We start from the raw sequence: 43,277 nt of genomic DNA, 5'->3' as shown, positions 1-43,277 counted from the left end.
GCGGTCGCGGTCGCCTCGGCGGGCTTCTCACCCTCCAGCGCGCGCGTCTCGATGGAGCCCGAGGCCCGCTTCACGACCACCATGGGGCCGGACGGACGGCGCTCGCCGCCTCCGCCTCCGCCGCGCTTCCTCCTCCGCCCGGAGCCGTGCCTCCTCCGCCAGCCGAGCCTCTTCCAGCTCCCGGAGCCGAGCCTCCTCCGCCAGCCGCTCCGCCTCGATGCGCGCCAGCTCCGCCAGCCGAGCCTCTTCCGCGAGCCGAGCCTCCTCCGCCAGCCGCTCCGCCTCCAGCCGCGCCAGCTCCGCCAGCCGAGCCTCCGCCGCGAGCCGCTCCGCCTCCTCGCGGCGGCGCGCCTCCTCGATGGCCCAGGCTTCCTCCTCCGCCTGCCGCAGCTCCTCCTCGCGCCGAAGCCGCTCGCGCTCCTCCCACTCCTCCACCGACAGGGCCTCGATGCGGCCCTCGCGCTCCAGCACCCGCAGCAGCGCCTGCTGTGCCCCCGTCAGCGACTCCGGCCTTCGGAACGCCCCGAGCGTCTCCAACAGGCTCCGCTCCGACGCATCCGTCAGCCACGGCTCGCACGCCGCCACCTCCGGGCAGCGGTAGACCCTCGCGGGCACGGACTCACTGGGCGCCGGCTCCAGCGCCGCCCGCACCACCCGCACTCCCGCGATGGGCGCGAAATCCCCCACCGCGTCCACCGACTCCGCCTCGAAGTCCGCGCGCTCCGCGAGCTCGCTCAGCCGCCGCACCTGCGCCAGCACCTGCTGCTCGTGCACCACCGCGGGCCGCAGCCCGCTGTCCTCCAGCAGCTCCTCGTCCGGCGCCGCCGCCCCACCCCGCGCCCACAGCGCGTCCAGGGCGTCCACACCCAACAACCCGTTCTGGAAGAGCGCCTGCGCCGGCGTCTGGTAGCCGAAGCCCAGCTTCGCGCCCACCAGGTCGCCCTCGCGCAGCCACAGCGCGGACTCACGTCCACCGGCGTGCAGCGTCAGCCGGCCGGTGGCTCGGGACTTGTGGGCGGCATACAGCGCTTCGGCGACCTGCGAGGCGGACATTCGGCCACGGAGTGTAGCCCGTCCCGCTCGACCCTCAATTCGACGGCGGTGCCTGCCTGGCCGCAGTCCCCAGCTGCACCTGACGCAGCGCCTCGTAGGCGCCAATCCCCACCGAGGTCGAAAGATTCAAGCTCCGGCGCTCCGGAAGCATCGGGATGGTCACCGGCGTCCCCGTCCCCCCCTCCATCACCTCCGGCAACAGCCCCGTCACCTCCGAGCCGAACACCAGGTGGTCCCCTGGCTCGAACCGCGCCGCGTACAGCGACGTCTCCGCCCGGGCGGAGAACAGCCACCGCCGGGCCTGGGGGTACTCCGCTACATAGGCGTCGTAGGTCGGGTACAGCTTCAGGAACACCTTGTCCCAGTAGTCCAGCCCCGCCCGCTTCAGGTTCCGGTCGTCGATGGAGAACCCCAGGGGCTCCACCAGGATGAGCCGGCAGCCGGTCACCGCGCACAGCCGGGCCACGTTGCCGGTGTTGGGCGGAATCTGCGGGGAGACGAGGACCAGGTGCAGGGGGGACGCCAGGGGCTCAAGCATGGGATAGAACACCGGACATGCACTGGAGGGTGACCAACGAAACGCGGCAGCGGCTGCTCGCAGACCGCGCCGAACGCGCCGAGTCCTTCGTCCAGCGCTTCCAGGGGCTCATGGGCCGCGCCTCGCTGCCCATGGGGGGCGGGATGCACATCGAGCCCTGCAACTCCATCCACACCTTCTTCATGCGCATCCCCATCGACGTCGCCTTCCTGGACGCGGAAGGGCGCATCGTCAAGCAACTGTCCGCCATGCCTCCCTGGCGGACCTCGTCCATCTACTTCAAGGCCCGCTCCGTCCTGGAATTACCCGCCGGGGTCCTCCTGGCCAGCGGCACCCAGGAGGGCGACCGCCTGGTTTTCGGCCCCGGAGAGCCCCCGGGCGCCTAGGGGGCCAGGGGCCCGTGCCGTCCCACCCACCCGTACCCGCAGGGGGGAATGCTGGGACAGGCGAGAGGTTTTTGACCCCTTTTGGAGCGCTTTGTTAACGTCGCGCCCCGATTTTCACGCCTCTCCCCGGAAGAGTCCCTTCGCATGCGCATCGAGGTCGCTGGCAGCACCCACGTCGGGATGAAGCGGAACCACAACGAGGACAACTACCTCGTGCTCCCCGAGGAGAACCTCATGGTCGTGGCGGACGGCATGGGCGGTCACTCGTCCGGAGAGATCGCCAGCCGCATCGCGGTAGACGAGCTGGGTGAGTTCTTCCGCCTCACGTCCAAGGACCAGGACGCCACCTGGCCCTTCAAGATGGACAAGCAGCGCAACTACGACGAGAACCGCCTGGCCACCGGCATCAAGCTGGCGAACGCGCGCATCTTCGAGCGCGCCACGGTGGACACCAAGTACAAGGGCATGGGCACCACCATCGTGTCCGTGCACTTCGCGGAGAACGGCGTCTACGTGGGCCACGTGGGCGACAGCCGCGTGTACTTCTTCCGCGGCGGGATGCTCCAGCAGGTGACGGAGGACCACTCGCTGCTCAACGACTACCTCAAGGCGAAGAAGCTCACGCCGGAGGAGATCGAGAACTTCCCCCACAAGAACGTCATCGTCCGGGCGCTGGGGATGAAGGAGCAGGTGCAGGTGGACGTCACCCGCGTGGATCCGCTGGAGAACGACGTCTTCCTGCTGTGCTCGGACGGCCTGAGCGGCATGATCACCGACGCGCAGATGCAGGACATCCTGTCGCGCACGCCGGAGCTGGAGAAGGCGTGCGGCCAGCTCATCGACCTGGCCAACGCGGCGGGCGGCAACGACAACGTCACCTGCGTGCTCGCGCGATACCACGCCGCCTGAGCGACCCGTCCCATCTGGACGCGTGAAGGCCCGTGCTCCCCAAGGAGCGCGGGCCTTCGTCTTGAGGAGTCCCCATGTCCTGGAACCTGCTGACCGGCCTGCTGTTGATGGCGGCCCCGCCTGACTTCTCCCAGCCGCTGGGAGGCTCCGGTGGAAAGGCCCCCGCGTCGGTCGCGACGCTCGTCTCGGACGGGCAGCAGCTGGTGCTGGACGTGGAGGTGGTGGACACGACGCCGTCGGCCGCGACGGACGACGTGCACTCGGACCACGTGGAGGTGTGGTTCGGGCTGGAGGCGCCCGACGCGCTGATGCCGTCGCGAGTCGTCACCACGTCGCCGGCAGGGAAGCTCTTCACGGTGCGCGGCAAGGACGACCCGAAGGCGCTGGCCGCCATCATCCAGGGAAAGGACCCGGGCACCCTGGATGACTCCGGCATGGCGGACGAAGGCTGCGACGAGGACAACCGCGCCGCGCGCGAGTCGCTGGGCACGTCGCCCAAACGCACCCGGGTCCTGACGGGACTGGCGCACCTGGGCTTCTTCCCGGACGGCCGAGCCCCCGTGCTCTACGACCTGGAGCGCTACCCGGGCCTGTCCCCGGCCTTGGGCGAAGGCGACGTGCGCTACGAGGCCCGGAAGACAGCCACGGGCTATCACGTGCGCGCGGTGCTCCAGCCTGGAGCGCTGCTCTTCGTTCCGAAGGACGGCGTGCGCACGTTGCGCGTCCGGGTAGATGCCATCGACGCGGGCGCAGCGGGCACGAAGGAGGCGCTGCGCTCCACGCATCCGGCCCCCAAGTGGGGCGACGCGGAGACATTGCGGACCGTGAAGCTCGCGAAGCCGCTCACCGTGAAGCTGGTGGAGGGCGTCCCGGAGCTGGGCCAACCCGCGTCCGTGGGCCCGGGCGCGAAGCAGGCCTTCGACGAGCTGCCGCCCTACTTCCTGCGCACCGGCAAGACGTGGACCGGAGTGCGGGTGCTGCGCGCCTCTCCCGAGAGCTACCAGTTGCGCATCTGCGCCGTGACGCTCGATGCCGTCACCGAGTACCGCCCGCAGGCCAGCGTCTTCGGCGCGCCCGCCGCGTTCCTGGGCGAAGGCACCTCGCGCGTCCCGGTGAAGACCGCGGACGCCCCAACGACGCTGTACCTCACCCGAGCACCGGGCGACCTGCGCGCTGTCGTGTCCAACGATGGGGTGGAGACGTTCCGGTTCAAGGACGGCACGCCCGGGCTCGTGGAGAAGAGCGAGGAGCCCATGATGGGCCGCTACACCAGCGGGGCCTGCGGTGGCGCGACGACGGTCACGCTGCGGCTCGTGCGCATGGAGAAGCAGGGTCCCAAGAGCACGGTCCTGCTGTCCTGGAACGACTGCGACAGCGGCATCACGGACGCGGAGGAGCACGTCGTGGCGGAGCGCCCGGAGGACGGCATGGACGACGCCCCGAAGATCACCTGGGCCACGCAGGGACAGAAGCTGCGCGTGACGTTCGGTCCCCGCCTCACGCTGGAAGCCACCTGGAAACAGGATGGCTCCAACGTGAAGGTGGACAAGGTCGCCGCCAGACCGTGAGCCCTTGTGGGCTCAGCGCCCGGCGAGCGGCGCGGGCACCCGGTGCGGGCCCCACGCGAGCACCTCGGTGAGTGCCTCACCGGGTGACACCTGCGTCTCCTCGAACACGGCGCAGCGCTCCAGCTTCGCGCCCTGCCCCACCCGCGCTCCCGGGCCCACCGACACGCCCGGGCCCACGGTGGCTCCCGCGTCCACCACGCTGCCCGCTCCCACGTACGCGGGCCCGCGCACCGTCCCTGCCACGCGGGCTTCCGGGTGCACCCAGGCTCCATCAGCCCCGGCCTTCAGCTCCTGGAGCGGTGAGTCCTTCCCCAGCGCCTGCAACGGCACGCGCCCTTCGAGCACGTCCCGCACCGTGGCCAGGTAGCGCGACGGCATGCCCAGGTCGGACCAGTACGCATCCACCGCGTGCCCCCGCACCTGGAGCCCCGCCTGCATCACCCGCACGTAGACCTCGCGGTTGATGTCCTCGGGACCTTCGGCCGTCATGAAGTCGAACACGCTGGGGGACATCACGTGCACACCCGTGAAGTGCCATGGACGCAGGCCGTCGCCGCCCGGTCCGTACCCCGCGATGCGGCGCACCTGCCCGCCCGCGTCCGCCTCCACCGCCGCGTACTTCTCCCCTTCCGGCATGGGCAGCAGCACCATCGTCGCCACCGCGCCGGACTCACGGTGCGCCGCGACCACGGGCTTCAGGTCCACCGGGAAGAGGATGTCCCCGTTGAACACGAGGAAGTCCTCGCCGGAGAGGAAGTCGCGCAGGCCGCGGATGCCTCCGCCCGTGCCCTGGATGACCGGCTCGTGCACCACGTGCAGCGGCAGCCCCGCGCGCTCGCACTCCGCGCGAGCCACCGCCGCCATCGTGTCCGGCAGGTGGTGCGTGTTGATGCCCACCGCCGTCACGCCCGCGGCCTTCAGCACCGCCAGGTGGTAGCGCAGCAGCGGCTGCCCGAGGAACGGCATGGCCGGCTTGGGCCAGCGCTCCGTGAGCGGGCGCAGGCGCGTGCCCAGGCCCGCGCAGAGGACCATCGCTTTCATGTCTTCAGGCCGCCAGCTCGGGCACGTACTTCGCCACCAGCTTCTGCAGCGGCGCCAGCTCCGGCCGGCGCGCGAACGCGGCCTTCACGTAGCGCAGCGACGCCGGGATGGACACCAGGAAGCCCGGGTTGCCCTTCACGCGGTTGATGAACTCGAAGCGCCCCGCGTCCTTCAGCTTGCGCTGGATGGTGAGCAGATCGAAGAACGCCTTGAACTCCCTGGCGTCGATCTTCTCCCCACTCTCCTGCTCGAACGTGGCGATGTAGCGGTCCAGCATCGTGTCCACGAAGTCGCGGTCCAGCTCCACGTAGCTGTCGCGCAGCAGCGCCACCAGGTCGTACTGGCGAGGGCCCTGGAGCGCGTCCTGGAAGTCGATGACCACCAGCTCGCCCTCCTTCACCATGATGTTGCGGCTCTGGTAGTCGCGGTGCGTGAAGCCTCGCGGCGCGGCGGCCAGCTGCTTCGCGATGTCCCGGAACGTGGCGTCCAGTTCCGCGCGCTCCGCGTCCGTGGGCAGCTTTCCGCTCCAGGCCTCCAGGCCCCACTCGCGGAAGTGGTGCAGCTCCCAGTCGTACAGGTCCTCGTCGAAGGCGCGCGTGAAGGCCAGGCACTCCGGGTCGCGCTGCTTCTCCGCCTGCACGCGCAGCTTCGCCAGCAGGTCCACCGCGCGCGTGTAGAGCGCCTGGTTGTGGCGGCCACCCTCCAGCGCGGACTCGAAGGTGATGTCGCTCAGGTCCTCCAGCACCATGATGCCGGCGGGCTCGTCGTAGCGGAGGATTCGCGGCACGCGCACACCCAGCTTCTCCAGGTAGCGGTGCACGTTGACGAAGGGCAGCTCCTTCGGGGGCTCGCCCTTGGTGGCCTCCTCGCTCTTCTTCGTCGCGTCCGGCGGCATCACCATCAGCACCCAGCTCTCCGGGGCGCTGCCGACGCGGTAGTAGGAGCGGTTGCTCGCGTCGCCCTTCAACTTCTTGATGGGGGCATCGGGGACGGGACGGCCAATGGCCTGTCCCACCTGGTCGCGAAGGGCGGCCTCAAGTTCCATGGGGGGCGGGTACTCCAGAGGGGGAAGGGAAAGACGCCCGCGAGTATCGGAGGCACGGCGCGACGGGTCAAAGCCCTCGTGGGCCACACGCCCGGCGGACGCCTGCCCTGTCGCCTACGCGACGAGGAGCCTCGCCCCTACATCCAGGGGGCCATGCCCTGGAGAGGCCGGGGAAACGCCCACCCGGTCGCGGCATCCTGCGTCAGGAAGGGGCCCGCCTTCGGGCATGTTCCCCCTGACAGGGCGGAGCACATATAAGGCCCCGACCCTCACTTTTTTCGGGAAGCCACGCACGATGGACATCCAACAGAACATCCTCACCGCCATTGGCCACACGCCGCTGGTGAAGCTCAACAAGCTCGTCGGTCCGAACGACGCCACCGTGCTCGTGAAGTGCGAGTTCATGAACCCCGGCGCGTCCATCAAGGACCGCATGGCGCTCTACATCATCGAAAAGGCCGAGCGGGAGGGGAAGCTCAAGCCCGGCGGCACCATCGTGGAGAACACGTCCGGCAACACCGGCATGGGCGTGGCGCTGGCGGCGGCGGTGAAGGGCTACAAGTGCATCTTCACCATGCCGGACAAGATGTCCCTGGAGAAGATCAACCGCCTGAAGGCCATGGGCGCCCAGGTCGTCGTCACGCCGACGAACGTTCCGGCGGAGGACCCTCGCAGCTACTACGAGACGTCCAAGCGGCTGGCCAAGGAGACGCCCGGCGCGTTCATGCTGAACCAGTACCACAACCCGGACAACATCGAGGCGCACTACCACACGACGGGTCCGGAGATCTTCGAGCAGACCGAAGGCAAGTTCGACTACTTCGTGTCCGGCCTGGGCACCGGCGGCACCATGAGCGGCGCCGGCAAGTACCTCAAGGAGAAGATCCCCGGCCTAAAGAACGTCGGCGTGGATCCGGAAGGCTCCGTCTACGAGGGCTACTTCAAGACGGGCAAGCTCACCGAGCCGCACGTCTACAAGGTCGAGGGCATTGGCGAGGACATGCTCTGCGGCGCCATGGACTTCAAGGTCGTGGACGACGTGCGCCAGGTCGATGACCGCATGTGCTTCAACGCCGCTCGTCGCCTCGCGCGCGAAGAGGGCATCTTCGCGGGCGGCTCGTCCGGCGCGGCGGTGCACGTGGCGGTGCAGCTGGCGAAGGAGGTCGGCAAGGGGAAGACCATCGTGGTCGTCCTCCCGGACTCCGGCAGCAGCTACATCAGCAAGTTCCACTCCGACGAGTGGATGCGCGACAACGGCTTCATGCAGGAGAAGGGCGCCGGCACGGTGCGCGACATCATCGGCGCGAAGCCCCGCGACCTGAAGACCGCGAAGCGCGGTGACCGCGTGGACCGCGTGGTGGAGACCATGCGCAGCCATGGCATCAGCCAGATGCCCGTGGTGTCCGACGACGGGCGCGCCGTGGGCATGGTGCACGAGTACGACCTGCTCAACGCCCTGGTCGCCAACAAGGTGAAGTTCCAGGACGCCATCGACCCCATCGTCGCCCCGCTCCAGGGTGCCGTGTCCGCCGACGCCAGCATCGACCGGCTGCGTGAAATCTTCGCGCGCGACAACGTGGCCGTGGTGAAGGACGGAGAGACGGTCATCGCCATCGTCACGAAGATCGACCTCATCGACCACCTGCACCGCACGGCCTCTTAAGGCCGCGGGCGCAAGCGCCTGAAACACCGCGGGCCCGGAAGGAGGAGGACATCCTCCCTTCGGGCCCGTCGTGTTTCTTGAGCGGTGCTGCGGGTTCTTCAGAGTCCCGCGGGGTCCGGCTTCGTCAGGTCCAGGGCCACCATGTGGTAGCCCGGCCCCACGTGCATGAAGCCGAAGCGCTCCGCGCGGTTCTTGATGGCATCCAGCTGCGAGTAGCCGAGGAGCAGCTTGAAGCCCTGTTTCCGGGCCTCGTCGCGGACGGCGGCGACGATGGCGTTGACGGCCTCGTTGCGGTCCTCCTTGGTCAGCCCGGGCGCGGCGATGATGCCTTCAATCAGCGCCACCGAGCTGTCCGTGCGGTACAGGAAACCCGCCGCCTTCTCCGGCACCACGAAGCCGTATTCCGGCAGGGCCTCCGGCGTCATCGTCTCATCCCACGGCTTGCGCCACAGGTTGAGCAGTTCGTGGTGGACCTTGGGGTCGAAGCGAACGGGCTTCATGGACTAGGACAGGAACGTGGACATCTTCTGGGCGGCGAGCTCGGTCGCGTTGTTCATGCCCAGGTTGGTGAGCGGGTTGCTCTTGGTGGCCTTGAACAGGTCGCCGACGATGTCGGTGACCTTGCTCTTGCCCTTCGCCAGGTTCAGCGCGCCGGACAGCAGGCTGTTGCCGCCCGCACCGTCCATCAGGCCGGAGCCGGCGAAGGCCCCCAGCGCGTTCTTGAGCACGCCGCCGCCCGGGATGAGGTCGGTGGCCGCGCCCAGCAGCGCCTGGAGGGGGTTCTTGCCCTGCATCAGACCGCTGGCGAAGCCCATCGCCGCGCCGAGCAGCGGGTTCACCGCCGACACGAACGGCTTGACGATGTCCATCACCTTGCCGAGAGCCTTGCCGATGCCACCCATGGTCTGATCCTTTTCGTGGAGGGCCGCGCGGGCCCTCGAAGTGAGACTGACAGTGGGATTCTCGGAGAAACGCCGGAGAAGTTTCCGGTTCCGGGATTATCCGAGTGACCCACCCCAAAGCCCTGTAGTTTCAAGGCTTTAGCGGGACGACTTCAGCCCCGGATGGGGCCCTTCTTGGCCTCCGCCGGATCCACGGCGGTCCCGGGCTTGGGGGCCACGGTCTGGCCGGGCTTGGCGGTGGCACCCAGCGCGGCGCTGTAGCGCTGCTCGTGGCTCTTGTCGCTGCTGAAGCCGTCGCGCTGCTGGGCGGGGCTGATGGCGATCTCCCCGTCGATGATCTTCTGCAGGTGGGTGCCAATCTCATCCACCGTGGGGATCTTCGGGTCGCGCGCCTTCAGCTCCTCGTCGGGGATGATCTCCAACTGGGGCGGCTTGTCCGGGTGGATGGCGTAGTCGAGGATCTTCTCCACGTACTGCGCGACGGGGATCTTCAGCATCTCCGCCTGCTGCTGCACGTCGGCATCCGCCAGCAGCTCCGCGCGCACCACTTCCACGGGACGCTTCAGCCGGCTGGGCGCCGGAGGAGGAACGACCTCATTGGTGTTGGACATGGGCTTCTCCTTTGGGCGTATTGGTAACCCAGGTCAGCCCCGGAACTCAAAATGGCCGCCACGATTCTCGAAGCCCGCTGTGTCGCGCCCTTCACTGTTCGGATCCGCTTCAGTGACGGAATGGAGGGCGAGGCCAGCCTCGAGCCCTGCCTCTTCGACTGGGACCTCTCGCGCGTTCCCGACCTCACCCCGGACATGCGCGAGTGGCTGCGTGTGCCCGAGAACTTCGCGACGGTCCGCCTGGACGCGGACATGGGCACGCTCGCGTGGGGAGACGCGCGGCCGTTCAGCCCGTCCATCGTGTACTGGCGCGTGGAGCGGTACCGGGTGCCCGTGACCGTGCGCACGAAGGACGGGACGGTGCTCGCGGAGCTGCTGCTCGGAGGCCGGCGTGAGGTCTGGAGGCCGGGGCTCACCGTGGGGAGCGACCCCACCAACACCGTCGTCGTGGACCGGCCCGGCGTGGCGCCCCACCACGTGCGGGTGACCGTGGGCGGCGGCCACCACCCCTGCTACGTCGTGACGGTGGTGGAGGGCACCACGACCGCCGGGGGCACCACGTCTTCAACGCCCGGCGAGACGTGGCGCGTCCCCGCTCGGCAGCCCCTGCTGCTGGAGCTGGGGGACTGCACCGTGGAGATTGGCTGAACCGTCAGGGGGACGGAGGGCGGCGAGCGAAGAGGGCGTTGGCCACCTCCGTCATCACCACCTCGCCATTCTGGTTCACGACTTCCAGGCGCAGCTTGAGCGCGCCGCGGTCCGGCTTGCTCGTGGAGGGCTTCGCCTCCAGCGTCTCGATGCGGATCCGGAGCGAGTCACCGGGGCGCACCGGCTTCTTCCAGCGCAGCTCGTCCAGGCCCGGCGAACCCATGCCGGCGGCCTGACCCAGCAGGCCCTCCACCATGAGCTTGTGGCAGATGGCGGCGGTGTGCCAGCCGCTGGCGATGATGCCGCCGTAGATGCTCTTGCCGGCGGCATCCTCGTCGATGTGGAAGGGCTGGGGGTCGAACTGGCGCGCGAACGCGATGATCTCCTCGCGCGTCACCACGTACGGCCCCCGCTCCATGATTTCGCCGACGGGGAAGTCCTCGAAGTAGCGCATGGTGTCCCTTCTGTGGGTGCCGGGCCCGCCGGCGGTTCAGCCCTTCCCTACCCTCCGGCGGGTCTCGCGGCTACTGCGGAAGCGGCTCTTCGGGGTCGGCCACGGACTCCGGCGTGTCCGCGGGCGGCACGGGGCCTCGCAACACCGGCTCGGCGCGGTCGTCCGTGGGGCCCGGCGGCGTGTCGTGCGCCTCCTCCGCGGCGGCTTCATGCTCCTCCAGCGCGCTGGCCTGGACGCCGCGGACCGAAGCCTTGGCCAACGTCTTCTTGAGCGTCAGCGTGTCGCGCACGGCGTTGCTGGAGGTGATCAGCCGCGCGGTGAGCGTGCCGCCGTCCACCGACACGTCCAGGAAGCCGTAGGCCTGGTTGTCGCGCAGCGCGGTCCACGCGGGCTGGCTGGTGGCGAAGGGCCTCAGCGTGGCGCCGCCGCTGCCCACCACGAGGTACGGAATGCCGCGCTGGGTGCTGGAGGCCACGTTGTCGCCGTACATGGGCTTGCTGCGCTCGTAGTCGTGGTCATGTCCGGTGAGCACCAGGTCCACGCCGTACTTCTCGAACAACGGGCCGAACTGGCGGCGCATGGTGAGCTGCGAGCCGTGCTCACCGCTGGACCACGACGGGTGGTGGAAGAAGGCCACCGTCCATGGGCGCGTGTTCGCGGCCAGGTCCGACTCCGCCCACGCCTTCTGCGCCGCCAGCGTGCACCGGTCCGCGGACGCCAGGCCCACCGCGCAGTTGGAGTCCAGGGAGATGAAGTGCACCGGGCCCCAGTCGAAGGAGTAGTAGCGCTCGGAGCCCTGCGGGTTGTTGGCCGGCAGGTACATGTTGTCCAGGTAGGGCTGCGCCTGGTTCGTCACGTACTCGTGGTTGCCGGGCGTGGCGAACATGGGCACTTCGCGCAGCAGCCCGGCCATGGGCTTGAAGAGGTGCTCCTGGAACTCCGCGTCCGTGCCGTTCGGGTACGCGTTGTCGCCCAGGGCCAGCAGCAGTTCCGAGCGCCACTGCGGCGTGTTCATCACCGCCATCACCTTCGCCTGCATGCTGCCGCCAGTGCCGAAGTCACCCATCGCGGTGAAGTGCGCCTTGGTGGCCGAGGACGTCGTGGACGTCTGGAACCCGCGCAGGCCCGTCTTGCTGCCGCAGGCCTCCACCACGTAACCGTAGGTGCGGCCCGCGGACAGGCCGTCCAGCTTCACCGCGTGGCGCGTGCCGGACATGCCCGCGCTGACGGAGGACGTGAGGCTGGTGCCCTCGCCGTAGCGCACCGTGGGGTTGCAGGTGCTCGCGGTGCGGAAGGCCACGATGGCGGACGTCTGCTTCACACTTTGGAGGTATGGCAGGCGAGGCAGCGTGGGGCCGGAGTCGCTGGAGGACGGCGGCGCACTGGCCGCGCACGCACGGACCTCCGCGATGGAGTTCCAGTCGTTCACCGTGTTGCCGTTGACGGTGATGCGCACGTAGCGCGCGCTGCGCGAGGAGAACGCCACGGTCTGCGCGGCCGCGTTGAGCGCGCTGTCACCCGCGTACGCCTGGGTGAAGGTGCCGCCGTCGGTGGAAGTGGAGACGACGAAGTGGTTCTGGCGCTCGTTGCCCCGGTGCCACGCGATGGTGGTGCCCGTGAGCGTCTGCGCCGAGCCCAGGTCCATCTGGAGCCAGACGCCCGTCCCCTGCGCGCTCCAGCGCGTGGAGAGGTTGTCGTCCTGCGTGTTGCCGGGAACGTTGCCGTCGTCACCGCTGGCCGTCACCGTCTTGGTGACGAGCTGATTGCAGTTGGACGCGGAGAGCGACTCCGGCAGCGCGGCCGGAGGAACGTCGGAGTCAGTGGGAACGGGCGGAGACTCGCAGCCAGTCGCGAGCCACGCGCCCAGGAGGCAGGTGGGGCCAAGCAGTCGGTTACGCATCGCGCCGGAAACGTTGTGTACCAACCAACATTCCCCCTGCCCCGGAGGGCAGGCCAGGCTGCCTGGAGCGCGAGCGAGCGCCGGGGACTACTTCACGCGGTCGAGCGCCTGCGCGAGGTCGTCGATGAGGTCCTGCGCGTCCTCGATGCCGACGGACAGGCGGATGAAGCCGTCCAGGATGCCCAGCTTCTCCCGCGTCTCCTTGGGGACGGAGGCGTGAGTCATGATGGCGGGGTGCTCGATGAGGGACTCGACGCCGCCCAGGGACTCGGCGCAGGCGAAGACCTTCACCGTCTTGAGGAAGGTGCGCGCCGCCTCCAGGCCGCCGTGGATGTCGAACGTCAGCATGCCGCCGAAGCCGGTCATCTGCTGCTTGGCGAGCGCGTACTGCGGATGCGTCTCCAGGCCCGGGTAGGTGACCTTCTTCACCTGCTTGTGCGTGGACAGGTACTGGGCCACCTTCATCGCGTTCTGCGCGTGGCGGTCCATGCGCACGTGCAGCGTCTTCACGCCGCGCAGCACCAGGAAGCTGTCGAAGGCGCCGGACACGCCGCCCACCGCGTTCTGCAGGAAGTACATCCGCTCGGCGATGTCATCGCGGCTGGTGCAGACGAAGCCACCCACCACGTCGCTGTGGCCGTTGAGGTACTTCGTCGTGGAGTGCGCCACGACGTCGAAGCCCAGGTCGAGGGGCTTCTGGAAGTACGGCGTCATGAACGTGTTGTCCGCGACGGAGATGATGCCGCGCTTCTTGGCGACCTCGGCGATGCGCGCCAGGTCGATGAGCTTGAGCATCGGGTTCGTCGGCGTCTCCACCCAGACCATCTTGGTCTTCGGGGTGATGGCCGCCTCGAAGTTCTCCGGCTTGGAGAGGTCCACGAAGGAGAAGTTCAGGCCCGCGCGCTTCCACACCTTGTCGAAGATGCGGAAGGTGCCGCCGTACACGTCGTCGGAGACGATGACGTGGTCACCGGACTCCAGCATGTGCATCAGCATGTCCGTGCCGGCCAGGCCGGACGCGAACGCGGCGCCGTACTTCGCGCCTTCCAGCGCGGCCAGGCAGTCCTGCAGCGCCTTGCGCGTGGGGTTCTGCGTGCGGCTGTACTCGTAGCCCTTGTGCTCCCCCGGTCCGTCCTGGACGTAGGTGGAGGTCAGGTACACGGGCGTCATGATGGCGCCGGTGGTGGGATCCGGCTCCTGGCCGGCGTGGATGGCGAGCGTGTCGAAGCGCATGGCTTCGCGAACTAACACAGTCCCACCGGCCGCGCAGCGTTCCCAGCCTGCTCCGGAGTCGTCCTACTCGAAGCGGCCGTGTCGGCCCGCGCCTTTCGCGAAGCGCGTGGCCCCGGGGAGGGACTCCGACTGGAGCACCTTCACCCCGCCCTGGAACTCCTGGCGCATCGCGTCTTCGAAGGACAGGTCGCCCTGGGCATAGGCGGAGGCCCGGTCCGCGTTCATGCAGGCCTGCGGGAAGGCGGCAATCTGGGTGGCCAGCGCTTCCGCGGCGCTCCGGGCCTCGCCCTTCGGCACCACGCGGTTGACCAGGCCCATGCCCAGCGCCTCGGAGGCGGACACGGGACGGCCGGTGAGGATGAGGTCCAGGGCGCGCGACAGGCCAATCAACCGGGGCAGGCGCACGGTGCCCCCGTCGATGAGCGGCACGCCCCAGCGCCGGCAGAAGACGCCCAGCACCGCGTCCTCCTCCGCCACGCGCAGGTCGCACCACAGCGCCAGCTCCAGGCCGCCCGCCACCGCGTGGCCGCTGATGGCCGCGACCACGGGCTTGGACAGGCGCATGCGCGAAGGTCCCATGGGCCCGTCGCCGTCCGGCTCCAGACGCAGCAGGCGGCCTTCCGACACGGCCTTCAGGTCCGCACCCGCGCAGAAGGTGCCCGCGTCGCCGTAGAGGACGCCCACGCGCGCATCGGGGTCCGCGTCGAAGGCACGGAAGGCGTCCGCCAGCTCGCGCGCCGTGTCGGCGTCCACTGCGTTGCGGACCTCCGGCCGGTGGAGGACGACGGTGGTGACGGGGCCGTTCTTCTCGACGCGCACGCTCATGGGCCGTGGTTTTCCCCCGCCCCCGGGGCGGCCTGCAATATGAGGGGAGCCATGTCGGAAGAAGGCAAACAGGAGACGCAGGGCGCGGGTGGCATGTTCGAGAACCGCCTGCGCAAGAACGCGAAGCGCCTGCGCAAGTGGGCTCGCGCGCAGGGGCTCACCGCCTTCCGCGTCTATGACAGGGACATCCCCGAGTACTCCTACGCCGTGGACGTCTACGGCGACCACGCCCACGTCGTGGAGTTCCCGCGCCGCAAGGCCCACGCGAAGGGCGCGAACGCGGACGCGGACCGCGCGGAAGTGCTCGCCGCCGTCACCGCCGTGCTGGGCGTGCCGCCCGAGCGCACGTCCGTGAAGACGCACACGCCCCAGCCCTGGGGCCGCTCGCAGTACGGCCGCGTGGGAGAGGGCAGCGAACGGCTGGTGGTGGAGGAGCAGGGCCTCAAGTTCTGGGTGAACCTGGGCGACTACCTGGACACCGGCCTCTTCATGGACCACCGCAACACCCGCGCCCGCGTGCGCAGCGAGGCCAAAGGGAAGCACTTCCTCAACCTCTTCGCCTACACCGGCGCTTTCACCGTGTACGCGGCGGCCGGTGGCGCGGCGGGCAGCGTGAGCGTGGACCTGTCCAACACGTACCTGGACTGGGCGGAGGACAACCTGGTCCTCAACGGCCTGGCGGACCCGCGCCACGTGCTCATCCGCGCGGACGCGAAGGCGTGGCTGGAGGACCAGGCGAAGCACGGGGACGACAAGTACGACCTCATCGTCTGCGACCCGCCGTCGTTCTCCACCTCGAAGAAGATGTCGGGGAACTTCGACGTGCAGCGCGACCACGTGCGGATGCTGGAACACCTCCGGGCGCTCATGGCCCCCGGAGGCGTCCTCTACTTCTCCACCAACTTCCTGGGCTTCGAACTGAAGGACTCCGCGACCCGGGACATGGCGCAGGTGGAGGAAATCACCCCCCGCTCCATCCCCGAGGACTTCCACCGCAAGGAGATCCACCGATGCTGGCGCATGGTGGCCCCCTCGCGGTGAGCTTCATCCGCTGACGGCTACAGCCAGCAGACGTTGTCCTGGCAGCGCTCGCCAGACGGGCACTCGCAGTTGGCCTGGCAGACCTTGCCGGAGCCGTGGTTCACCGGCTTGCACTGGCCGCTGTTGCAGGCCTGGCCCGCCGGGCACTCGCAGTTGGCGCGGCACACGGTGCCGGACGTCCCCGCGTCGTTCGACGGCTGCGGCGGAGGCAGCTTGCACTTGCCGCTGGTGCAGACCTCACCGGACGGGCACTCGCAGTTCACCGTGCAGGACCAGTTGCTGCCCGAGCCCGCGTCCGGCACCGGCGCCTTGCAGTAGCCGCTCGTGCACACCTGACCGGAGGGGCAGTCGCAGTTGGCGAGGCACGCCTGGCCCGGGTCCGGCTGCGGCGACTTGCACTGGCCGCTGTTGCAGACCTGGCCCGCCGGGCACTCGCAGTTCGCCGTGCACTGGCCGCCGGACGGAATGGGCAGGCAGTAGCCCACTTCGCACTTGGTGTCCGCCGAGCACTCCGTCGTGGAGGAGCAGGGCGCGCGGCACTGGCCGTTCACGCAGTCGCGGCCCGAGGGGCACTGGGCCTCCGTGGTGCACGCGTTCGGGTCCGTCGGCGGCTTCTGGCACAGGCCCTGGACGCACAGGCCACCCGGGCCGCACTTGTCGTCCCTGTCGCACTGCTGACGGCACGCGCCGTTGATGCAGTAGTGGTCCGCGCCGCAGTCAGAGTTGACCCGGCAGACCGCGGTGCCGGCGTCGGAGCCCGCGTCCGGCTTCGTGCCGCCGTCCGTGCCCGCGTCCGGCTTGGTGCCGCCGTCCGTGCCCGCGTCCGGCTTGGTGCCGGCGTCCGGCTTGGTGCCCGCGTCCGTGGTGCCCGCGTCCGGCTTGGTGCCGGAGGAGGTACAGAAGTTGTCCTTGCAGCGGCCGCCCGCGCCACATTCCGAGTCGCGGTAGCACGACTGGGCGCACCAGCCGTTGATGCACATCTGCGTGCCGGGACACTCGCTGGAGTAGACGCAGTTCTTGGAGTCGGAGTTCAGGTCCCAGCAGCTACCGGAGTGACAGTACTGGTTCGAGCCGCAGTCGGACGTGGTGGAGCAGCCGTAGCTGGAGTCGTAGTCGTCGTCGGGCCAGTACCCGCCGCCGTTCGTCTCCAGGATGCAACCCGACAGCAGGCCTAACAGCGTAAGGAACGGCACGACCAATGTGCCGCGAAGCGTGATGTTCCTCATGAGTGGGGGCTCCAAATAAGGGGATGGGTCCGGACCGGCCACCGGGGGGGTCATCCGATTTCGAGAGCCTTCGACGCAAGAGGGGGCCAGATTGATCAAATAATTTTGATCTTTTTTCGTCTCTCCGGAGACCCAGGGGCACGGAGGCAGTGTGCTCGTCTGGACCACCACTACAGACTGGAGGGCGTTCCTGGAGGAAGGGGACGTCCGGCGTCGCCCTGAAGGAGAAGGCCTGGTGTTCAGCCGAGGAGCGCGCACGTGGGCGTCCGCGGTCCCGCCGGAGTCCGGCGTGGACGTGGCGGACGCGCGTGGCCCGGCTTCCGCGGACGAGGCCCGCCTGCGGCTCCTGGTCCAGAGGGTCCAGCAGGGGGACCTGACCGCCTTCGAGCAGCTCTATGAGGCCACCAAGCTGGACGCGGCGCGAACCCTGCGCCACCTGGTGGGAAACCGCGTGGAGGTGGATGACCTCCTTCAGGAGACGTACCTGCGGCTGCTCACGGCGGTGAAGGGCTTCCGGGGGGAGTCTCGCTTCAAGACGTTCCTCTATCGGGTGTGCGCCAACGTGGCGCTCAGCCATCTGAGGTGGAAGCGACGCCGGCCGGAGGACTCCTTCGCGGACCCGCCGGAGATGGTGGCGACGGGGGAGGACCCGGAGCGCGCCGCGGAGCGTCGTCAGGCCGCCCGGCTGGTGGAGGCAGCGCTGGAGAAGCTCAAGCCCAAGAAGCGCATCGTCTTCGTCTACGCCGAGCTGTGCGGCATGAGCCCGGACGAGATTGCCCTCGCCGTGGGAAGCTCTCCCAACACCGTGCGCAGCCGCCTGCACCACGCAAGATTGGAGTTCACCGAAGCCATGCAGCGTCTGGTCGTCGCCCGGCCGATGGGAGGTTCCCATGGCCGGTCATGAGACACAGGCCCTGTGGGCGCTGGCCGCGGGCGAGCTGGATGCCGCCGGCACGGCCCGGGTGGAGGCGCACGTGGCGGAGTGCACCGCGTGCTCGGCGGAGTGGCAGCGCGTGGTGGAGGCCCGGGCGATGTTGCACACGGCGCGCTCCGTGGAGCCCTCCGTGCGGTGGGAGGAGACGGGGGCGAAGCTGAAGGCGGCCGCGGCGAAGCGGATGGCGGTGCCCGAGCGGCGGTTCCTGTCGCCCTGGGCGATGACGCTCGCGGGGGCCTGTGCCGTCGCGCTGGTGGTGTGGCTGGGTGGGGCGCGCTCGAAGCAGGAGGGGAACACGACGCCCGTCGCGGTGCGGACGCATCCTTCGGAGACGGTTGCTGGCACGGGGGCTTCCCATGCTCCGACGGAGGAAGCGGTCACAGCCCGTCCAGAGGTTGCGCCCGCGAAGCAGGAAGCGGTCGCGGCTCATTCGGAGGCTGCGTCCACCACGGAGGCGGAGCGTGTCACCGGCGCGGTGGTGCGGGAGGCCACCGGTGCGGAACATGCGTTGGCGGTTGGGATGCGGCTGCGCTCGGGCATGGCGGTGCGGACGCCTCCGAAGGCGTCCGCCGTGCTGCGGCTTCCGGATGAGAGCCGCGTGCGTCTGTCGGCGGGCTCGGACGTGGTGTTCGCCCGCGCGGAGTCGAACGCCGTGCACCTGACCGTCCAGCAGGGACGGCTGTCCGTGAATGCCTCGCATGCGCAGCGCGACGCGTTCCTCGTGGAGTCCGCGGGCCTGCGAGTGTCCGTCGTGGGGACGGTCTTCTCCGTGGAGCGCACGGCGGCTGGAGCCGCGGTGGCGGTGCTCGAAGGGCGTGTGCGCGTGGACGCGGAGGGTCAGCCTCCGCGCTTCGTGGACGCGGGCGAGCGCGTGGAGCTCGCGGGCACGGGTGAAACCTTGAAGCCTCGCGCGCTCTCCGCCGGAGACCGGCAGGCGTTCCGGGACCTGCGGGCCGCGGAGCCTTCCGCTGCCGTCGCGAGCGTCGTGCCCACGAAGAAGGGACCGTCACGCATCGAAGTGAGCCCGTCCGTTGCTACCCGCGACACGCCCGCGGATGCGCGCACGCCCGCGGCCGGCACCCCGCCCGGGGAGAACAACGCCGCGCCGTCGCAGGCCGTCGCCCAGAAGGCCCCCGATGCTCAGCCCGGGGAGAACAACGCCGCGCCGTCGCAGGCCGTCGCCCAGAAGGCCCCCGATGCTCCGGCTCCCGAGGCGCCTCGCACCGCCGTCGCCCAGGCCCCCGCGGTGCCCTCGCCTGGCGAGGCACTGGCCCAGGCGCACGCTCCCAACACGGAGATTCCCCAAGCCGTGCATCCGCGCGAGCCCACCCCGTCCGACGACTTCGCGCCCTACCCCGGCGCTTCGGCGGGTTCTCTCGCGTCCTCCGCTCCCGTGCCGGGCGCCGTGCAGGCTCCCTCCATGGCTCCGACCACGTCCGCGGAGCCGCGCAAGCGCAAGACGCTGGGGGCGCTCGTTCCGGGCGGACTGATGTCGGACGACTCCGACGAGCGATTCCTCGGCTACGCCAAGGTGCAGACGGCCCCCACCACGTGCGGGCAGTTCCTCGTGGGACTGGGGGAGATCGCCGCCGCCAGCCCTCGCACGAGCCACCGTGAACAGGCCCGCATCCTGCGCGGCCGCTGCCTCAACAGGCAGCACCTGCCCGCGGACGCGGAAGACGAGTTCCGCCAGTACCTCCGTGAGTTCCCCAACGGCCGCTACGCCACCGAGGCCCGCACCGCCCTGGGCATGTCCGCCGAACCCGAGCCCGGCGCCCCCGCGAAGGCCCCCGCTCCCATGCCGGCTCCCACGCCCGTGACACCTCGCTGGAACGGCTCACCCCAGCGCGTGCCCGTCAGCCCCGGGGTTCCTCGTCGCTGGTGAACTCCGCGTCCACCTCGCCCCCTTCGCTCCGGGGGCGGCGGAAGGTGGCGGGGCCTTCCTCCGAGGGCGAGGGCTCCACCTTCGCGGGCGTCTCCTGCTCGTCGAAGCGCCGGGCTTCCTCGAACGGATCCACTCCCGGAACAGGCCCGACCTGCGTGAACCGCACGGTGCCCGACCGCAGCGTCTTCTCCAGCGAGCGCCGCACCCGCGCCGTCACCCAGCGGCGCACCGGCGGCACCATCAGCGAGAGCCCCATCAGGTCCGAGATGAACCCAGGCGCGATGAGCAGCGCGCCGCCCACCATCACCAGCACGCCGTTGAGCAGGCCCTCCTCGGGCACGCCGCCGCCGGCCATGGCCTCGCGCCAGTTGCGGAACACCTTCTCGCCCTGCCTCCGGGCGATGAGGCTCCCCAGCACGGCGGAGACCGCCAGCAGCGCGAGCGTGGACCCCAACCCGATGTGATGCCCCAGGGTGATGAGCAGGTACAGCTCCGCCAGGGGCAACAGGATGCAGACGATGACGAGGGCCTTGAGCACGCTGGCACGTTAACGCCAGATTCACTCCAGCGCTCATTGCCGGCAGGACACACCGTGTCTTCCGCCCTCCAGGGTCCCCGGCGCCCCCCGGCTCACTCCCCGTTGAGCTTCTCCATCAGGAAGCGCATCACGAAGAAGAGGAGCGCGAAGCCGCCCACCGCGAAGAACACCAGCCGCGACGACAGCGACATGCGCTCGGACGGCAGGCCCAGCGAATGCACCCGCTCGGCCCGGTCCATCGCCTCCGCCAGCCCGGGGGTTATCTCCATGGGCTTCGCGGTGCGCCGGTAGTGCTCCGTGCGCAGGTACTGCTCGACCACGCGCTCCGTGGCGGAGCCCGTGAGGACCTCTCCCAGCTGCGGGTCGAACAGCCGGAGCTGAGCCTGGTGGGCCAGCCCGGCGGCCTCCGTCAGGACCTCGCGGATGAGCTCTTCATCGTCCACCAGCGGCACGCGAAGCTCCGCGCCCACCACCCGCTTGCCGTCGCGCAGGGGCAGCACCTCCACGGTGCCCACCCCCAGGTCCCACTCGCGCACACCGTCCGAGCGGTCGGTCCCCGGGCGTGCCGCCAGCAGGGCGTCCACCCGGGCCATGTCGAAGGGGGCGCCTTGGGTCCGCGCCTGAAGGACCAACTCGTAACTCACCTGGGTTGCGAGTATACGCCGCGCGGTTGCTCCCGCCTCTTTCCCTCCGAGACGCCTCGATGAAGCCCACCTCTCCCCCCCGCTCCGGCCGGCCCGGCTCCCCTCCCCCCGGACGCGGCGGCAAGCCCGGCCCTCGCCCGGAGAAGCCCGGCCAGCGCCCGGAGAAGCACGGCCATCGCCCGGAGAAGCTCCGGCCGGACCGCACGTCGCCAGAGCTGGGCCCGGACGGCACGCCCCAGGTGATGCTCCTGCGCCGCGGCTCCGACCGGTGGCTCGCGGGCCCGCCGTGGATCTACCGCGCGGACCTCAACGGCGACCCCGGCCTCCAGGGCGGTGAAGTCGTGCGCGTGGTGGACGGCCGCGGCTGGTTCATGGGCAAGGCCTTCTATTCGAAGCAGTCCAAGATTTCGCTGCGCTGGCTCACCAACGACGACGTCGCGGTGGACGTGGACTTCTTCCGCTCGCGCCTCCAGTCCGCCGAAGCACTGCGCAAGCTGGCGCTGCCCGGCGAGACGACGTACCGGCTGGTGCACGGCGAGGCGGATGGCCTGCCCGGGCTCGTGGTGGACCGCTACGGCGACTACCTCAGCGTGCAGTTCCTGGTCCCCGCCATGGAGCAGCGCAAGGCGCTCATCGCGGACCTGCTGGAGGAGCAGTTCCACCCGAAGGGCATCGTCAACCGCTCCGACGTGAGCGTGCGCCACCTGGAGGGCCTCCTCCCGGAGAAGGGCCTGCTGCGCGGTGCGCTGCCACCGGGCCCCGTGTCCTTCGACGAGGGCCTGGTGCGCATGCGCGCGGACCTGCTGGAGGGCCAGAAGACGGGCGCGTTCCTGGACCAGCGTGAGAACCACGTGATGGCGGCGCATTACGCCTTCGGCGAGGCGCTGGACTGCTTCAGCTACGTGGGCGGGTTCGCGCTCCAGCTGGCCACGCGCGCCAAGCACGTCACGGCGGTGGAGATTTCGGAGTCCGCCTCCGCGCAGCTGCGCGACAACGCCCAGTCCAACAAGCTCTCCAACCTGGAGGTCGTGACGGCCAACGCGTTCGACTTCCTGCGCGACGCGGTGGACGAGGGCAAGCGCTACGACACCATCGTGTTGGATCCGCCCTCCTTCGCGAAGAACAAGGACGCGATTCCGGCGGCGTTGCGCGGCTACAAGGAACTCAACCTGCGCGCCTTCCAGCTCCTGCGCCCCGGCGGCATCCTGGTGACCGCGAGCTGCACGTACCACGTGGATGAGCAGGGCTTCGAGGAGATGCTCGCCTCCGCGGCATCGGACGCGAAGCGCCGGGTGCAGATCATCGAGCGCCGCGGCGCCGGCCGCGACCACCCCGTCCTCCTCAACCTGCGTGAGACGCGCTACCTCAAATGTTTCGTCCTGCGCATGTTGTGAGATAGGGTAGGACCCATCCAAGGGGTCCATCGAGCGGACCCCGACGTGCGGGAACGGTTCAGTCATGGCGCGCCGGGATTGGGACGACGCAGACGACGAGACCCCCGCGTCCGGGACGCGGACGTTGGAGCGCGCCCTCCAGGAGACACGCACCGTCTACCGCCAGGCGGACGAGGCGTATGCCCCGTACTCGTGCCCCGCGAGCGGTGAGTGCTGCCAGCTGGCCGTCACGAAGCGCCAGCCATGGCTGTGGCTCCCGGAGTGGGAGCTGCTCAAGCGCAGCAAGCCCCTTCCCTCCCCGCGCGCCGACGGCGCCTGCCCCTACCTGGACGCCGCGGGCCTGCGCTGCACCGTGTACGCGGATCGGCCGTTCGGGTGCCGCACGTTCTTCTGTCAGCGCATCCAGGGACCCGCCCGGCAGCCGTCGGACGAGGTGTCCAAGCTCCTCCTGCGGTTGGAGCGGATTTCACAACGCGTGATGCCGTCGCTGCAGGGGCCACGTCCCCTCCTGGAATGGTATGCCGGGGTCAGTACCGCCCCGGCCCGGGAGGAACGATGACGTCCATGCTGCAGACGCGGTGGCGGAGCGCCCACCGGAGTCCCCCCGTGTCCGCGCGGTCCAAGCCCGTAGGTGCCCGAGCATGATTCCCCCTCGCTGGCTGCTTGCGCCCCAGGAGTTCAAGGGCACCTTGAGCGCGGCCGAAGCCGCGGACGCCATGGCGGAGGGGCTGCGGCAGGCCTCGCTGGACGTGGTGCTGGACGTGGCACCGCTCGCGGACGGAGGTCCGGGCACGCTGGACGCGCTGCTCGCGGGCACGCCGCGGGCCGAGCGCCGCAAGCTCATCGTGCGCGGCCCCATGGGCACGCCGGTGGACGCCTGCTGGGCGTGGCTGGATGACGGGCGCACGGCGGTGGTGGAGATGGCGCAGGCCTCGGGGCTCGCGCTGGTGCCTCCGAGCCAACGGGACGCGCGGGCCGCGTGCACGCATGGCACGGGGGAGCTCGTGCGCGCGGCGCTGGACTCGGGGTGCGAGCGGCTCATCGTCGGCCTGGGCGGCAGCGCCACCACGGACGGCGGCAAGGGCGCGCTGGAGGCGCTGGGCTTCCGCTTCCTGGACGCGGACGGGGCGCCGCTGCCACCGGGAGGCGCGAGCCTCGCCAGGCTTTCGCGCGTGGACGCGAGCGGCAAGCACCCACGCCTGGAGCAGGTGGAGCTGCTCATCGCCACGGACGTGACGACGCCGCTGCTGGGCGCGGACGGCTCCGCGCGCCTCTTCGGTCCGCAGAAGGGCGCGGACGCGGCGGCGGTGGAGGAGCTGGAGACGGCGCTGGCCACGTTCTGCCGCATCGTGGACGAGGACGCCGCGAACCTCCCGGGCGCGGGCGCGGCGGGCGGCCTGGGCTACGGGCTCGCGGCGCTCGGAGGCGGGAAGCTCACGTCCGGGTATGACCTGGTGGCGCGGGCGCTGGGGATGGAGCGGCGCGTGCTGCTCGCGGACCTGGTGCTCACGGGCGAGGGCCGCTTCGACCGGCAGACGTCCATGGGCAAGGGCCCCGTGGCGCTCGCGAGGCTGGCGCGCGCGCAGGGCACGCACGTGGTGCTCTTCGCGGGAGTCGTGCAGCGGGACAACGGACCGGAGCTGTCCCTCTTCCGCGACGTGGTGGAGCTGAACGGACAGGCCCGCCCCGGCGCTACCGCACGGGAGACGCTGCGCGACGCCACCGCGAAGTGGGCGCTCGCGCACCTGGGCCGGTAGCGGCAGCGCAGCGCTACGGAATCGGATCCGTCGTCCGCACCACCTGCATCCCGGCGGCCTTGAAGCCCGCCAGCGCTTCCTTCGCCAGGCGAGGGAAGTCCAGCGCCGCGGGCAGCGGGTCCAACGGAGGCGCGGGCACGGGGCTCATCGCGTCCTCCAGGATGTAGATGTTCCCCAGCTTCGAACGGTCCGTGCCCTCCAGGTATTGCTGCAGGTCGCGCAGCGTGGACAGCACGCAGTGCGAGCTGGCCTGCCCGAAGACGTACACGCGGTCGAACGTCAGCAGGTGCTCCATCAGCCGCGCGTTGAACTCGCCCACGCGCTGGCCCTTCACCTCCGTCACCTCCGGCGCCATCACGGAGTAGTTCTCCGTCAGCGGGTGCTCACCCTTCAGCTCGAAGTGCGTGGGCGTGTCCCGCACCAGCGCGTGGAAGAGGCTCGCTTCGTACATCGCGGGCACCAGCGCGTGACTCTGTCCGCCCAGCAGCGCGTGGTACGGCCAGATGGTCAGCACGTACCGGCCGCTCGCCTCCAACCCCTCGCAGTACGCCAGGCTCTCTTCCGGATGGCGCGTCGCACGCCAGCGGCCCTCCCGCACGTCCTTCGCGGTGATGACCGTCATGGGCGCAGGCGGACGCCCCTCCGCATCCTTCCACCAGGCCGGATGGAAGATTTGAAAGGCCCGGTGCGTGTCCAGCGAGAAGACGAGCCCCGTCAGCCGGTCCAGGTGCGCGTACAGCCAGCGCAGCGTGCGCTGCGTGTCCTCCACCGCGCCCGGGACGAAGAGGCTCGCGCCCGGGGTGCAGAAGCCCACCTGCGCGTCGATGCCGAACGCGGCGATGCGGACCTTGTCCTCCCGGGCCGGACGCACGCGGTGCTCGGCGGCGTAGCGCCAGGCCTCCTGGGAGACCTCCGCCACGCGCTCCAGGTAGAGCTGGCCGACACGTGCGTCGTCGTGGAACCGGGGAAGCGGCAGCGGCATGACGTGCTCTCCAGGCCCGTCAGCGCCACCGCGCCCTTGGCGTCAGCGGCCCTGCGGGAAGTGGCGCCGGGTGATGGACTCCACCAGCGCCTGCGTGGTGGCAGTGTAGCCGATGCGCTGTTCCTCCGGCGTCAGGCCTTCGGTCCCCACCAGCGTCGGCATGGACGGGGCCGCCTCCATCAGCGGGAAGTAGCCCTGGGGCGTCGACTCCCCCGCTTGCCCCACCAGTCCCAGCGGCCCCGTGCCCGTGCGGCGGCGGAAGACGATGGGCGTCCCGGGCACGCTCTGCTTGCCCTCCGCCAGCTCGTTGCCGAACTTCATCACCGGCGTCGTACCCGAGCACGACAGCTTGTAGATGGCCGCCACCCGGTCGCGCGTCAGCGCATGAGACATGGTGCGCGCCACGATGTGGCCGCCGTAGCCGTAGAACTGCGTCGTCGGCTCCCAGCCCACCTGCTTGCGCAGCTCCTCGAACTCGCGCGTCATCTGCGCGTCCAGGCCGTCCTCCAGGATGATGACCGGCTTGATGCCCAGGTCGCGCGCGCGCGTCACCGCGTACAGGTACTGGAGCTTCTTGTTCCCGGAGTCGAACCGGATGGAGTCCCCACCCTGCGGCTCCTCCGCGATGAGCTTGAACGCCGCAGGGATGCCCGACGTCAGCGTGTCGAAGGTGTCCAGCAGGTAGCTGGAGCGCTGCGGCCGGCGCTCATGCATCGCGCGGTAGGCCGCGTCGTCGGAGCCGTAGCGCTGCACGTGCTCGTGGCCCATGGTGCCCACGGGAATCATGCCCAGCACACGTGCGCCCTCCACGTTGCTCGTGCGCTGCACGCCCGCTTCCTGGCACGCGCGCAGGGCCAGCTCGTGCTGCTCCAGACAGGTCGCCGCGCGCAGGCCCACCTCGAAGATGCGCGAGGGGTCCTCGACGACGTCCACCAGCTCCTGCACCTGCGCCCGCACCCGCCGCACGTAACCTTCCGGGTCCACCTGGATGGACACGGCCCGCACACCCACCTGGTCCAGCGTCTCCAGGGCGATGCGCTTCTCCTCCTCGCACGTCACCGTGGCCAGCGTCCGGGCCAGCGCCTCGCGGTCCTGCAGCGCCTGCGTGGCCACCTGGACGCGGTAGTTGAGCTGCAGCAGCATCGGCTCCAGCCAGGACACCAGCGCGGAGGGGCCCGTGATGGTGAGGATGGGCTCGCGCGGCAGGAACAGCGCGCCCCGCGGAATGGCTCGCACGGACAGCTGCGCCTTGCGCAGGATGGCCGCCTTGAAGCCCACGCCCATCTCGTAGTCGTGGTGGGCGAGGAACGAGTAGTCGTCCGGCTGCGGCTCCGGCAACAGGTTCTTCACCCAGGCCGCCAGGTCCAGCGGCATCACCTGGGGCCCGCCCTTGCGGTGCGAGTAGTAGAACGTTTCCTTCCGCAGGGGCCAGCCGGCCTCCGCCATGCTGAACTTGTAGCCATCCGTGGCGAGCAGAGACTGGGGCATCGGGAAGCGACTCCTTATCGTTGACCCCGAGACTATGCGTGCCCCCCACCCCGTACCTAGGACCAAGGGCTCCGACGGATGCGGGAAACCACGGGTGACCCGTCACCTGTCTTTCCGTCAGCAACCGACACATTGGGGAATACGCTGGATGCGACAGGTGCGGTTAAGCTGTCCCGACCCACAACGAAGCCAGGTGCCCATGCCCGCAGAGAACGAGACGCAGAAGGTCGAAGCGGTACTGCGCGAACATGCGATGAGCTACCCCGGCGCCCACGAGGACTTCCCCTGGGGCCACCGCGCGATGAAGGTCAATGACAAGACCTTCCTCTTCATGACCGTCGACGGCGAGAAGCTGAACCTCTCCGCCAAGCTGCCCGACTCCAAGGACGCCGCGCTCACGCTGCCCTTCACCGAGCCCACCGAGTACGGCCTGGGAAAGAGCGGCTGGGTGACTGCCCACTTCGACGAGGCCTCGCAGGTGCCGGTTCCCGTCATCAAGGCGTGGATCGACGAGAGCTACCGCGCCATCGCGCCGAAGAAGCTCGTGGACCAGCTCCCCGCCCGAGGCACCGCCGTCCCCGGCCCCGCCTCGAAGCCGGCCAAGAAGGCCGCCGCGAGCAAGAAGCCCTCCGTACGCCAGGCCGTGGCCCCGGCGAAGAAGGCCGCGAAGAAGGTCGTGGGCAAGGTGAAGGCCGTGGCCAAGAAGGCCGTCGCCCGCGTGAAGACCGTGGCGAAGAAGGCCTCCAAGAAGGTCGCGAAGACGGCCTCCGCCGCCAAGGCCAAGACGGCTCGCAAGGCCCCCGCTCCGGCCCGGGGCAAGCGCGCCGCCAGCTCCGCGCCCAAGCGCGCCCGCCGCTCGTAGGCGGGCCCCACACGGCCCACGCGTGAAAGGAAGAGGGCCCTTCGGGGCCCTGCCCTTCCCGCGCGTCGTGACGTCAGGAAGCGGCTACTTCCCGCTCCGGTTGCCGCGGCCCTTGGCCGCCGCCTTCGCCACGGACGTCTTGCGGCGAGCAGCCGGCGCGGACTTCTTCGCGGGCTTCGCCTCCGGCTCCACGAAGAGCTTGTCGTAGTCGCGCATGCTGCGGCGGATGACCTCCATGGCCTCCTGCCGGTCGTAGACCTCCGCGATTTCGACGCTGCGCTTTCCCTCGCCCGGAATCTGCTTGTAGGTGAGGAAGTAGTGCTTCAGGCGGTCCAGCAGCGGGCGCGGCAGCTGCGCGATGTACTGGAGCTCGCCGTACACGAGGTCCGACTCCAGCACCGCGATGATCTTGTCGTCGGCCTCGTTGCCGTCGACCATCCGGAAGCCGCCCACGGGCACCGCGTGCACCAGCAGGTTGCCGTTGGAGACGACCTTCTCCGTCAGCACGCAGATGTCGATGGGGTCCCCGTCGCCGTGGATGTCCTTGTGGCCGGTGCGCTCCGCGCAGCGCTTCGCCACCTGCTCGCCGCAGTACGTGCGCGGGATGAAGCCGTAGAGCGTGGGGCACTGGCTGCTGAAGCGCTGGGGCCGGTCCAGCATCAGGATGCCGGACTCCTTGTCCATCTCGTACTTCACGGCGTCCGTGGGGACGATCTCGATGTACGCGGTGACGACTTCAGGAGCCTCCGGCCCGGGCGAGATGCCATGCCAGGGGTGGGCCTGCGACTGGGTCTGGGTGCTCTTCTTCATGAAAGGTCTCCCGAGCGCTCGCGCGCCTCGGCGTACAGCCCTGCCACCGCCTCTTCCAGGCGGCGGGTAAGGGTATCCCGGTCATCCAACGTCAGCCCTTCGGTGGGCACGGGCTTGCCCACCACCAACGCGACCCGCTGGCCCCACTGGATGGCCCGCCCGCCCTTGGGGAGGATGAGCCGGGTGCCGGCGACGGCCATGGGGACGACGGGGACCTGCGCCTGGATGGCCAGCGTGGCGGCGCCCTTCTTGAAGGGCCTCAGCTCGCCGTCCGGGCTGCGAGTGCCCTCCGCGTAGAACAGCACGCTGACCCGCTCGCGCAGCGCCGTCACGGCCTCCTGGAGCCGGGCCCGGTCATTCGCGCCGCCGGTGCGCTGCACGGGGATGTTGCCCGCGACGCGCAAGGCCCGGCCGAACACCGGCACCTTGAAGAGCTCCGCCTTGGCGACGTAGCGCGTGTGCTTGTCGATGTGCGCGAAGTTCACCATCGCGTCGAAGTGCGACTGGTGGTTGCTCACGAAGACGACGTTGCCTTCCTTGGGGACGTTCTCCAGGCCGAAGGCTTCATGCCTCACGCCCGCGGACGCCAGCCCCGAGAGGGCCCACGCGCGCAGCACCTTGTCCGCCGCCGGGTGCTGATCCAACCCGGACAGCAGCGTCACCGCCGCGGACGTCACGCCCGTGAGGCCCACCGTGGCCGTGCCAGCGAACACCGTCTGGAGCACCTTGAGCATCAGACGAACCCGTGTGCGGGGAACAGGAGGACGTCCTCGATGCGCTGGACCCCGAGCAGCAGCATCAGGATTCGGTCGAGCCCCACGGCGATGCCCGCGGCAGGCGGCATGCGGCCCACCGCCTCCAGGAAGCGCTCGTCCAGGGGATACACGGCGCGGCCCAGCTTGCGGCGCAGCTCCTGCTCTTCCACCAGCCGCGCGCGCTGCTCCACCGCGTCCGTCAATTCAGAGAAGCCGTTCGCCAGCTCCAGCCCCTTCGAGTACAGCTCCACGCGCTCCGCCACGCGGCCGTCGCCGGGCTTCAGCCGGGACAGCGCCGCCATGGACGCGGGGTACTCGATGAGGAAGGTGGGCCGCTCGTGGCCCAGCCCCCGCTCCACCCGCTCCAGGAAGAGGTGGAAGAAGACGTCGTCGAAGGACGTGGAGCTCCCGGTGTGCACGCCCACGGCGTCCGCGGCCCGCTTGAGCGACGCGCCGTCCGAGTGCACGTGGATGTCCACGCCCGTGGCGCGCAGCACCGCGTCCCGCACCGTCACGCGCTCGTACGGCGTGCGCGTGAAGAAGGCGGGGTCCGCGCCGGGCTCACCCTCCTTCGCGTCCGCCGCCACCCGGCCCGCCGCCGCCAGCGCGCCCTCCAGGTCGTCCATGATGGCGTGGTAGTCCGCGTGCGGCCGGTAGAACTCCAGCAGCGTGAACTCCGGGTTGTGCGTCTGGGATACCTCGCCGTTCCGGAACACCTTGCAGATCTGGAACAGCGGCCCCGCGCCCTGCGCGAGCAGGCGCTTCATCGCGTACTCGGGGCTGGTGTGCAGGTAGAGCGTGCGGGCCTTGCCCAGGTCCGTCTCCGGGACGAAGGGCGTCTCGAAGGCGGAGATGTACGGCTCCATGCCGGGAGTGGGCACGAGCAGCGGCGTCTCCACTTCCAGGTAACCCTGGCCAGCGAAGAACTGTCGCAGGGCGGAGTAGAGGCCCTGGCGTCCTCGAGCCGCTCGCCATGGGTTTACGTTGGGCATCGGCGGGTCGGAAGTAACATGGGCGGCCCATGTCCCCAAGGATTCCGTCCCTCCTCGCCGCCACCATGTGTTTGCTGAGCGCCTGTCACAAGGCGCCGCCCCCGGTGGTGGTCCCCCCTCCCAGCGAGGAAGAACTGCTGACCGGCGAAGTGAACGCCCTGTCCACGGAGGCCGCGCTCCTCCTGGAGGAGCAGCACCGGCTCGTCTGGGACTTCTGGACGGAGGGCAAGGCGGTGGACATCGCCGCCACCTACAGCGGCAAGCAGGCGCTCTTCAGCCTGGAGAACCTGCGGCGCATCGACCGGCTGCGGCACCTGACCAAGGACCCGCGCGAACTGCGCGCCCTCACCGCGCTCCACGGTCACTTCGCCGGTGAGTTCCTGTCGCGCGAGCTGGCCGAGCACAACGACGCCTCCGCCAACCTGGAGGCGTCCCTCAAGATGAGCGTGGACGGGCGCGAGGTGCGCTACCACGACCTGGAGCGGCTGCTCGCCAACGAGAAGAGCGCCCTCAGGCGCAAGGCGCTCTACGCGGCGGCCACGCCCGCGCTCACCCGCCTCAACCAGACGCTCCTGCGCCGCGAGTCACGCACCCGCGAGCTGGTGCAGCAGATGGGCTTCGAGTCCTACGAGGCCTTCGGCAGCGAGCTGCGGCAGGCGGACCTGGAGCGGCTGGCGCAGCTGGCGGAGGAAGTGCTCCAGGCCACGCAGGAACCGTACCGGCTGGTGATGGAACGGCTCTCCCAGCGCGAGCTGGGGCTGCCCTTCGCGCAAATCACCCGCGCGGACATCCCGCGCCTGTTCCGCTCGCGCGAGGTGGAGGACGCGTTCCCCAAGGGCGAGTCGCTGGTGAAGGCGCAGGCCACGGTGGCGGGGCTGGGCATCGACCTGAACGCGCTGCCCAACGTGAAGGTGGACGCGCGCGACCTGCCGCGGAAGAACCCACGCCCGCTGGCGCTGTCGGTGAAGGTGCCGTCCGACGTGAGGCTGTCCTTCAAGCCGGGCACGGGCGTGCTGCACCAGGGCCGCGTGCTGCATGAGGTGGGGCACCTCTTGCACATGGCCTTCACGCAGGAGCAGCGCTTCGAACTGGCGCGGCTGGGCAACCCCACCGTGGGCGAGGCGTACTCCGCGCTCTTCGAGGACCTGCTGGAGGACCCGGTGTGGCTGGAGGAGAACGCGGGAGTGCTGGGGGATGCCGACAAGCGCGCCCAGTACCTGGCGACCTCCAGCGCGCACAAGCTGTACCTCATCCGCCACGCGGCGGGCCGGCTGCTCTACCAGCTGGAGCTGCACCGCCGCACGGACGTGGATCCGCGCGAGCTGTACCGCGCGCTGATGGCGCGCACGGGCGCCATGCCCATGACCGCGGACGACGTGGAGCGCTACCTCGTGGACCAGGAGGATTTCTACCAGTCCGCGGACAGCTTCCGTGCGTGGTTCCTGGCGGGGCAGCTCCAGGGGCAGCTGAAGGCGCGCTTCGGCCCGGCGTGGTGGCACGCACCGGAGGCGGGCGCGTTCCTCAAGGAGCTCTGGGCCCGCGGCACGGCGCCCTCCGCGCGCGAGGTCACGCAGGCGATTGGTGAGAACGGCCTCGCGCCGGACGTGCTGCTCCTGCGGCTGAGCACCACGCTCCAGGTGCCCATGAAGCTGGACCTGCGCCGGTTGGACGACACGCCCGCGCAGCCGTCCCCACCGCCGGCACCGGCGCCGGCCCCGGTGCCCCAGATGCCCCGGGCCCAGGCCACGCCGCTGGCCTCGTAGGCATGGCCTCCGCGCCCCACCGGGCCCTTCCCGTCCCCGCCGGTTGCACGTAGGGTCCAGGGCCATGGTGTCCGTGAATCAGCTCCGTCCCTTCGCGGGCGCCTCGCTGGAGTCCTTCCGGGCCGCGTCCGGCGCTATCGCCCTCATCCAGCAGCCCGTGGACGCCGCCTTCAAGGCCGTGGTGGCCCCGGGCATGGTGGGCATGCGCACGGTGGGGATGGCGCACCGCTCGCGCATGGAGGAGCGGCTGCTCGCCATGCTGCGCGACTTCGACAACCTGGAGGTGCACTTCCTCCAGCCGAACCAGGACGGCGAGGAGTTCACCGTGGGCCGCACCGACGCGTGCGACCTGGTGGTGCCGGAGCCCTCCGTCTCCCAGCATCACGCCACCCTGCGCTGGAACGCGGGCGCCGGGGACTTCTCCGTGCGCGACGCCCAGTCCATGAACGGCACCTTCATCAACGGCGCGCCCCTGGGCTTCAAGGCCCAGGTGATGCTCCACGACGGCGCCACGCTGGCCTTCGGCGACGTGCAGTTCCTCTACCTGCGCGCGGAGACGCTGCACGAACAGCTGCGCCTCGCCGTGCCGGGCACGCCCGCCCCCTGAAACGCGCGAAGGCCCCGCCTCCCAAGCAGGAGACAGGGCCCTCATGCTTCAGCGCGAAAGCGGCGGGACTACAGCAGCTTCATCAGCTCCGCGCGCTTGGCGGCGTACTCCTCGTCGGAGAGCACGCCCGCGTCCTTCAGCTCCTTGATCTCCTTGAGCCGCTGCGCCGGGCTGCGCGTATCCGCGGGAGCGGCCGCCTGCGCGGGCTCCGCGGGGCGCTGCTGCTGCTGGTTGTTCTGCTGGTTGGCGAACATCTGCGCCATGCCGAACCCCATGCCCATGCCCATGCCCTGCATGGCGCCGTCGGATCCGCCACCGCCCTTGGCCATGCCCTCGGACGCGCCGAGCATCGCCTGGCCCTGGGCGTACTGCTGGAAGCCGCCCGCCAGCCGCGAGTACGCGACGTCCTTGGACAGCTTCTTCAGGGTGACTTCGTCCTCGGGCTTGATGCTGACGACGAAGTTGCCCATGCGGACGATGGTGAGGCCGTAGGAGTCCACGTGCGGCTTCAGGCCGGCGAGGATCTCCTGCTCCATCTCCTCCACGTAGGCGCCGCTCGTCACGTCCAGCAGCGGCCACTTCTTCTTCACCAGCAGCTCGGCGGTGCGGTCGCGCGTCACCTTGAGCACCTGGCCCTTGAACCAGCCCAGGAACTCCTCGTTGGTGGCGCGGCCCATGCCGACCAGGCCCACCACGAGCTTCTCCGGCTCCGTCACGCGGATGGAGAAGTCGCCGTACACCATGGTGCCGATGCCCAGGCCCGTCTCCGGGTCGCGCACGTCGCCAATGGGGCCGCCGAACTTCACGCCCGTGTGCTCACGGTTGGAGACGAAGAAGATCTCCGCCATGAACATGTTGCCGCCGGTGAAGCTCTCCAGCAGGCGCGACAGGAACGGGATGTTGTTGGTGTCCAGGGTGTGGCGGCCGGGCCCCAGCTTCCCCTCCACCTTGCCGTCCTTGACGAACAGCGCCACCTCATCCGCGTCCACGGTGAGCTGCGTCTTCATCCGGACGTTCTTCTCCGGATACTTGTAGACGATCTCACCCTTCGCGCTGTCCGCGCGGGCGATGAAGTTCCGCTGCGCCTCGCCCTTGATGCTGTCGAAGATCCCCATGTCTGTTCAGCGCCTCCGTGGCCGCCTGGGCGGCAGGTCTTCAAAGCTTCGTAACCCCATCCCCTAAATGCGGGGCCGCCGACGCGAAAGCGCCAGTGCGCTTCCCCCGGCATCCTGCCCGGAACATAACAGCTTCACGGGCGCCTGCCCGTCCGGCCGGCCCCCTGGCAGTCCACTCTCCAACCCGCCAGTGACTCAACCCCAGCGGCTGACCAGACGTTCCCGGTCCAGGAACCGGATGCTGGCCGCCAGCAGGATGAAGTCCAGCACCAGCACCACCGCGCCCTGGATGGCGTAGTACCCCGGGCCCGCCTTGAGCACGCCAGCCACCTGGCCTCCCACCAGCCCCACCAGCGGCAGCACCACCAGCGCAGCCAGCTGCTGCGCCATGCGCGCCTCGCTGACCCGGGCGGAGATGAGCACCGCGACGCCGTTGCCGAAGAAGGCGAACAGCGGCGCGAGCACGAACACGCCGAAGCCCCACAACGCATTGGGCATCAGCGGCGCGCCCACCAGCGGCCACGCCACCCAGTCCACGCCCACGCAGAACAGCGCGAAGGCGACCCAGGTCAGCACCACCGCGGGCACCAGCGCGGCCAGGCACTTGCCCGCCACCAGCTCCGCCGCGGACACCGGCGACGCGAGCAGCGGCTCCAGCGTGCGGCGCTCCTTCTCCCCCGCCACGCTCTGGGACGCGATGAGGATGGGGATGAAGACGGGCATCACCAGGAACATGCCGAACCAGTCGGTGAGCGACTTGTCGACGAGAAAGCGCGCCGCGCTCGCGCCCAAAGGCAGCGTGGGGTCGTAGAAGAGCGCCACCGTGCGCAGGTCCGAGTGGTCCGGCTGCCGCACGTACGTCCACACCACGCCGATGGGCACCGTCACCATCACCATCGGCAGCACCGCCATGGACACGAGCAGGCCCACGTTCTTGCGCAGGTCCAGCCAGTCCTTCCAGAACACCGCCAAAGCACGTCGCGGCCGGAAGGCCATGCTCACGTCCCCTCTTCCCGCAGCAGGTCCAGGTACACCTCTTCCAACGGCCGCTGCGCGGGCACCACGCTGTGCACGCGAGCCCCCGCACGCACCAGGCACGCCACCACGTCCGGCGCCTGGGCTTCATCCGCCAGCATCACCCGCAGGCGGCCGCCCTCCACCAGCACGTTGGGCCGGAAGGGCAGCGCCACCAGCGCGGTGACGAAGCCCTGCGCGTCGCCCTCCACGCGCACGTCCAGCGACTGGCCCGCGCGGCGCATCTCGCGCACCGGGCCCAGCGCCAGCAGGCGGCGGCGCACCACGGCCACGCGCTCGCACAGCCGCTCCACCTCCGCCAGGTTGTGCGAGCACAGCACGATGGTGCGCCCCTCGGAGGCCAGCTCCGCCACGGCGTCGCGCACGGTGCGCGCGGACTCCGGGTCCAGGCCGCTGGTGGGCTCGTCCAGGAAGATGACGCGCGGGTCGTGCACCAGCGTGCGCACGATGGCCAGCTTCTGCCGCATGCCCTTGCTGAAGCCGCCGCACGGGTCGTCCTCGCGGCCGCCCAGCCCGAAGCGATCCAGGTAGTGCTTCGCCCGGGGCCACGCGACGGACTCGTCCAGCTCATGCAGCTTCATGAAGAAGCGCAGGTTCTCCCGGGCGGTGAGCCGGTCGTAGAGCCCGGGCTGTTCGGTGAGCAGCCCCACCACCTTGCGCAGCGACTCGCCGTCGTGCGTGACGGAGTGGCCCCACACCTCCGCGTCGCCGCTGGAGGGCCTGAGCAGCCCCGTCAGCATGCGCACCGTCGTCGTCTTGCCCGCGCCGTTGGGGCCCAGCAGGCCGAACACCTCGCCGGGCCGCACGTCGAAGGTGAGGTCCTCCACGGCGGTGCGCTCGCCGAAGCGCTTCGCCAGACCGCGGACGCGCAGGCCTCCCCTCGCGGGGGCCTCCGCGAGCGGGGGCGGGACGAGGATGCTCACTCGATGGTCACCAGGACGAACTTGTTGTTGATGTCGCGGTCCACGAGGGTGACGGTCTTGTCGGAGCCCACCGCGGTGCGCAGCAGGTTCACGCGGTTGTGCTCCACCAGCGCCCACTCGCGGCCGGGCCGCGCCGCGTACTGGCGCATGCGGGTGTTGGCGTCGTTGGCGCGGAACTGCTCCACCGTGTTGCGCGAGTAGAACGTCTCACCGCGCCAGTTCATCATGTACGCGGCGATGGGCTCGCCCGCCTTGCGCTGGTTGTAGTAGCGCCAGAACAGGTCGCGCTGCGTCCAGTGGTGGGACAGGTCCACCCAGTGGCCCCAGTTGAACCAGAGCGCGAACGCCGCGGCCAGGCCCCAGAAGGTGCTGAACAGCAGCACGCGCGAGCGCTGCAGCGCGGCCACCGCCGCCAGCACGCCGGCCACGCCGAACGCGAAGCCCATGCCCACCTTCACGTTGATGGTGCCGGACAGGGCCTTGAACAGCGCGTCCGACGCGGGCGGCCCCTTGAAGCCGCGCACCGCCAGCGCCACGCCTACCAGCGCCAGGCCGAAGCCCACCGCCTGGAGCACCGTGCGCCCCGGCGCCTCCTCCGGCCGCGACGCCTGCCAGATGAGGAAGCCCGCGAGCGCCACCAGCGCCACGCCCCACAGCCCCATCGCGGACACCTGCCCCTGCGTGGCCACCGTGGCCAGCGTGGCCCCGCCCGTGAGCAGCAGGCCCAGCGCCACCGCGCGCGCCGCGGCCGGGCGCTCCAGCTTCGCCTTGGAGGAGAACGCGTCGAAGGCCAGGTACACGCCGAAGGCCAGCAGCACCAGCGTCACCAGGTCGCCCATCCACAGCGGTCGCGAGGAGAAGAACGCGATGGGCTTGGTGACCAGGTCCTGCGGATAGGGCCGGTCGTAGTTGTAGACGAACAGGTCGGTGAAGTCCTTGGGGTTCTCCGCCAGGTCCTTGCCCACCAGGATGAAGAGGATCAGGCCGAAGATGAGGCTCACGGCGTGCTCGGAGACGCCGTCCTTCCACAGCCGGTCCACGAACAGCGAGATGAGGATGGCCAGGCCCGGCAGCACCGGGAACACGTAGTGGTGGAACTTCGTCGCGCTGGAGGCCAGCAGGTAGAACGCGAACGCCACCCACAGCACGGCGATGAGCGCCAGGTGGTCCGCCTTGTCCCGCGAGCGCAGCTTGAGGCGCGACACGACCGCGAACGCGCCGGGCAGCAGCGCCACCCACGGGAAGATGGCGAAGCCGCCCTGTTCGATGAAGTAGGTGAACGACCCGCCCGGCGTGGTGGTGTGCACGCCCGCGGTGAGGCGGTTCAGGTGGTCATGGATGAAGAAGCGGTACCAGAAGAGCTTGCCCTCGTCGTCCACGCCGTCGAAGAGGCACAGCGTCAGGTACCAGGGCACCGCCACCGCCGCGAACACGAGGATGCCCGTGCCCAGCTTCATCCGGTACATCTGCGCCCACAGCACGGGCATGGTCCGCGTGCCCGCGCGCACCTGGGCGCGGACCTCGCCGCTGGTGAGCCAGCGCAGGTGCGCCTCCAGGCTCTCGCGGGTCCACGGGATGACGCCAGCGGCCGCGTACAGCACCAGGATGACCGCGGGCAGGCCCACGCCCAGCAGGCCCTTGGCCAGCGTGGCCAGGCCCGCGAAGACGTAGAACGCGTACCACCAGCCAGCGCGGTGCTTCGTGGTGTCATCCAGCTGCCCGATGATGGCGCATGCCATGGCGCACACGAAGGTCGTGACGAAGGGCGTGTCGGTGACGGTCTGCCGGGTGAGCAGGAAGTACAGCGGCATGGTGGCCAGCACGAAGCCCGTGGCCAGGCCCGCGCGCATGTTCACGGTGCGCGCCACCGCCAGCGACAGGAGCGCCACGGCGGTGATGCTCAGGAGCGCGAAGGGCATGCGCATGCCCCACTCCGTGTAGAGCCCCATGGCGCCGTCGCCCCGGAGCGCGCCGACGATGTTCATCCCCAGCGCCTGCATCCACATGGTGAGCGGCGGCTTGGAGAAGAACCACGCGTTCTCCCAGAAGGGATAGACGTAGTCGGCGCGCTGGATCATCTGCCGGCCCACTTCGCCGTAGTGCGTCTCCCAGGGGTCCCACAGGCCGACCGCGCCCAGGTAGGGCACGAAGAGCAGCGCCGCGAAGCCCGCGGTCGCCAGGACCACGCGCGCGCTGAAGGACAGGGCCAGCCACCGCCGCCCCCATGAAGACGTCAGGGTGTCATCACCGAGGATGGCCTGGGTGAAGGTGGAATCCCCCTGCGAGTTCTTTTCGACGTCGCTTGCCACGCGCGCGTGCTCCTTCGTCGTCCGGGACGGGCCACCGTGAACCCCATGGGGCCGGGGGGCTTATATCCCCGCCACCCCCGCCGGTCGACCGACCTGGTAGGGGGTGCGTCGTTCTCGCGCCAGCGCACGCGCTTCCGCGTGCACAGGGGCTGTGCAGGCGCCTGCACAGCCGCACGGGCAAGTCCGCGAAAGCCCGTGGTCCAGCCAGGGGGCACGGGCCTTGTAAGGGCCCCCCATCACCAAGCCTGACCGCGTGGCCGGAACGCGAAGGGCCGCTCAACTTCGACGAGGAGCAGTGATGCTGGTTTCAGCGGTGACCTTGGGATGTGCCCTCCTGCTGGGGCAGGTGGAGGCGCCGGAAGCTCCGCAAGCTCCGGCCGAAACGCCAGTGGAGACAGCGCCGGCCGCGACGCCGGAGCCTCCCGCGGAGCCGGAGCCGTGGGACTTCCAGATGGCCGTCCCGAACGCGTCGTCTCCCCAGCAACCCTACGACGGGCAGGTGCGGTGCCTCGCCCTGCCGCCCACGCCCGACGTTCCTTCTGGAGCATGGCGCGCCCACTGCGACGACGTGAAGAAGGAGTGCCTGGTGTCGCCCGCCTACGAGCTGGACTCGGAGGGCCACGAGAAGGACCAGCCCCTGCAGCGGGTGGACTGGTGCGTGCCGAACCTGATGCCCACGGAGACGGTGCGCCAGTACCGCCTGATGCCCGCCATCGCGGAGGCGCCGCCGGGCTGGTACCGCGACGAGCGCGGGCGGGTGCTCCAGTACAACTTCGACCTGCACCGGCGCGTCTACGTGGGCGGGGCCTGGGCGCCGCGCTGGATGCGCGAGACGGACCGCCTGGAGGAACGCGTGCGGGTGGACTTCGGCGTGGACCTGGAGTGGCCGGGGGACTCGGACCGGCTGCACCGGATGACGCTGCTGGAGACGGAGCTGTACCTGGGGGACGCGCCCTCCTACGAGGCCACGCTCCTGCGCTACGACTTCCGCAGCCAGAATGACGCGCCGCTCTTCCGGGTGACGACCTTCTACGGCCGCCCCCGGCGCTTCGACATCTACGCCAACCTGGGCTTCTGGATGGAGGTGCTCCACGGCGAACAGGTGCGCCGCGAGAACGTGCACGCGGACTTCCTCACCGTGGCCGCGACAGACGTGACGCTGGACCTGTGGCACTCGAGCGACCTCGTGTCCTACGTGCGCCTGCGGGCCGGTCCCGCCCTGGAACGCGACCGGACGAACGGCTTCTTCACGCTCGTTCCCGCGGCGGCGCTGGAGGGGGACCTCACCCTGGACCGGGACGGCTTCCACCACGTGCGCTTCGGCGTCGAGGCGCAGAAGGTGCTCCTCGCACAAGCCGTGGAGGGCCGGCCCCTGCGTCCGGAGCGGCTGCGGCTGCGCGCGAGCTATGAGGTCATCGCCCTGGCCATCAACGATCAGCCCGTGAGCGTGACGCTGGACGGACGCGGGACGTGGCGCGACGACCTGGCGAACGCGCCCGCGGGCTGGGAGTGGTCCGCGCAGGCGGGCCTGCGCTTCTCCATGTGGGCCCCGGCCAGAAGGTCCGCGCCGACGTCCTCCCCTGGAAAGGGCTAGGTCCGGGATGGTGGCGCTCGCGCTGGCATTGCTCCTGGGCACCGCGCCCGGCCTGTCCTGTCAGGGCCAGACGGCGGCCGGGGAGACGTTCCCCACCTGCTTCGACCCCGGCACCGGCTGGGTGCTGGGCACCGCGCTGCGCGTGCAGGACGACGCGGAGGCCCTCGTCGTGCGCACCGGCTTGCTCGTCCGCACGGTGCGCTCGAGCGACAGCAAGGCGGACTCGCTGTGGATCAATTCGCACCGGCTGCTCATGACGGAGGCATGGGGCGGCGAGCAGAAGGGGCTGACCTTCACCGCGTACGACGGCCTGCTGCGCAGGCACGTGGAGGAAGGCTCCCTGCTCGTCACCATCGGCAGGCCCCGGCACATCCCCTTCCCGTTCGACGTGGCCCTCGCCCTGCGCGCGGCGCACCTGGAGCGGCGCGTCTGGGAGGGCCCGGGCTGGACGCTGGAGACGGGCCGCGTGGGGCTGATGCTGGATCCGCTCCGCACGAACACGGAGTGGGGCTGGCTGGCCGTGGGCCCCACCGCGAGCCATGCGCTGCGACATTCACCGGAGGGCACGCGCAACGAGGTGTCCCCCTTCACGTCCCTGCTGCTCGACGCGGGATGGGAGACGCGGGATGGCAGGTGGGCCCTGCGCGCGACGGGGCTCGCCGGATGGAGCTTCGACTTCGACGGCGGCTCCCACTTCCGGGCGCGGGGCGAGGTCGCGCTGGAGCATGTGCTCCTCGCGGTCAACGACGCGCCAGTGTTCGCGCGGCTCACGGCCACGGGCGTGCGGAACGACGCGGGCCTCTTCCGGCGCGACGAGGGGATGCTGGGCGCGGGGCTCGCGGTGCGCCCGTTCGGCGAGCGCTGAACTCCCGCGTCACCGCCTCTGAGGGGACGGCCCCGGCGCCTCGACCGCCGCCTTCAAGGCACCCTCGGCCGCGCGCAGGCGTGCATCCCGAGGGTCCACGCGGCGGGCCTCTTCCAGGCGCAGCAGGGCCTCTGCCGTATCCCCCTGTGCCAGCGCGCAGCGCACGCCCGCCTCCAGCGCGCCCGTGTCGGAAGGGCCGTACACCCGGGCCTCCGCCGCCGAGTGGCAGCCCGACTCCACCTGCCCGGACTCGAAATACGCGCGGGCCAACTCCACCCGCGTGTCCACCTGGGTCGGAGCCAGCCGCACCGCCGACGCCAGGGGCTCCACTGCATCCGCTGGCAGCCCCCACCGCCGCAGCGCATGCCCCAGCTCCCGCAGCGGCCCCGCCACGCCCGGCACCAGCAACGCCCGGGCCCTGGCGACCCGCAGGCTCGCGGGTTCCTCGAAGCGCACGTCCGCCGTCATCCGCTCCGCCACCCGCGCGTATGCCGGATAGGCCTGTGGCCAGGTGAAGACGAGCCGGTACACCCACTCTCCGCGGGGCACGAACCACGCCACCAGGTGCGTCCGTCCCCCCACCCCGTCCAGCTCCGCGCGGATTCGCTGCGCGGGTCGGCCGCCCAGCGACGCGGGCTCGACCACGCCCGCGGACACCGTGTGCCCCTCCGGTCCCGCCCGCCCCGGCACCAGCGACGCATCCAGGAAGTGCTGGGCCTGCGCCGAGCCGTCCCCGGGCTCACCCGCCTCGATGACTTCCGCCGTGAGCGTGGCCCGCCCCAGGCCCTTCAGGCCATTGGAGAAGGCCCTCCGCTCCTGGCCGTCCTCCTCGCGGCGCCAGCCGTCCGGCAGCAACACCGACACCCCGAAGCCGTCGTCGTGCTCCACCCGCCACCGCGACCGCTCCGTCACCACCACCGCCGCGCCCAGCCCCGCGAGCCCCACCAGCGCCACCGCCCGGAAGCCTCCCGGCCCCCACGCCCGCGAGCGCAGGAGGACGCCCACGAGCAGCCCCGCCATCAGCCCGCCCATGTGCCCCGCGTTGTCCACGCCCACGCTCGTCCAGCCGAGCCACAGGAAGACGAGCACCGTGGGCAGCGCGTTCTCCCCGGAGAACCACCCCATGCGAGCCCCCTTGGCCCCGGTCCGGGCGCGCCGCCCCAGCACCAGCAGCGCCCCCACGCACCCGAACACCCACCCGGACGCGCCCACGCTCACCGTCGGAGACCACCAGAGCGAGCCCGCCATCGTCGCCAGCCCGGACACGACGAGCAGCGCCACGTAGTCCCACCACCGGCACGAGCGCTCCACCGCCGTGCCCACCCCCGCGAACACCAGCAGGTTGAGGCCCAGGTGCAGGGCGTCCCGGTGCAGGAGGTTGGCCGTCAGGAGGCGCCAGCCCTGCCCCGCGTCCGTCACCAGGGGGCCGGACTTGGCCCCCCAGTGGATCAACGCATCCACTCCGGGTGGGCCTCCGGACGCCACCATGGTGTACAGAATGGCCTGCGCCGCGATCAGCGCTATCGTGAGCCCCGGTATCCTGCCCTCCCCACCCTTTCCGGCCAATCGACCGATGGACAACAGTGCCTCCCTGACCTTGGGATGGGCGAAAAACCCTGTTGTTCTCGGGGGATACATGGCTTGTCTCGGCAAAGGGCATTCTGCTATAGCTGTACTCGGACCGGACCCGTGCTGAAGCTCATCATCGAAGACGACGAGGGGCGCAAGACCGTTGTTCCCTTCGTGCGCGACGAAATCACCATTGGACGTCAGGAGGGGAACACCATCCGCCTGACCGAGCGAAACGTGTCACGTCGACACGCCCGGCTCGTGCGCCTCAATGGCCACGTCGTGCTCGAAGACCTGGGGAGCTACAACGGCACCCGGATCAACGGCGAACGCGTCGCAGGACAGCTCCCTCTCAAGGAGGGCGACCTCATCCAGATTGGCGACTACGATCTGGCGTTGCAGGTCGAGGGCGCGGCCAACGCTGCCGCCCCCACTGGCGCCATCACCGCCAAGGTGCCCGCCTCCCGCCGGCCAGAGCCGGAGCCCGAGGAGGAGGACGACGACGAGGTCGCCGGAGGACCCCGTCCCCGCGACACCATGGTGGATGGTGAGGACGAGGCGGAGGAGGACTCCGAGGACGAACACGAGCACACGCCCGTGTCCGCGGAGGCGCGCCGCAACGCCACGTCCATCATCCGCATGGACCAGATGGAGGCGGACCGGCCCCGGCGCGTGGAACGCGTGCCCGAGGACGAGCAGCCCCGGCTGGTGGTGCTCGCCCCCGCTGAGTTCAAGGGCCAGGAGTACGACTGCAACCGCACGGAGCTGCGGATCGGCCGCACGTCGGAGAACGACGTGGCCATGGACCACCGCTCGCTGTCCCGCACGCACGCGAAGGTCGTGCGCGAGGAGACCGGCGAGTGGCGCGTCATCGACATGCAGTCCGCCAACGGGATGACGGTCAACGGCGAGAGCTACGCGCAGGCGACGCTCTCCCACGGTGACATCATCGAGATGGGCCACGTGAAGCTGCGCTTCGTAGGGCCCGGCTCGCTGGAAGAGGACATCGCGGCGCAGGGCCGCGGTGGCTCCAAGAAGATGTGGGTGGCCGCGGTCATCGCGTTCCTGTCCATTGGCGCGGGCGCGGCGATCTTCGTGGTGAAGGGCCAGGACCTGCTGCCCAAGCCGCCGGACGACACGCCTCCCGTGGTCGTCGCGGATCCGCAGCCCATCCCGGAGCCGCCGCCGCAGACGAAGCCCCCGGAGACGAAGCCTCCGGAGACCGTGGCCGCGAACCCGCCCGCGACGCCTGAGAAGCCCCCGGAACCCCCGGCGGATCAGGCCTTCCTGGATGCGCTCCAGGGGGGCAAGTTGAACTCCGCCGCCACCGCGCTCGACACGCTCCGCAAGAACAAGGCGCTCCCGGCACCGAAGCTGGAAGAGCTCCAGGCGCGGCTGGACAGGGAGAAGAAG

At 70.3% G+C, this 43,277-nt stretch carries 41 protein-coding genes (1 of these 41 running past the window's edge); 17 read left to right on the top strand and 24 right to left on the bottom strand.

What is annotated here, in order from left to right:
* Positions 1 to 27: 27 nt before the first annotated feature.
* Together D7Y04_RS23745 and D7Y04_RS23740 are read right to left on the bottom strand one after the other, a co-directional pair.
* Positions 28 to 1,053, bottom strand: coding sequence for a hypothetical protein (locus D7Y04_RS23745; RefSeq protein WP_233601548.1), 1,026 nt, complete (start codon positions 1,051 to 1,053; stop codon positions 28 to 30).
* 34 nt (positions 1,054 to 1,087) lie between these two features.
* Positions 1,088 to 1,591: a tRNA (cytidine(34)-2'-O)-methyltransferase gene (locus D7Y04_RS23740; protein WP_014398831.1), complete on the bottom strand. Its 504-nt coding sequence runs from the start codon at positions 1,589 to 1,591 to the stop codon at positions 1,088 to 1,090.
* Between the two features lie 17 nt (positions 1,592 to 1,608).
* Here D7Y04_RS23740 and D7Y04_RS23735 point away from each other — a divergent pair, with 17 nt between their 5' ends.
* The 3 genes from D7Y04_RS23735 (at position 1,609) to D7Y04_RS23725 (ending at position 4,454) form a co-directional block, all read left to right on the top strand.
* On the top strand, positions 1,609 to 1,977 hold the full coding sequence (locus D7Y04_RS23735; RefSeq protein ID WP_120578599.1) for a DUF192 domain-containing protein: 369 nt from the start codon (positions 1,609 to 1,611) through the stop codon (positions 1,975 to 1,977).
* A 144-nt stretch (positions 1,978 to 2,121) separates the two neighbouring features.
* The gene (locus D7Y04_RS23730) at positions 2,122 to 2,886 is read left to right on the top strand and encodes a Stp1/IreP family PP2C-type Ser/Thr phosphatase (RefSeq protein WP_120578600.1); all 765 of its coding nucleotides are present in this window, start codon (positions 2,122 to 2,124) and stop codon (positions 2,884 to 2,886) included.
* A gap of 74 nt (positions 2,887 to 2,960) precedes the next feature.
* Positions 2,961 to 4,454: a hypothetical protein gene (locus D7Y04_RS23725; protein WP_121760772.1), complete on the top strand. Its 1,494-nt coding sequence runs from the start codon at positions 2,961 to 2,963 to the stop codon at positions 4,452 to 4,454.
* 12 nt (positions 4,455 to 4,466) lie between these two features.
* Here the strand turns inward: D7Y04_RS23725 and D7Y04_RS23720 are convergent, their stop codons facing one another.
* Together D7Y04_RS23720 and D7Y04_RS23715 are read right to left on the bottom strand one after the other, a co-directional pair.
* A complete protein-coding gene (locus D7Y04_RS23720; RefSeq protein WP_121760771.1) occupies positions 4,467 to 5,495 on the bottom strand; it encodes an NDP-sugar synthase in 1,029 nt (342 codons plus the stop codon).
* A 4-nt stretch (positions 5,496 to 5,499) separates the two neighbouring features.
* Entirely contained in the window at positions 5,500 to 6,540 is a 1,041-nt protein-coding gene (locus tag D7Y04_RS23715) for an aminoglycoside phosphotransferase family protein (RefSeq protein WP_120578603.1), read from the bottom strand.
* A gap of 295 nt (positions 6,541 to 6,835) precedes the next feature.
* Between D7Y04_RS23715 and D7Y04_RS23710 the strand changes: the two genes are divergently transcribed.
* A complete protein-coding gene (locus D7Y04_RS23710) occupies positions 6,836 to 8,203 on the top strand; it encodes a pyridoxal-phosphate dependent enzyme (RefSeq protein ID WP_120598115.1) in 1,368 nt (455 codons plus the stop codon).
* Positions 8,204 to 8,301: 98 nt separating this feature from the next.
* Here the strand turns inward: D7Y04_RS23710 and D7Y04_RS23705 are convergent, their stop codons facing one another.
* From D7Y04_RS23705 to D7Y04_RS23695, 3 genes are all read right to left on the bottom strand, one after another.
* Positions 8,302 to 8,703 (bottom strand): hypothetical protein, encoded by a 402-nt coding sequence (locus tag D7Y04_RS23705; protein ID WP_120578605.1) that lies wholly within the window; start codon positions 8,701 to 8,703, stop codon positions 8,302 to 8,304.
* A 3-nt stretch (positions 8,704 to 8,706) separates the two neighbouring features.
* Positions 8,707 to 9,105 (bottom strand): hypothetical protein, encoded by a 399-nt coding sequence (locus D7Y04_RS23700; RefSeq protein WP_120578606.1) that lies wholly within the window; start codon positions 9,103 to 9,105, stop codon positions 8,707 to 8,709.
* A gap of 152 nt (positions 9,106 to 9,257) precedes the next feature.
* Positions 9,258 to 9,716: a hypothetical protein gene (locus D7Y04_RS23695; protein ID WP_121760770.1), complete on the bottom strand. Its 459-nt coding sequence runs from the start codon at positions 9,714 to 9,716 to the stop codon at positions 9,258 to 9,260.
* 51 nt (positions 9,717 to 9,767) lie between these two features.
* Here D7Y04_RS23695 and D7Y04_RS23690 point away from each other — a divergent pair, with 51 nt between their 5' ends.
* The gene (locus D7Y04_RS23690) at positions 9,768 to 10,364 is read left to right on the top strand and encodes an FHA domain-containing protein (RefSeq protein WP_121760769.1); all 597 of its coding nucleotides are present in this window, start codon (positions 9,768 to 9,770) and stop codon (positions 10,362 to 10,364) included.
* Positions 10,365 to 10,368: 4 nt separating this feature from the next.
* Here the strand turns inward: D7Y04_RS23690 and D7Y04_RS23685 are convergent, their stop codons facing one another.
* From D7Y04_RS23685 to D7Y04_RS23670, 4 genes are all read right to left on the bottom strand, one after another.
* On the bottom strand, positions 10,369 to 10,818 hold the full coding sequence (locus D7Y04_RS23685) for a MaoC family dehydratase (protein WP_120578608.1): 450 nt from the start codon (positions 10,816 to 10,818) through the stop codon (positions 10,369 to 10,371).
* 70 nt (positions 10,819 to 10,888) lie between these two features.
* On the bottom strand, positions 10,889 to 12,718 hold the full coding sequence (locus D7Y04_RS23680; protein ID WP_121760768.1) for a discoidin domain-containing protein: 1,830 nt from the start codon (positions 12,716 to 12,718) through the stop codon (positions 10,889 to 10,891).
* Positions 12,719 to 12,805: 87 nt separating this feature from the next.
* Positions 12,806 to 13,951: a cystathionine gamma-synthase gene (locus D7Y04_RS23675; RefSeq protein WP_120598110.1), complete on the bottom strand. Its 1,146-nt coding sequence runs from the start codon at positions 13,949 to 13,951 to the stop codon at positions 12,806 to 12,808.
* Between the two features lie 63 nt (positions 13,952 to 14,014).
* Positions 14,015 to 14,776, bottom strand: coding sequence for a crotonase/enoyl-CoA hydratase family protein (locus D7Y04_RS23670; RefSeq protein WP_121760767.1), 762 nt, complete (start codon positions 14,774 to 14,776; stop codon positions 14,015 to 14,017).
* Positions 14,777 to 14,827: 51 nt separating this feature from the next.
* On the opposite strand from D7Y04_RS23670, the gene D7Y04_RS23665 reads away from it, so the two are divergent.
* The gene (locus D7Y04_RS23665) at positions 14,828 to 15,817 is read left to right on the top strand and encodes a class I SAM-dependent methyltransferase (protein ID WP_121760766.1); all 990 of its coding nucleotides are present in this window, start codon (positions 14,828 to 14,830) and stop codon (positions 15,815 to 15,817) included.
* A gap of 17 nt (positions 15,818 to 15,834) precedes the next feature.
* On the opposite strand, the gene D7Y04_RS23660 is transcribed toward D7Y04_RS23665, so the two are convergent.
* Positions 15,835 to 17,043, bottom strand: a complete 1,209-nt coding sequence (locus tag D7Y04_RS23660; RefSeq protein WP_121760765.1) for a Dickkopf N-terminal cysteine-rich domain-containing protein — start codon at positions 17,041 to 17,043, stop codon at positions 15,835 to 15,837.
* Between the two features lie 235 nt (positions 17,044 to 17,278).
* On the opposite strand from D7Y04_RS23660, the gene D7Y04_RS23655 reads away from it, so the two are divergent.
* Both D7Y04_RS23655 and D7Y04_RS23650 read left to right on the top strand, forming a co-directional pair.
* Positions 17,279 to 17,947, top strand: coding sequence for an RNA polymerase sigma factor (locus D7Y04_RS23655; protein ID WP_120578614.1), 669 nt, complete (start codon positions 17,279 to 17,281; stop codon positions 17,945 to 17,947).
* Complete coding sequence (locus D7Y04_RS23650; RefSeq protein WP_121760764.1) at positions 17,934 to 19,862, top strand: FecR domain-containing protein; 1,929 nt, start codon at positions 17,934 to 17,936, stop codon at positions 19,860 to 19,862. Before D7Y04_RS23655 ends, D7Y04_RS23650 begins: the two co-directional genes overlap by 14 nt.
* Here the strand turns inward: D7Y04_RS23650 and D7Y04_RS23645 are convergent.
* Together D7Y04_RS23645 and D7Y04_RS23640 are read right to left on the bottom strand one after the other, a co-directional pair.
* The gene (locus D7Y04_RS23645; RefSeq protein WP_120578616.1) at positions 19,834 to 20,400 is read right to left on the bottom strand and encodes an FxsA family protein; all 567 of its coding nucleotides are present in this window, start codon (positions 20,398 to 20,400) and stop codon (positions 19,834 to 19,836) included. The two genes, D7Y04_RS23650 and D7Y04_RS23645, sit on opposite strands and share 29 nt — an antisense overlap.
* A gap of 92 nt (positions 20,401 to 20,492) precedes the next feature.
* The gene (locus D7Y04_RS23640; protein ID WP_147477182.1) at positions 20,493 to 20,993 is read right to left on the bottom strand and encodes a hypothetical protein; all 501 of its coding nucleotides are present in this window, start codon (positions 20,991 to 20,993) and stop codon (positions 20,493 to 20,495) included.
* A 110-nt stretch (positions 20,994 to 21,103) separates the two neighbouring features.
* Here D7Y04_RS23640 and D7Y04_RS23635 point away from each other — a divergent pair, with 110 nt between their 5' ends.
* The 3 genes from D7Y04_RS23635 (at position 21,104) to D7Y04_RS23625 (ending at position 24,195) form a co-directional block, all read left to right on the top strand.
* The gene (locus tag D7Y04_RS23635; RefSeq protein ID WP_199749720.1) at positions 21,104 to 22,438 is read left to right on the top strand and encodes a class I SAM-dependent rRNA methyltransferase; all 1,335 of its coding nucleotides are present in this window, start codon (positions 21,104 to 21,106) and stop codon (positions 22,436 to 22,438) included.
* Between the two features lie 64 nt (positions 22,439 to 22,502).
* Positions 22,503 to 22,997 (top strand): YkgJ family cysteine cluster protein, encoded by a 495-nt coding sequence (locus tag D7Y04_RS23630; RefSeq protein WP_121760762.1) that lies wholly within the window; start codon positions 22,503 to 22,505, stop codon positions 22,995 to 22,997.
* An 82-nt stretch (positions 22,998 to 23,079) separates the two neighbouring features.
* A complete protein-coding gene (locus D7Y04_RS23625) occupies positions 23,080 to 24,195 on the top strand; it encodes a glycerate kinase (RefSeq protein ID WP_121755256.1) in 1,116 nt (371 codons plus the stop codon).
* A 13-nt stretch (positions 24,196 to 24,208) separates the two neighbouring features.
* On the opposite strand, the gene D7Y04_RS23620 is transcribed toward D7Y04_RS23625, so the two are convergent.
* Together D7Y04_RS23620 and D7Y04_RS23615 are read right to left on the bottom strand one after the other, a co-directional pair.
* Positions 24,209 to 25,177: a nicotinamidase gene (locus tag D7Y04_RS23620; protein WP_121760761.1), complete on the bottom strand. Its 969-nt coding sequence runs from the start codon at positions 25,175 to 25,177 to the stop codon at positions 24,209 to 24,211.
* A 42-nt stretch (positions 25,178 to 25,219) separates the two neighbouring features.
* Positions 25,220 to 26,665: a nicotinate phosphoribosyltransferase gene (locus D7Y04_RS23615; protein WP_121760760.1), complete on the bottom strand. Its 1,446-nt coding sequence runs from the start codon at positions 26,663 to 26,665 to the stop codon at positions 25,220 to 25,222.
* 199 nt (positions 26,666 to 26,864) lie between these two features.
* On the opposite strand from D7Y04_RS23615, the gene D7Y04_RS23610 reads away from it, so the two are divergent.
* On the top strand, positions 26,865 to 27,527 hold the full coding sequence (locus D7Y04_RS23610) for an MmcQ/YjbR family DNA-binding protein (protein WP_120597964.1): 663 nt from the start codon (positions 26,865 to 26,867) through the stop codon (positions 27,525 to 27,527).
* An 84-nt stretch (positions 27,528 to 27,611) separates the two neighbouring features.
* Here D7Y04_RS23610 and D7Y04_RS23605 read toward each other — a convergent pair whose 3' ends face one another.
* From D7Y04_RS23605 to epmA, 3 genes are read right to left on the bottom strand one after another with little or no spacing between them, the layout of a single operon-like run.
* Positions 27,612 to 28,337, bottom strand: a complete 726-nt coding sequence (locus D7Y04_RS23605; protein ID WP_120597963.1) for an inorganic pyrophosphatase — start codon at positions 28,335 to 28,337, stop codon at positions 27,612 to 27,614.
* Positions 28,334 to 29,071 carry a 1-acyl-sn-glycerol-3-phosphate acyltransferase gene (locus D7Y04_RS23600; RefSeq protein WP_233601547.1) on the bottom strand — a complete coding sequence of 246 codons (738 nt, stop codon included), beginning with the start codon at positions 29,069 to 29,071 and terminating at the stop codon, positions 28,334 to 28,336. Before D7Y04_RS23600 ends, D7Y04_RS23605 begins: the two co-directional genes overlap by 4 nt.
* Positions 29,071 to 30,084 carry an EF-P lysine aminoacylase EpmA gene (gene epmA, locus D7Y04_RS23595; protein WP_120597961.1) on the bottom strand — a complete coding sequence of 338 codons (1,014 nt, stop codon included), beginning with the start codon at positions 30,082 to 30,084 and terminating at the stop codon, positions 29,071 to 29,073. The genes D7Y04_RS23600 and epmA overlap by 1 nt, the downstream gene beginning before the upstream one ends.
* Positions 30,085 to 30,113: 29 nt before the next feature.
* Between epmA and D7Y04_RS23590 the strand changes: the two genes are divergently transcribed.
* Positions 30,114 to 31,847, top strand: coding sequence for a chromosome segregation protein SMC (locus D7Y04_RS23590; protein WP_121760759.1), 1,734 nt, complete (start codon positions 30,114 to 30,116; stop codon positions 31,845 to 31,847).
* A 64-nt stretch (positions 31,848 to 31,911) separates the two neighbouring features.
* A complete protein-coding gene (locus tag D7Y04_RS23585; protein WP_120597959.1) occupies positions 31,912 to 32,454 on the top strand; it encodes an FHA domain-containing protein in 543 nt (180 codons plus the stop codon).
* Between the two features lie 68 nt (positions 32,455 to 32,522).
* Here D7Y04_RS23585 and D7Y04_RS23580 read toward each other — a convergent pair whose 3' ends face one another.
* From D7Y04_RS23580 to D7Y04_RS23565, 4 genes are all read right to left on the bottom strand, one after another.
* Entirely contained in the window at positions 32,523 to 33,569 is a 1,047-nt protein-coding gene (locus tag D7Y04_RS23580; protein ID WP_120597958.1) for an SPFH domain-containing protein, read from the bottom strand.
* Positions 33,570 to 33,764: 195 nt separating this feature from the next.
* The gene (locus D7Y04_RS23575) at positions 33,765 to 34,565 is read right to left on the bottom strand and encodes an ABC transporter permease subunit (protein WP_120597957.1); all 801 of its coding nucleotides are present in this window, start codon (positions 34,563 to 34,565) and stop codon (positions 33,765 to 33,767) included.
* A 2-nt stretch (positions 34,566 to 34,567) separates the two neighbouring features.
* A complete protein-coding gene (locus D7Y04_RS23570; RefSeq protein ID WP_120597956.1) occupies positions 34,568 to 35,527 on the bottom strand; it encodes an ABC transporter ATP-binding protein in 960 nt (319 codons plus the stop codon).
* Entirely contained in the window at positions 35,524 to 37,836 is a 2,313-nt protein-coding gene (locus D7Y04_RS23565) for a glycosyltransferase family 39 protein (protein ID WP_120597955.1), read from the bottom strand. The genes D7Y04_RS23570 and D7Y04_RS23565 overlap by 4 nt, the downstream gene beginning before the upstream one ends.
* Before the next feature lie 298 nt (positions 37,837 to 38,134).
* On the opposite strand from D7Y04_RS23565, the gene D7Y04_RS23560 reads away from it, so the two are divergent.
* Both D7Y04_RS23560 and D7Y04_RS23555 read left to right on the top strand, forming a co-directional pair.
* Complete coding sequence (locus D7Y04_RS23560) at positions 38,135 to 39,430, top strand: hypothetical protein (RefSeq protein ID WP_121760758.1); 1,296 nt, start codon at positions 38,135 to 38,137, stop codon at positions 39,428 to 39,430.
* Positions 39,431 to 39,437: 7 nt separating this feature from the next.
* Complete coding sequence (locus D7Y04_RS23555; protein ID WP_121760757.1) at positions 39,438 to 40,295, top strand: hypothetical protein; 858 nt, start codon at positions 39,438 to 39,440, stop codon at positions 40,293 to 40,295.
* 9 nt (positions 40,296 to 40,304) lie between these two features.
* Here D7Y04_RS23555 and D7Y04_RS23550 read toward each other — a convergent pair whose 3' ends face one another.
* Positions 40,305 to 41,756 carry a rhomboid family intramembrane serine protease gene (locus tag D7Y04_RS23550; RefSeq protein ID WP_233601546.1) on the bottom strand — a complete coding sequence of 484 codons (1,452 nt, stop codon included), beginning with the start codon at positions 41,754 to 41,756 and terminating at the stop codon, positions 40,305 to 40,307.
* A 228-nt stretch (positions 41,757 to 41,984) separates the two neighbouring features.
* Between D7Y04_RS23550 and D7Y04_RS23545 the strand changes: the two genes are divergently transcribed.
* Positions 41,985 to 43,277, top strand: the 5' portion of a protein-coding gene (locus D7Y04_RS23545) for an FHA domain-containing protein (protein ID WP_121760755.1). Its footprint extends 585 nt past the window's final position; the window shows 1,293 of its 1,878 coding nt (coding positions 1–1,293); the start codon lies at positions 41,985 to 41,987; its stop codon lies beyond the right edge, outside the window.

This window comes from Corallococcus sp. AB038B, assembly GCF_003668955.1.
In the GTDB taxonomy this organism is placed as follows: domain Bacteria; phylum Myxococcota; class Myxococcia; order Myxococcales; family Myxococcaceae; genus Corallococcus; species Corallococcus exiguus.
The sequence above is the reverse complement of the archived record's forward strand: the minus strand, read 5'-3'. Positions and strand labels throughout refer to the sequence as shown.

What these genes read in the sequence shown, in the direction of transcription:
- D7Y04_RS23745 (WP_233601548.1), bottom strand. Translation starts at nt 1,053, where the DNA reads ATGTCCGCCTCGCAGGTCGCCGAAGCGCTGTATGCCGCCCACAAGTCC.
- D7Y04_RS23740 (WP_014398831.1), bottom strand. Translation starts at nt 1,591, where the DNA reads ATGCTTGAGCCCCTGGCGTCCCCCCTGCACCTGGTCCTCGTCTCCCCG.
- D7Y04_RS23735 (WP_120578599.1), top strand. Translation starts at nt 1,609, where the DNA reads ATGCACTGGAGGGTGACCAACGAAACGCGGCAGCGGCTGCTCGCAGAC.
- D7Y04_RS23730 (WP_120578600.1), top strand. Translation starts at nt 2,122, where the DNA reads ATGCGCATCGAGGTCGCTGGCAGCACCCACGTCGGGATGAAGCGGAAC.
- D7Y04_RS23725 (WP_121760772.1), top strand. Translation starts at nt 2,961, where the DNA reads ATGTCCTGGAACCTGCTGACCGGCCTGCTGTTGATGGCGGCCCCGCCT.
- D7Y04_RS23720 (WP_121760771.1), bottom strand. Translation starts at nt 5,495, where the DNA reads ATGAAAGCGATGGTCCTCTGCGCGGGCCTGGGCACGCGCCTGCGCCCG.
- D7Y04_RS23715 (WP_120578603.1), bottom strand. Translation starts at nt 6,540, where the DNA reads ATGGAACTTGAGGCCGCCCTTCGCGACCAGGTGGGACAGGCCATTGGC.
- D7Y04_RS23710 (WP_120598115.1), top strand. Translation starts at nt 6,836, where the DNA reads ATGGACATCCAACAGAACATCCTCACCGCCATTGGCCACACGCCGCTG.
- D7Y04_RS23705 (WP_120578605.1), bottom strand. Translation starts at nt 8,703, where the DNA reads ATGAAGCCCGTTCGCTTCGACCCCAAGGTCCACCACGAACTGCTCAAC.
- D7Y04_RS23700 (WP_120578606.1), bottom strand. Translation starts at nt 9,105, where the DNA reads ATGGGTGGCATCGGCAAGGCTCTCGGCAAGGTGATGGACATCGTCAAG.
- D7Y04_RS23695 (WP_121760770.1), bottom strand. Translation starts at nt 9,716, where the DNA reads ATGTCCAACACCAATGAGGTCGTTCCTCCTCCGGCGCCCAGCCGGCTG.
- D7Y04_RS23690 (WP_121760769.1), top strand. Translation starts at nt 9,768, where the DNA reads ATGGCCGCCACGATTCTCGAAGCCCGCTGTGTCGCGCCCTTCACTGTT.
- D7Y04_RS23685 (WP_120578608.1), bottom strand. Translation starts at nt 10,818, where the DNA reads ATGCGCTACTTCGAGGACTTCCCCGTCGGCGAAATCATGGAGCGGGGG.
- D7Y04_RS23680 (WP_121760768.1), bottom strand. Translation starts at nt 12,718, where the DNA reads ATGCGTAACCGACTGCTTGGCCCCACCTGCCTCCTGGGCGCGTGGCTC.
- D7Y04_RS23675 (WP_120598110.1), bottom strand. Translation starts at nt 13,951, where the DNA reads ATGCGCTTCGACACGCTCGCCATCCACGCCGGCCAGGAGCCGGATCCC.
- D7Y04_RS23670 (WP_121760767.1), bottom strand. Translation starts at nt 14,776, where the DNA reads ATGAGCGTGCGCGTCGAGAAGAACGGCCCCGTCACCACCGTCGTCCTC.
- D7Y04_RS23665 (WP_121760766.1), top strand. Translation starts at nt 14,828, where the DNA reads ATGTCGGAAGAAGGCAAACAGGAGACGCAGGGCGCGGGTGGCATGTTC.
- D7Y04_RS23660 (WP_121760765.1), bottom strand. Translation starts at nt 17,043, where the DNA reads ATGAGGAACATCACGCTTCGCGGCACATTGGTCGTGCCGTTCCTTACG.
- D7Y04_RS23650 (WP_121760764.1), top strand. Translation starts at nt 17,934, where the DNA reads ATGGCCGGTCATGAGACACAGGCCCTGTGGGCGCTGGCCGCGGGCGAG.
- D7Y04_RS23640 (WP_147477182.1), bottom strand. Translation starts at nt 20,993, where the DNA reads ATGGCCCGGGTGGACGCCCTGCTGGCGGCACGCCCGGGGACCGACCGC.
- D7Y04_RS23635 (WP_199749720.1), top strand. Translation starts at nt 21,104, where the DNA reads ATGAAGCCCACCTCTCCCCCCCGCTCCGGCCGGCCCGGCTCCCCTCCC.
- D7Y04_RS23630 (WP_121760762.1), top strand. Translation starts at nt 22,503, where the DNA reads ATGGCGCGCCGGGATTGGGACGACGCAGACGACGAGACCCCCGCGTCC.
- D7Y04_RS23625 (WP_121755256.1), top strand. Translation starts at nt 23,080, where the DNA reads ATGATTCCCCCTCGCTGGCTGCTTGCGCCCCAGGAGTTCAAGGGCACC.
- D7Y04_RS23620 (WP_121760761.1), bottom strand. Translation starts at nt 25,177, where the DNA reads ATGCCGCTGCCGCTTCCCCGGTTCCACGACGACGCACGTGTCGGCCAG.
- D7Y04_RS23615 (WP_121760760.1), bottom strand. Translation starts at nt 26,665, where the DNA reads ATGCCCCAGTCTCTGCTCGCCACGGATGGCTACAAGTTCAGCATGGCG.
- D7Y04_RS23610 (WP_120597964.1), top strand. Translation starts at nt 26,865, where the DNA reads ATGCCCGCAGAGAACGAGACGCAGAAGGTCGAAGCGGTACTGCGCGAA.
- D7Y04_RS23605 (WP_120597963.1), bottom strand. Translation starts at nt 28,337, where the DNA reads ATGAAGAAGAGCACCCAGACCCAGTCGCAGGCCCACCCCTGGCATGGC.
- D7Y04_RS23600 (WP_233601547.1), bottom strand. Translation starts at nt 29,071, where the DNA reads ATGCTCAAGGTGCTCCAGACGGTGTTCGCTGGCACGGCCACGGTGGGC.
- epmA (WP_120597961.1), bottom strand. Translation starts at nt 30,084, where the DNA reads ATGCCCAACGTAAACCCATGGCGAGCGGCTCGAGGACGCCAGGGCCTC.
- D7Y04_RS23590 (WP_121760759.1), top strand. Translation starts at nt 30,114, where the DNA reads ATGTCCCCAAGGATTCCGTCCCTCCTCGCCGCCACCATGTGTTTGCTG.
- D7Y04_RS23585 (WP_120597959.1), top strand. Translation starts at nt 31,912, where the DNA reads ATGGTGTCCGTGAATCAGCTCCGTCCCTTCGCGGGCGCCTCGCTGGAG.
- D7Y04_RS23580 (WP_120597958.1), bottom strand. Translation starts at nt 33,569, where the DNA reads ATGGGGATCTTCGACAGCATCAAGGGCGAGGCGCAGCGGAACTTCATC.
- D7Y04_RS23575 (WP_120597957.1), bottom strand. Translation starts at nt 34,565, where the DNA reads ATGGCCTTCCGGCCGCGACGTGCTTTGGCGGTGTTCTGGAAGGACTGG.
- D7Y04_RS23560 (WP_121760758.1), top strand. Translation starts at nt 38,135, where the DNA reads ATGCTGGTTTCAGCGGTGACCTTGGGATGTGCCCTCCTGCTGGGGCAG.
- D7Y04_RS23555 (WP_121760757.1), top strand. Translation starts at nt 39,438, where the DNA reads ATGGTGGCGCTCGCGCTGGCATTGCTCCTGGGCACCGCGCCCGGCCTG.